At 66.1% G+C, this 57671-nt stretch carries 54 protein-coding genes, 1 tRNA gene and 1 pseudogene (1 of these 56 cut by a window edge); 9 read left to right on the top strand and 47 right to left on the bottom strand.

The features are described from left to right. The 9 genes from CYJ22_RS04675 to CYJ22_RS04715 form a co-directional block, all read right to left on the bottom strand. Positions 1-1645: hypothetical protein (locus tag CYJ22_RS04675; protein ID WP_101601478.1), on the bottom strand; the 1645-nt coding region annotated here is incomplete at its 3' end. Beyond that, positions 1630-2433: an ABC transporter ATP-binding protein gene (locus CYJ22_RS04680; protein WP_007589440.1), complete on the bottom strand. Its 804-nt coding sequence runs from the start codon at positions 2431-2433 to the stop codon at positions 1630-1632. The genes CYJ22_RS04680 and CYJ22_RS04675, both read right to left, overlap by 16 nt. Positions 2434-2540: 107 nt before the next feature. Next, the gene (locus CYJ22_RS04685; protein WP_243390455.1) at positions 2541-3539 is read right to left on the bottom strand and encodes a hypothetical protein; all 999 of its coding nucleotides are present in this window, start codon (positions 3537-3539) and stop codon (positions 2541-2543) included. A gap of 72 nt (positions 3540-3611) precedes the next feature. Next, positions 3612-4085 (bottom strand): peroxiredoxin, encoded by a 474-nt coding sequence (locus CYJ22_RS04690; RefSeq protein ID WP_034467502.1) that lies wholly within the window; start codon positions 4083-4085, stop codon positions 3612-3614. A gap of 53 nt (positions 4086-4138) precedes the next feature. Beyond that, positions 4139-4219 (bottom strand) — tRNA-Leu (locus CYJ22_RS04695). Between the two features lie 83 nt (positions 4220-4302). Further along, a complete protein-coding gene (gene mnmA, locus CYJ22_RS04700) occupies positions 4303-5394 on the bottom strand; it encodes a tRNA 2-thiouridine(34) synthase MnmA (RefSeq protein ID WP_101601481.1) in 1092 nt (363 codons plus the stop codon). Then, positions 5395-6600: a cysteine desulfurase family protein gene (locus CYJ22_RS04705; RefSeq protein WP_101601484.1), complete on the bottom strand. Its 1206-nt coding sequence runs from the start codon at positions 6598-6600 to the stop codon at positions 5395-5397. Beyond that, a complete protein-coding gene (locus CYJ22_RS04710) occupies positions 6597-7574 on the bottom strand; it encodes an electron transfer flavoprotein subunit alpha/FixB family protein (protein ID WP_007589418.1) in 978 nt (325 codons plus the stop codon). The genes CYJ22_RS04705 and CYJ22_RS04710 overlap by 4 nt, the downstream gene beginning before the upstream one ends. A gap of 1 nt (position 7575) precedes the next feature. Continuing rightward, positions 7576-8379 (bottom strand): electron transfer flavoprotein subunit beta/FixA family protein, encoded by an 804-nt coding sequence (locus CYJ22_RS04715; protein WP_007589434.1) that lies wholly within the window; start codon positions 8377-8379, stop codon positions 7576-7578. A 193-nt stretch (positions 8380-8572) separates the two neighbouring features. Between CYJ22_RS04715 and glgX the strand changes: the two genes are divergently transcribed. From glgX to glgB, 5 genes are all read left to right on the top strand, one after another. Next, positions 8573-10861 (top strand): glycogen debranching protein GlgX, encoded by a 2289-nt coding sequence (glgX, locus tag CYJ22_RS04720; RefSeq protein WP_101601486.1) that lies wholly within the window; start codon positions 8573-8575, stop codon positions 10859-10861. 46 nt (positions 10862-10907) lie between these two features. Next, positions 10908-12008, top strand: coding sequence for a tryptophan--tRNA ligase (trpS, locus tag CYJ22_RS04725; protein WP_007589455.1), 1101 nt, complete (start codon positions 10908-10910; stop codon positions 12006-12008). Between the two features lie 24 nt (positions 12009-12032). After that, entirely contained in the window at positions 12033-12290 is a 258-nt protein-coding gene (locus CYJ22_RS04730; RefSeq protein WP_007589449.1) for a hypothetical protein, read from the top strand. A 182-nt stretch (positions 12291-12472) separates the two neighbouring features. Beyond that, complete coding sequence (locus tag CYJ22_RS04735; RefSeq protein ID WP_101601564.1) at positions 12473-14515, top strand: maltotransferase domain-containing protein; 2043 nt, start codon at positions 12473-12475, stop codon at positions 14513-14515. 163 nt (positions 14516-14678) lie between these two features. Beyond that, complete coding sequence (glgB, locus tag CYJ22_RS04740) at positions 14679-16874, top strand: 1,4-alpha-glucan branching protein GlgB (protein WP_007589445.1); 2196 nt, start codon at positions 14679-14681, stop codon at positions 16872-16874. A gap of 105 nt (positions 16875-16979) precedes the next feature. Here glgB and CYJ22_RS04745 read toward each other — a convergent pair whose 3' ends face one another. From CYJ22_RS04745 to CYJ22_RS04885, 29 genes are all read right to left on the bottom strand, one after another. Continuing rightward, positions 16980-17153 carry a hypothetical protein gene (locus CYJ22_RS04745; protein ID WP_007589422.1) on the bottom strand — a complete coding sequence of 58 codons (174 nt, stop codon included), beginning with the start codon at positions 17151-17153 and terminating at the stop codon, positions 16980-16982. Positions 17154-17195: 42 nt separating this feature from the next. Continuing rightward, positions 17196-18101: a tetratricopeptide repeat protein gene (locus tag CYJ22_RS04750; protein ID WP_165782124.1), complete on the bottom strand. Its 906-nt coding sequence runs from the start codon at positions 18099-18101 to the stop codon at positions 17196-17198. A gap of 99 nt (positions 18102-18200) precedes the next feature. After that, a complete protein-coding gene (locus CYJ22_RS04755; RefSeq protein WP_101601488.1) occupies positions 18201-19199 on the bottom strand; it encodes a hypothetical protein in 999 nt (332 codons plus the stop codon). Continuing rightward, positions 19199-20656, bottom strand: a complete 1458-nt coding sequence (locus CYJ22_RS04760) for a hypothetical protein (RefSeq protein ID WP_034496831.1) — start codon at positions 20654-20656, stop codon at positions 19199-19201. Before CYJ22_RS04760 ends, CYJ22_RS04755 begins: the two co-directional genes overlap by 1 nt. A 152-nt stretch (positions 20657-20808) precedes the next feature. Then, the gene (locus CYJ22_RS10275; protein WP_081493508.1) at positions 20809-21051 is read right to left on the bottom strand and encodes a hypothetical protein; all 243 of its coding nucleotides are present in this window, start codon (positions 21049-21051) and stop codon (positions 20809-20811) included. 50 nt (positions 21052-21101) lie between these two features. After that, a complete protein-coding gene (locus CYJ22_RS04770; protein WP_034496815.1) occupies positions 21102-22292 on the bottom strand; it encodes an N-acetylglucosamine-6-phosphate deacetylase in 1191 nt (396 codons plus the stop codon). Between the two features lie 26 nt (positions 22293-22318). Next, positions 22319-23425, bottom strand: a complete 1107-nt coding sequence (locus CYJ22_RS04775; RefSeq protein ID WP_101601491.1) for a DNA glycosylase AlkZ-like family protein — start codon at positions 23423-23425, stop codon at positions 22319-22321. Beyond that, positions 23425-24117 (bottom strand): endonuclease NucS, encoded by a 693-nt coding sequence (gene nucS / locus CYJ22_RS04780; RefSeq protein WP_007589403.1) that lies wholly within the window; start codon positions 24115-24117, stop codon positions 23425-23427. Before nucS ends, CYJ22_RS04775 begins: the two co-directional genes overlap by 1 nt. Before the next feature lie 22 nt (positions 24118-24139). Next, positions 24140-24544, bottom strand: a complete 405-nt coding sequence (locus CYJ22_RS04785; protein ID WP_007589421.1) for a DUF2550 family protein — start codon at positions 24542-24544, stop codon at positions 24140-24142. Between the two features lie 25 nt (positions 24545-24569). Further along, positions 24570-24842, bottom strand: a complete 273-nt coding sequence (locus CYJ22_RS04790) for a F0F1 ATP synthase subunit epsilon (protein ID WP_007589438.1) — start codon at positions 24840-24842, stop codon at positions 24570-24572. Next, positions 24842-26290: a F0F1 ATP synthase subunit beta gene (gene atpD / locus CYJ22_RS04795; RefSeq protein ID WP_003792927.1), complete on the bottom strand. Its 1449-nt coding sequence runs from the start codon at positions 26288-26290 to the stop codon at positions 24842-24844. The genes CYJ22_RS04790 and atpD overlap by 1 nt, the downstream gene beginning before the upstream one ends. A 25-nt stretch (positions 26291-26315) precedes the next feature. Next, complete coding sequence (locus tag CYJ22_RS04800) at positions 26316-27245, bottom strand: F0F1 ATP synthase subunit gamma (RefSeq protein ID WP_007589380.1); 930 nt, start codon at positions 27243-27245, stop codon at positions 26316-26318. Between the two features lie 3 nt (positions 27246-27248). Beyond that, on the bottom strand, positions 27249-28886 hold the full coding sequence (atpA, locus tag CYJ22_RS04805) for a F0F1 ATP synthase subunit alpha (protein ID WP_101601493.1): 1638 nt from the start codon (positions 28884-28886) through the stop codon (positions 27249-27251). A gap of 47 nt (positions 28887-28933) precedes the next feature. Then, positions 28934-29752 carry a F0F1 ATP synthase subunit delta gene (locus CYJ22_RS04810; RefSeq protein WP_101601497.1) on the bottom strand — a complete coding sequence of 273 codons (819 nt, stop codon included), beginning with the start codon at positions 29750-29752 and terminating at the stop codon, positions 28934-28936. Next, the gene (gene atpF, locus CYJ22_RS04815; protein ID WP_007589435.1) at positions 29749-30309 is read right to left on the bottom strand and encodes a F0F1 ATP synthase subunit B; all 561 of its coding nucleotides are present in this window, start codon (positions 30307-30309) and stop codon (positions 29749-29751) included. The genes CYJ22_RS04810 and atpF overlap by 4 nt, the downstream gene beginning before the upstream one ends. A gap of 5 nt (positions 30310-30314) precedes the next feature. Next, positions 30315-30524: an ATP synthase F0 subunit C gene (gene atpE, locus CYJ22_RS04820; protein ID WP_003792932.1), complete on the bottom strand. Its 210-nt coding sequence runs from the start codon at positions 30522-30524 to the stop codon at positions 30315-30317. A gap of 41 nt (positions 30525-30565) precedes the next feature. Then, entirely contained in the window at positions 30566-31456 is an 891-nt protein-coding gene (gene atpB, locus CYJ22_RS04825) for a F0F1 ATP synthase subunit A (RefSeq protein WP_207760508.1), read from the bottom strand. 82 nt (positions 31457-31538) lie between these two features. Beyond that, positions 31539-31832, bottom strand: coding sequence for a hypothetical protein (locus tag CYJ22_RS04830; RefSeq protein WP_007589424.1), 294 nt, complete (start codon positions 31830-31832; stop codon positions 31539-31541). Next, entirely contained in the window at positions 31829-32935 is a 1107-nt protein-coding gene (locus CYJ22_RS04835; RefSeq protein WP_007589447.1) for an MraY family glycosyltransferase, read from the bottom strand. The genes CYJ22_RS04830 and CYJ22_RS04835 overlap by 4 nt, the downstream gene beginning before the upstream one ends. Then, complete coding sequence (locus CYJ22_RS04840) at positions 32932-33606, bottom strand: L-threonylcarbamoyladenylate synthase (protein ID WP_101601502.1); 675 nt, start codon at positions 33604-33606, stop codon at positions 32932-32934. Before CYJ22_RS04840 ends, CYJ22_RS04835 begins: the two co-directional genes overlap by 4 nt. Beyond that, positions 33603-34514, bottom strand: coding sequence for a N5-glutamine methyltransferase family protein (locus CYJ22_RS04845; RefSeq protein ID WP_101601505.1), 912 nt, complete (start codon positions 34512-34514; stop codon positions 33603-33605). Before CYJ22_RS04845 ends, CYJ22_RS04840 begins: the two co-directional genes overlap by 4 nt. Beyond that, on the bottom strand, positions 34511-35605 hold the full coding sequence (gene prfA / locus CYJ22_RS04850) for a peptide chain release factor 1 (protein WP_082144892.1): 1095 nt from the start codon (positions 35603-35605) through the stop codon (positions 34511-34513). Before prfA ends, CYJ22_RS04845 begins: the two co-directional genes overlap by 4 nt. 94 nt (positions 35606-35699) lie before the next feature. Beyond that, positions 35700-35921, bottom strand: a complete 222-nt coding sequence (rpmE, locus tag CYJ22_RS04855; protein WP_007589405.1) for a 50S ribosomal protein L31 — start codon at positions 35919-35921, stop codon at positions 35700-35702. 216 nt (positions 35922-36137) lie between these two features. Further along, positions 36138-37337 carry a DUF5129 domain-containing protein gene (locus CYJ22_RS04860; protein WP_165782125.1) on the bottom strand — a complete coding sequence of 400 codons (1200 nt, stop codon included), beginning with the start codon at positions 37335-37337 and terminating at the stop codon, positions 36138-36140. 51 nt (positions 37338-37388) lie between these two features. Then, a complete protein-coding gene (locus tag CYJ22_RS04865; RefSeq protein WP_101601507.1) occupies positions 37389-39056 on the bottom strand; it encodes a DUF5129 domain-containing protein in 1668 nt (555 codons plus the stop codon). 89 nt (positions 39057-39145) lie between these two features. Then, positions 39146-40141, bottom strand: a complete 996-nt coding sequence (locus CYJ22_RS04870; RefSeq protein ID WP_243390457.1) for a DUF5129 domain-containing protein — start codon at positions 40139-40141, stop codon at positions 39146-39148. A 287-nt stretch (positions 40142-40428) separates the two neighbouring features. Then, positions 40429-42288 carry a transcription termination factor Rho gene (gene rho / locus CYJ22_RS04875; protein WP_101601512.1) on the bottom strand — a complete coding sequence of 620 codons (1860 nt, stop codon included), beginning with the start codon at positions 42286-42288 and terminating at the stop codon, positions 40429-40431. Between the two features lie 100 nt (positions 42289-42388). Then, on the bottom strand, positions 42389-43339 hold the full coding sequence (gene thrB, locus CYJ22_RS04880) for a homoserine kinase (protein WP_048670932.1): 951 nt from the start codon (positions 43337-43339) through the stop codon (positions 42389-42391). A 1-nt stretch (position 43340) separates the two neighbouring features. Continuing rightward, on the bottom strand, positions 43341-44648 hold the full coding sequence (locus CYJ22_RS04885; RefSeq protein WP_101601514.1) for a homoserine dehydrogenase: 1308 nt from the start codon (positions 44646-44648) through the stop codon (positions 43341-43343). A 275-nt stretch (positions 44649-44923) separates the two neighbouring features. Between CYJ22_RS04885 and pflB the strand changes: the two genes are divergently transcribed. From pflB to pflA, 3 genes are all read left to right on the top strand, one after another. Next, entirely contained in the window at positions 44924-47029 is a 2106-nt protein-coding gene (gene pflB, locus CYJ22_RS04890; protein ID WP_007589420.1) for a formate C-acetyltransferase, read from the top strand. Between the two features lie 123 nt (positions 47030-47152). Beyond that, complete coding sequence (grcA2, locus tag CYJ22_RS04895) at positions 47153-47404, top strand: autonomous glycyl radical cofactor GrcA2 (protein ID WP_003792950.1); 252 nt, start codon at positions 47153-47155, stop codon at positions 47402-47404. Positions 47405-47541: 137 nt separating this feature from the next. After that, positions 47542-48420: a pyruvate formate-lyase-activating protein gene (gene pflA, locus CYJ22_RS04900; RefSeq protein WP_101601517.1), complete on the top strand. Its 879-nt coding sequence runs from the start codon at positions 47542-47544 to the stop codon at positions 48418-48420. Between the two features lie 33 nt (positions 48421-48453). On the opposite strand, the gene CYJ22_RS04905 is transcribed toward pflA, so the two are convergent. From CYJ22_RS04905 to CYJ22_RS04945, 8 genes and pseudogenes are all read right to left on the bottom strand, one after another. Further along, positions 48454-49092: a peptide deformylase gene (locus CYJ22_RS04905; RefSeq protein ID WP_101601519.1), complete on the bottom strand. Its 639-nt coding sequence runs from the start codon at positions 49090-49092 to the stop codon at positions 48454-48456. Beyond that, positions 49089-49760 (bottom strand): sugar O-acetyltransferase, encoded by a 672-nt coding sequence (locus CYJ22_RS04910; RefSeq protein WP_101601522.1) that lies wholly within the window; start codon positions 49758-49760, stop codon positions 49089-49091. Before CYJ22_RS04910 ends, CYJ22_RS04905 begins: the two co-directional genes overlap by 4 nt. Next, a complete protein-coding gene (locus tag CYJ22_RS04915; protein WP_101601524.1) occupies positions 49757-50539 on the bottom strand; it encodes a gamma-glutamyl-gamma-aminobutyrate hydrolase family protein in 783 nt (260 codons plus the stop codon). The genes CYJ22_RS04910 and CYJ22_RS04915 overlap by 4 nt, the downstream gene beginning before the upstream one ends. A 177-nt stretch (positions 50540-50716) precedes the next feature. Beyond that, the gene (gene add / locus CYJ22_RS04920; RefSeq protein WP_048676330.1) at positions 50717-51733 is read right to left on the bottom strand and encodes an adenosine deaminase; all 1017 of its coding nucleotides are present in this window, start codon (positions 51731-51733) and stop codon (positions 50717-50719) included. 418 nt (positions 51734-52151) lie between these two features. Beyond that, on the bottom strand, positions 52152-53006 hold the full coding sequence (locus CYJ22_RS10280) for a gamma-glutamyl-gamma-aminobutyrate hydrolase family protein (protein ID WP_243390458.1): 855 nt from the start codon (positions 53004-53006) through the stop codon (positions 52152-52154). Positions 53007-53167: 161 nt separating this feature from the next. After that, complete coding sequence (locus tag CYJ22_RS04935) at positions 53168-53815, bottom strand: DUF1269 domain-containing protein (RefSeq protein WP_243390459.1); 648 nt, start codon at positions 53813-53815, stop codon at positions 53168-53170. A 174-nt stretch (positions 53816-53989) separates the two neighbouring features. Continuing rightward, a pseudogene (locus tag CYJ22_RS04940) lies at positions 53990-54532 on the bottom strand (hypothetical protein); the annotation flags it as partial. A 130-nt stretch (positions 54533-54662) separates the two neighbouring features. Beyond that, positions 54663-55994 (bottom strand): aminopeptidase C, encoded by a 1332-nt coding sequence (locus CYJ22_RS04945; protein WP_048676074.1) that lies wholly within the window; start codon positions 55992-55994, stop codon positions 54663-54665. 126 nt (positions 55995-56120) lie between these two features. Between CYJ22_RS04945 and CYJ22_RS04950 the strand changes: the two genes are divergently transcribed. Further along, positions 56121-57020, top strand: a complete 900-nt coding sequence (locus CYJ22_RS04950) for an aldose-1-epimerase (RefSeq protein WP_101601528.1) — start codon at positions 56121-56123, stop codon at positions 57018-57020. A gap of 6 nt (positions 57021-57026) precedes the next feature. Here the strand turns inward: CYJ22_RS04950 and CYJ22_RS04955 are convergent, their stop codons facing one another. Next, positions 57027-57671, bottom strand: partial view of a 16S rRNA (uracil(1498)-N(3))-methyltransferase gene (locus CYJ22_RS04955; RefSeq protein WP_101601530.1) — the 3' portion only. 144 nt of this gene lie beyond the right edge of the window; only the last 645 of its 789 coding nucleotides appear in the window; its start codon lies off the right edge, out of view — the gene reads right to left on this strand; it ends in the stop codon at positions 57027-57029.

Genomic DNA, 57671 nt, shown 5'->3' on the forward strand with positions numbered 1-57671 from the left:
GGTCCCACACGCGCCCGCCAATGCGGACCGCTGCCTCAAGGACGAGGACCGACCACGCGAGGGCCACGACGTATGCGACCCAGTCGGGAACCAATCCGAAGGATGCCAGCACGAGCAGCACGTAGGACGGGATCTGCAGAAGCGCGGTACCCGCGAAGCCCACGAGCTGCAGCAGCATCGTCATCAGGAAGGAACCGGTCCCCTTCGTCGCGAGCGGGGACGTGCCCGGAGGCTGCACGGGGTACACCCACCGCGCGTTCACGACGAGGGTCGTCGCGGCCGCACCCGCAAAGAGAACGACGCCTATCACCTGGTGGAACACGAAATCGGTGGCACTCGCACCGGTGACGGAATCGTGAATGAGGTAGCCGATGACCTGGGGTACTAACACAATGAGCGAACCGACGAGGCGTCCGCGACGTTCCTCGCGACCGCTCATCCCCGACGAGACCACGATCCACGCGCCCGTCGAGTCGTATTGCATGAGCGCGCCGGTCGTCAGGCCCGTCGTGATGGGCACCAGGTAGAGGAAGATACCCGCCGAGAAAGCGAACGACTGCCCCTCAGCAACCAGCCGCCCCATGAAGATCGCAACAATCGGGAACAGCAGCGCAAGCGCCATGTTCATGTTTAGACGCGTATCGACGATCCAGTAGCGCAGCGTACGCGCGGCCAGGGAAGCGCTGCGCACGCCGAGGCCGAGGCGCGTGAACAGGTCGACGCTGCGCAGGCCGGCGGCTCGCGACTGCTCGGAGCGGCGACTGCGCGCTTCTTCTTCGAGGGATTCGTCGATGAGGTGGCGTCCCTCGTCGATGGCGCGCTGCGCGTCGGCGCTGATCTCACCGGCGTAGCCGCTCATGACGGGGCGCAGGACGGCGAGCCATGCGCGCCAACCGAGGACGGCGGTCACGACCGTGATGAGAGCGCGGATCGCCGCGGCCACCCACGCGCCCTCGAGCAGAGAGGCAACAACGCCAAAAGGTGCGCCGAAGGGAGTCCACAGTGCAACGTTCACACCCGCCTTGAAGGCCTCAAGGGAAAAGTTCCGGGTCAGCAAAGACATCCAGTAACCCAAGGGGGTCAGCACCAGCATGAAGACGACGGCGCCCAGCGCTGTGACAGCATCCTTCTTGCTCGAGCTGTCCAGACGTACGGCGAACCAGGTCCCAACCGCGCGCGCCCAGAGCACCGCGAGAGGCAGCGTCACGAGCCCAGCGATGAACCAGCCGAGCGCCTCAAGCCACTGGGCGCGCCACAGCGCGAACCAGACGGGCAGGAAGAGGATCATCGCGGACAGGAGCCCGCCGGGACCGACCGCCGTCGAGGCGGCCAACCCCGCCCCGAGGCGCTTGCTGGGTCCCACGTAGGGCGACAGGCGCACGGGATCGAGAGAGTTGTCCATCGAGGCGAAGATGATCGGGAGGACCAGCCACAGCAGGAAGATGAAGGGCCCAGCAATCGGCATCACCGGCGTGGCCAGGGAGGCCTCGTCGGAGCGAGCGAGGAAGGCGGTGCCCAGGAGCACGGAGGCGTAGATTGCGCCAAAGTACAGGACGCCGAGGACTGCGAGAACGAGGACAACCGTCTGTTTGCGGACGGTGTTCCAGATGATGCGGAGCTTAAGGCGAATCAGTTGCCCAACCACGACAGGCCTTCCTCGGAGTGGACGCCGCCAACCAGGGAGGTGAAGCGCTCCCCCAGGTCGCCGCCCTGGGCTACCTCGTCGGTGGTTCCAGCAACGAGCACGCGCCCCTTGTCGATGATGGCCACGTGCGTACACAGCTGCTGGACGGTTGCCATCACGTGCGAGGACAGGATGACGGTGCCACCGCGCTTGGTGTAGTCGGTGAGAATCTGGCGGATGTTGGCCGCAGAGACAGGGTCGACGGCCTCGAAAGGCTCGTCGAGGACCAGGACTCGCGGGGAGTGAATGAGGGCGGCGGCCAGCGCGATCTTCTTCGTCATGCCCGCCGAGTAGTCGCTGATCAGCTTCTTCCCGGCCTCGGCCAGGTCGAGGGCCGCGAGGAGTTCCTGAGCGCGCTCGCGGGCGACGGACGCGTCCAGACCGTGCAGCATGCCCACGTGGACGAGGAAGTCAGGGCCGGAGAGGCGGTCGAGAAGCCGCATGCCGTCGGGCATGACGCCGAGGAGGGCGCGTGCTTCCTGGGTTCGCGCCCACACGTCGACGCCATGAACGAACGCCGTCCCCCGGTCGGGGGTGAGCAGGCCGGTGGCCATGGTCAGCGTCGTCGTTTTACCAGCGCCGTTAGGACCAACGATCCCGTAGAAGGATCCGGTGGGGATGTCGAGGGACAGGTCGGCGACGGCGACGAGGTTGCCATAAATCTTGACGAGGCCTCGGATCGCCAGTGCGACATCTTCCCCCACGGGGGCGGCGGGTGCCGCAGGCACGGCGGGCTGCGAATCGGACACGAGATACTCCTTCACGCATTGAAATACCCGCTCATTTTACGAGCGATACATGGCAATGCGGAAAAACATATCTCAGATGATGACCCTCCCCCGGGCCGATCACGCCGTCAGCGGGAGCTGACGATGACGGTCAAGCCCTGGTCCGGCTCGTATGTCCAGGTCGCCTTATAGGCGCCCCACTCCTCCGACTGGGTGCCATCGATCGCGCGGGTCGCGTACATCCGCTCGCGCACGGCCGCGGGGGTGCCAAGCTTGCCGAGCACGCACTGGAAGATCGGCGTCGTCAGGCTATCCCCACTATCGGAGAAGGCCTCGAGGGTCAGCGAGCTCTCATCGCTGGCCAAGCGAGCATGCAAACCACGTGCATGGCAGGAGTCGACGGCGTTCGTGAACCCGGAAGAACCCGTCGACCGCGCAATAAACAGTCCACCAACTACGGCCGCAACAATCATGAGCGCGGAGATGAAGCCAAGGAGGAACATGACGAGGCCATGGTGGCGCTGCCCATGACGCGCCGAACGGTCGCGACGCTCCAGCCGCGACTCAATCTGGCCAGCACGGCGAGCCTGCGCCTCACGCCGAGAAGCACCTCCGACATGGGATGCCTGCGCGCTCCCCCGCTCCGGGGACGACGCCTCAGCAACCGCGCGCTGCTGCCCACCATCTCGTTGTGCGGACACGCCCACAACGCGCATGGTCGTGCGATGCCAGTCGCGATGGACAGGGACACCGGGGTGCTGGTCAGCCTCGAAGGCCACCCCTGCCTCGTCACGATGCGCATATTCGCGGGCGGGAGTGGGAGGCTGGGCGATCCCCCCAGTCTGTGCGGGAGCATCGCCGCGCGCAACAGCTTGTTGCTGCGCTACCGTGACAGCGTCCTTCGAGGGACGAGAATCATTCGAGGAGCGAGGCGCACCGGAAGCCTTGCGTCGAACCACCGCGACCTCGGCGGTGACGACCTGTTCGGCGGGAGAGGACTCGGGCGCACGGGACATCGTGGGCAGGCTGGGCTGCTTGCGCAGACGCATGGGCGCAGCATCGGCCGGATAGTCCTGCGTCACCTGCCCCGCACCGATTCGATACGCGTCAGGCGTCCTGGCCCCCATAACTCCTCCATTAGTAACTAGCTGTCAGTTTCTTGACAATCATATGTGCTAGTTACTTGAAAAGCAACGGGGTTAGTCGATACCGAGCGCCTTACGCAGACGAGCCACGTGACCCGTTGCTTTCACGTTGTACTGGGCCAGGGCGACCGTACCGTCGGGGTTGACGACCACGGTCGAGCGAATAATGCCCACATAGGTGCGGCCGTAGTTCTTCTTTTCACCCCACGCACCGTACGCCTCGAGAATCTCGTGATCCGGGTCGGAGGCCAGCGGGAAGGTGAGAGACTGCTTCTCAGTGAAGCGCTCGAGGGCGGCCATCGAGTCGGCCGAGACGCCGATCACCGAGTAGCCGGCACCCTGGAGCGAGGCCAGGGAATCGCGGAAGTCGCAGGCCTCCTTCGTGCAGCCGGGCGTGGAGGCCTTCGGGTAGAAGTAGACGACGACGCCGCGCGACGAGGCGGCGAGGAGATCAGACAGGGACAGGGTTCCCTGAGTGGTCTCGGCGGTGAAGTCGGGGGCCTTGCAGCCAATTTCCAAAGCGCTCATGACCTCAGTCTATCGACCACCGCCGCCCGGAGGCGACCGGGCACGGGCAACTGTGCGCGAGATGGGACTCGAACCCACACGTCAAAGACACTGGAACCTAAATCCAGCGCGTCTGCCAATTCCGCCACTCGCGCGCGCACCCCAGTCTAACCGATGTGCCCCGGAGCGTCTGCATGCCCACGCCCACGTCTCTCGACGGCGCGCACGCCCGAGACCTTCAGCGCCCGGTTGCGTCGATGGTCCCCTCGCCGAGGACTCGGCTCCCCCGATAGACGACCATCGACTGGCCGCGCGCAACACCGCGCGCACTGTCCTCCAGGACAACGCTGATCGTTCCGGCGTCCAGGTCGCGAGTCAGCGACGCGACGGGCACGGGCGTGCCGTGCGCGCGCAGCTGCACAAAGAGGTCGGTGGCGTCGGAGCCGTCGTCGTCGGAGGCGAGCCAGACGGCGTCCGTGGCCGTGATGCGGGAGATGGACAGGAGCTCAGACGCCCCAACGACGACCTGGTTGGTCTCCGGCCTCGTCTCAAGGACGTAGCGGGGCCGCCCGTCAGGTGCGGGCGCGCCGATGCCGAGGCCCTTGCGCTGGCCAACCGTGTAGTTCCAGTAGCCCTCATGGTGGCCCAACACCTCGCCGTCGGGGGTGACGATCTCACCCTCGGAGGCGCCCAGGTGAGCGCGCAGGAAGCCCTGCGTGTCACCGTCGGGAATGAAGCAGATGTCGTAGGAGTCGGGCTTGTTGGAGACGCCCAGGCCGAGGCGCTCGGCCTCGGAGCGTACCCACGCCTTGTTGGGGGCATCCCCCAACGGCAGGACGACGCGGTGAAGCTCCTCGGGCCCCATGACGGCCAGCACGTAGGACTGGTCCTTGAGGTTGTCGGCGCCGCGGTGCAGCTCGGGCCCGGCCTCCCCGTCGACAATGGCCGCGTAGTGGCCGGTGCACACCGCATCGAAGCCGAGCGCGCGTGCGCGGCTGGCGAGCTCGCGGAACTTCACGAACTCGTTGCAGCGCACGCAGGGGTTGGGGGTACGCCCGGCCTTGTACTGGGCGACGAAGTCGGTGATGACGGCCTGCTCGAATTCCTGGGCGAGATCCCACACGTAGAACGGGATGCCGATGATCTCAGCGGCACGCGCTGCGTCCCCGGCGTCCTCGATCGAGCAGCAGCCGCGCGAGCCGATGCGGCACTCCTGGGGCTGGGAGGACAGGGCCATGTGGACACCGACGACGTCGTGCCCGGCCTCGACGGCCTTCGCGGCGGCGACGGCGGAGTCCACCCCGCCCGACAGTGCAGCCAGAACTCGCATCTAGCGCTCCTCGTTTCGTTCGTTGCGTACGTGGGCGATGCCATCCAGGGCGGCACCCGCGCGGATAGCCACGGGCAGGGCGGCCAGGAAGGCGTCGATATCATCGCGGGTCGTCTCGTGGCCGAGCGAGACGCGCAGGACGCCGAGCGCCTGCTCCTCGCTGCGTCCCATCGCCATGACGATCTCGGAAGGACGTGTGACCCCCGCGTGGCAGGCGGACCCGGCGGACACGGCGATCCCGGCCATGTCGAAGGCCATGAGGACAGCCTCGGGGCGGGCGGTGGGCAGGGACAGGTGGATGATCGCGCTCGACGAGGCCGACTCCCCCACCGTCGAATACGTGCCTTCCGGCAGGTGGGAGAGCAGGTGCGCGCGCAGGTCGGCCGCGCGGGCGGCGAAAGCGGCGCGCTCGGCGACGATCTCGGTGAGGGCGGCACCAAGAGCGCAGGCGCCCGCGACGTCGGGCGTGCCCGAGCGGATCGAGCGTTCGTGGCCGCCGCCGGGTCGGTCGGTCGTCATGGGGATGCCGCGTCGGGCGAGGAGAACGCCGATGCCGGCGGGGGCGCCCACCTTGTGTCCGCCGACGCTCATGAGGTCTAGGCGGAGTTCCGCAAACGACACGTCCAGGGTTGGGATGGCTTGGGCGGCGTCGGAATGTACGAGACCTCCGCTGGTGTGCACGAGCTCCGCGAAGTCTGCGACCGGCTGAATCGTGCCAATCTCGGAGGACACAAGGGTCATGGATCCGAGCGCGAGGCGACCGTCCCACGAGGCGGGCACGTCGTCGCCGCAAACACCGGGCAGGATGGACACGCCGCCCGCATCCACGGGCAGGACCTCCCAGGAGAAACCCTCACGAGACGCGACCTCGCGCTGGTGGGCGACCGCATCGTGTTCGAGGCCCGAGACGACGATCAGGTCGCGCGCGCAGTCGCGGCCTCGCATCCCTCGGGACGCAGCCATGACGCCGAGGGCATCGGATTCTGTGGCGCCGGAGGTGAAAATAACCTCGTGAATGTCTGCTCCGAGGGCCGCTGCAACCTGCTCGCGCGCGTCGTCGAGCATGCGACGGGCCCGCCGCCCTCCGAAGTGGAGGGCGGCGGGATTGCCGGGGTGTGCGGCCAGGTCACGCTGAGCGCGGGTCCACGCCTCGAGGGCGCACTCGCGCAGCGGCGTGGTGGCCGCGTGGTCGAGATAGACGCTCACGCCTGGGAGCGCGCCTCCTCGATGGCAGCCAGGGCTGCGGGCACGACCTCAGTGACGTCGCCGACGACGCCGAAGTCCGCGATCTCGAAGATCGGGGCGTCCGGGTCGTCGCACACGGCGACGATGTGGGCGGAGGACTGCATTCCCACCGTGTGGTGGATCGCGCCGGACACGCCCAGGCCGATGTACAGGTTCGGGGTGACGGTCAGGCCGGTCTGGCCGATCTGCTCGGATCGCGGGGCCCAGCCCTCGTCACAGGCGACGCGGGTCGCGCCCACTGCGCCACCGAGCGCCTGAGCGACGGAGCGAACCAGCTCAAAGTCGCCGTCGACGCCGCGGCCACCGCACACGACGGTGGAGGCGTCGGTCAGGGACACGCCTTCCTCCTCGTCGGGAACGGACGAGACGACCTGAATCGCGCTAGCCTCGGGGCTCAGCTCGACGGCAAGGGCCTGCGGAGTCAGGGCGACGGGAGAGGCCACCGGGGCCTCGTCGATGACGCCGGAGGCGATGCCGACGATCGGGGTCTGTCCCTCGAGGACGATGCGCATCGACCAGGAGCCACCCAGTGCGGTCTTGCCGATCTGGAGAACGCCGCCGTCGAAGCCGACGGAGGAGGCACCGGAGACCACGCCGGCCTCGGTGAGGGCGCCGACGCGGCCAGCGATCTCACGACCGCGGTAGTCCGAGCACAGGAGCACCAGGCCAAAGCTGCCACTCGCCAGCGCGGACACAAGCGCGTCGGAGGCGACGACCGAGGAACGCGCGGCGTCACCCAGGTCGGCGTGCAGCAGCTGGGTCGCGCCCAGCTCCGACAGCGCGGCCACGTCGGGGGTGGCTGCCAGGGACAGGGCGACGACGTCGGCAGAGGTCAGGGACACGGCCAGCGTCACGGCCTGTCGGGCCAGGGGCGTCAGGTGATCGCCCACCTGGTCGGCCAGAACGAGAATCGGAGAACTCATTTGCTGCGTCATGTCACTTCACCACCGAAAGGATGTAGTCGGCCAGAGCGCGCCCGCCCTCGCCGGCGTCCTGAATGATCGTGCCGGAGCCGTCGCGGGTCTTCTCCTCGCCGTGGGTGACGGCGGTCAGCGCGCGGCGCATGACGAGAGCCTCGCCACCGGGAACCTCGACGAGGTCGTCGATGCCCCACTGGTCCAGCGGCTTCTTGCGGGCGGCCTTCATAGCGGCGAAGGCCGGGTAACGCGGCTCGTTGATCTGGTCGGTGACGGAGACGACGGCGGGCAGCGCGGCGCGCACGGTCTCGGTGTAGCCGTCGACGGCGCGTTCGATCGTGAGAACACCGTCCTCGACGTTCAGGGAGCGGGCCAGGCCCAGCAGCGGCATGTGGGCCTTGGCGGCCAGGGCGGCGGGCAGCATGGAGGTCATCGCGTCCAGCGAGGCCATACCGGTGATCACGAGATCAACGGGGCCACACTCCTCGGCAATCTTCGCGATCGCGACGGAGAGCACGGAGGCGGTCGTGATGACGTCGGAGCCCTCGAGGAACTCGTCGGAGACGATGTAGGCGCGGTCGGCGCCCATCTGCAGGGCGCGCATGAGGGAGTCCTCAGCGTCCTCGGGGCCCATCGTCAGCGCGACGACCTCGGCCTCGCGACCCGCATCCTCTTCGGATTCCTTGAGCTGGACGGCTGCCTCGATGGCATTCTCGTCCAGTTCGTTGAGCACATCGTCCTCACCGCGCACCAGGCGGCCGCCCTCAAAACGGCGTTCGGACTGCATGTCGGGGACATGCTTCACACACACGACAATTCTCATGACTTCTAGCGTGCCACATTCTGCGCAGCACGCCCATATATATGAGGGTTGCCTCACCAGCGCGTGCCGCTGTTCATACCCTCAGCTGGCCCCCTAATCCGACCGCTTAATTAACGGTCACGTATGATGGAAGATGGCTGTATCTATCAGGCTATGGTGCAGCCAATAAACTGTAAGAAAGAGGCACTGTTATATGTCCGAGCGTTCCGGCTCGTCCAGCGTCCCCACCGTGCGCGTCACCGAACCCAATCCCGTTCCCACCCGTCTGGGGGTTTTCCCGTCGGGCGACGGGCTCGATGTCGCCGTGGTCGCCAGGGGTGCTGCCGGCGTGGACATGTGCATCTTCGACGAGGCCGGGGCTGAGACCCGCTTCGCACTGCTCGGCCCGAAGACCGGCATCTGGCATGGTCACATCCCCGGATACGGTGCGGGCACCCGCTACGGTTTCCGCGTGCACGGCACGTGGGACCCGGACGGCGGCCAGTTCTACAACTCGCATAAGCTCCTCCTCGACCCCTACGGCCGTGGCGTCGACGGCGTCGTGGACATGAAGCCTGCGGTCTACGCGCACTGCGTCGACGACGAGCTGTACCCCTCCGAGTACCCCCTGCGCCGCTCCCCCATCGACTCTGCGCCGTACATGCCGCGCTCGGTGGTCGTCGAGCCTTCCTTCCCGATCAGCCCCCAGCCCCGCGTTCCGTGGGAAACGACCGTCATCTACGAGATCCACGTCAAGGGCTTCACGAAGAACATGCCCGGCGTGCCCGCGGAGCTGCGCGGCACCTACGCGGGTCTGGCCCACCCGGCATCCGTGTCCTACCTGAAGGACCTGGGCGTCACCGCCGTCGAGCTGCTCCCCGTCCACGCTAAGTGCGACGAACCCTTCCTCACTGAACGAGGCCTGACGAACTACTGGGGGTACTCGACTCTCTCCTTCTTCGCGCCCGAGCCCTCCTACGCGACCGAGGCCTCGCGCGAACGCGGTGCCCAGGCGGTTGTCGACGAGTTCCGAGGCATGGTCTCCCTCCTGCACCAGGCTGGTATCGAGGTCATTCTCGACGTCGTCTACAACCATACGTGCGAGGGCGGCGACGCCGGCCCCTCCCTGTCTTGGCGCGGCCTGGACTCCGACATGTACTACCGTCACACCACCTCGCGTCCAGTCCAGATGATCGACGTGACGGGCACGGGCAACACCGTCAACATGGACCATCCGAAGACCATTCAGATGGTGATGGACTCCTTGCGCTACTGGGTGCGAGAGATGGGCGTGGACGGCTTCCGCTTCGACCTGGCGGCCACGCTCGGCCGTTTCTCGACGGGCTTCAGCCCCATGCACCCGCTCCTCATCGCAATGGCCACAGACGACGTCCTGGCCCACGCGAAGCTGATCGCCGAGCCGTGGGACGTGGGCCCGGGCGGCTGGCAGACCGGCAACTTCCCGGTCCCCTTCTCCGAGTGGAACGACCACTATCGCGGCGCCCTGCGTAACTTCTGGTTGGCGGACGTGCGCGCCCAGGCCTCGGGCCACATCGTTTCCGGCCCGAACGACCTGGCGACCCGCCTGTCGGGCTCCCAGGATGTCTTCGAACACGGCCTGGGCCGTCTTCGCGGCCCGCGCGCCTCGATCAACTTCGTGACCGCCCACGACGGCTTCACCCTCGCGGACCTGACGGCCTACGACCGTAAGCACAACACGGCGAACCTGGAGAACAACCGCGACGGCTCGGACGATAACCGCTCGTGGAACCACGGAGTCGAGGGAACGCTGGCTGTCAATGCCACCCACCCCAACGAGATGACGCCCTACGCGATCCTGTCCAACATGACGATCGCCGACCTGCGTGCGCGTTCTCAGCGCAACATCCTGGCGACGATGTTCGTCTCCTCGGGCACGCCCATGTTGACGGGCGGCGACGAGTTCGGCCGCACCCAGTACGGCAACAACAACGCCTACTGCCAGGACGATCCGATCTCCTGGGTCGACTGGGATCTGGCCGAAGGCCAGCTGAAGCAGATCGACACCGTGTCCTGGCTGATCGCGCTGCGTAAGGCGCACCCGGTCCTGCGTCCCGACCGTTTCGCGACCGGCACCCCCTACGGCGGGGACACGATCGCCGACCTGTCCTGGTACACCGCGCAGGGCACCCCGATGCCCGACTACGGCTGGACGGATGCGCGTCACCGCACCTTCCAGATGCTGCGCTCGGGCGTCAAGTGGGGCGACCGCGACGCGCTCATCATCATCAACGCAAACCTGGACGGTGCTGAGGTTACCCTGCCCGAGGGTCACGACCTGGACTGGCTGGTCGCCTACTCGACCGTGTGGGCGACGCCCTCGCAGGGCGGCATCGGCGAGACGCGTGACCCGGGGGTTCTCTCCCTCGAGGTCGAGCACGTCGCTCCGCGCTCCACGCTGTCGATTGAACCGCTGTCCGTGACGATTTTGCTCTCCGACGTCGCCTTCCAGCCCGAACGCTGAGCACCACAAGTTTCATTCATTTCCACCCACTCGTTAGGATTGACGCATGACTCGCAGTGAAGATGCCCTGGAAACCGCAACCTCCGATGCCTCGCTGGCCCGCTCAAAGGCCCGCAGCGCCGAGATCGACCTGGCAATCGACCAGGATCCCTCGCGTTTCCGCATCCTCACGGGAGACCGTCCGACCGGCCACCTGCACCTGGGCCACTACTTCGGCACGCTGCGTAACCGCGTACTGCTGCAGAACCGCGGGGTTGAGACCTGGGTTCTGGTCGCCGACTACCAGGTGATCACCGACCGTGATGGCGTGGGCCCGATCCGTGAGCGCGTCCTCGGCCTCGTCGCCGACTACCTGGCTGCGGGCATCGACCCCGAGCGTTCCACGATCTTCAACCACTCGGCAGTTCCGGCCCTCAACCAGCTGATGCTGCCCTTCCTCTCCCTGGTCACCGAATCGGAGCTGCACCGCAACCCGACCGTGAAGGCCGAGCTGGAGGCTACCGAGGGCCGCGCCATGACGGGCCTCATGCTGACCTACCCGGTCCACCAGGCAGCCGACATCCTCTTCTGCAAGGCGAACATCGTGCCCGTGGGCCAGGACCAGCTCCCCCACCTGGAGCAGGCTCGCCTGATCGCCCAGCGCTTCGACAAGCGCTACGGCCGCGCCACCCCCGAGCGCCCCGTGTTCCCCCGCCCCGAGGCTCTCCTCTCCGAGGTGCCGCTGCTGCTGGGCACGGACGGCCAGAAGATGTCGAAGTCGCGCGGCAACACGATCGAACTGCGTATGACCGCGGACGAGACCGCGAAGATCCTCAAGAAGGCGAAGACCGACGCCGAGCGCCGCATTACTTTCGATCCCGAGGGTCGCCCCGAGGTCTCCAACCTCCTCATGCTGGCCTCCCTGGCCACCGGCGAGGCCCCCGAGGCCATCGCGGACCGCATCGGAGACGCGGGCGCCGGCATGCTCAAGTCTCTCGTCACCGAGTCGCTCAACGAGATGCTCGCTCCCCTGCGTGAGCGCCGCGCCGAGCTCATCGCGAACGAGGACTACCTGCTGTCCATCCTGCACGCCGGCAACGAGCGCGCGAACGAACAGGCCGATCAGACCCTGTCCGAGGTCCGCACGGCCATGCAGATGGTCTACTGATCCCACACCATTTTGGAGAAACTTATGGCATACAACCAGTTCCCCGAGCACCCCGACGACTCCGTCGGCGCATGGATGCTCACCCTGTTCCTGGTCGGCATTCCGGTGGTCGGTTTCATCTACCTGCTGATTCTCGCCCTGGGTTCCGGCGGCTCGCCTGCGAAGCGTAACTTCGCGCGCGCCATGTTCATCTGGCAGATCATCGGCATCGTCGCGACGATCCTGATGTTCATCCTCTTTGGTGGTGCGATCATGGCGGGGCTGCAGAACAGCGGCTACTGAGCGCTGCGTCTTTTCGGAGGGTAGTTCCTGGACATACAGGGGCTACCCTCCGTCGTTTCTGTTGGAATTCCGCCCTTTCGGACGACAGTTGAAATCTTGACAGAACATAAGGACATCGATCAGTGCGCCGAGGCATGGGCCTCACTTTCACGCGCGCGCATCCATAGGCTACTGTGGGTCTCGTGAGCGAGAAACTGTTGCCCCGTATCCCGATCATTGAAGTGTTCCCCGTCATCGAGGACGGCACACTTCCCGCCAAGGCGACCGAAGGCGAGCCTTTCCCCATTCGTGCGACCGTGTTCCGCGAAGGACACGACGCATTCGCCGCCGAGGCCGTCCTGCTGCGCCCGGACGGGGGTGAATACTCCCGCACGCGCATGGTGGACATCGCCCCCGGCCTCGACCGGTACGAGGCCTGGGTGGTAGCCGACACCCCAGGCGCGTGGTCTTTCCGCGTGGACTCCTGGTCGGATCCCTACGCGACGTGGCGCCACGACGCGACGGTGAAGGTCGGCGCCGGCGTCGACGTCGAGCTCATGCTCGAAGAGGGTGCCCTCCTCATGGAGCGTGCGGCCGAAGGCACCGCCTACGGCAACCCCTCCCAGAAGCGTCCCCCGGCCTCGGACATTGACGTCCTGACCGACGCGGCGCGCCGCCTGCGCGACACCAGCCATTCCGCCCAGCAGCGCCTCTCCGCTGGCATCTCCTCACGCGTGCGTCTCATCTTCCGCGACCACCCGCTGCGCGACCTGCTGGACTCCTCCCGCGTGTACCCGCTCGACGTGGCCCGCACGAAGGCCCTGGCGGGCGCGTGGTACGAGATCTTCCCGCGCTCGGCGGGCGCCTTCCAGCGCCCCGACGGCACGTGGGTCTCCGGCACGCTCGCGAGCGCCGCGGAGGACCTGCCGCGCATTGCCGGCATGGGCTTCGACGTCGTCTACCTGACCCCGATCCACCCGATCGGAACGACGCACCGCAAGGGCAAGAACAACTCCCTGGAGGCCGCTCCCGGCGATCCGGGTTCGCCCTACGGCATCGGCTCCCCCGAGGGTGGCCACGACGCCATCCATCCCGAGCTCGGTGACTTCGCCGACTTCGACCGCTTCGTCGAGCGCGCCCGAGGCCTCGGCCTGGAGGTCGCTCTCGACCTCGCCCTCCAGTGCTCCCCCGACCACCCGTGGGTCAAGGAGCATCCCGAGTGGTTCACGACCCGCGCCGACGGCACGATCGCCTACGCGGAGAACCCGCCGAAGAAGTACCAGGACATCTACCCCCTGAACTTCGACAACGATCCCGAGGGCATCTACCAGGCCGTGCGCGACGTCATCGAGCTGTGGATCAACCACGGCGTGACGATCTTCCGCGTCGACAACCCGCACACGAAGCCCATCCCCTTCTGGGAGCGCCTGCTCGCCGACATCAAGGCGCAGTACCCGGGCACGCTCTTCCTGGCGGAGGCCTTCACGCGCCCCGCCATGATGCGCACCCTCGGCGCGATTGGCTTCGACCAGTCCTACACGTACTTCGCGTGGAGGACCGCCAAGGAGGAAATCGAGGAATACCTGCGTGAGGTCTCCGAAGAGACGGCGCACCTCATGCGCCCCGCCTTCTGGCCCACGACGCACGACATCCTCACCCCGCAGATGTGGGACGGTGGCACCGCGATCTTCGCGATCCGCGCGATGCTCGCCGCGCTCGGTGCACCCACGTGGGGCATCTACTCGGGCTACGAATTCGTGGAGAACGAGCCGCGCGGCACCTACCAGGAGCCCAACAACAACGAAAAGTACGAGTTCCGCCCCCGCCGCTGGCAGGACGCCGAGCCGATCGGCATCTCACGCCTGTTCACTCTGCTCAACGCCGCGCGAGCCAAGCACCCCGCGCTGCGCCAGCTCCACCAGATCCGCATCCACCCGACGTCCTCGGATCGCCTCATCGCGTTCTCGCGTCAGGTGCCCGGCAAGTTCACGTCGGACGGCAAGCCCGACACCGTCATCTGCGTGATCTCCCTGGATCCGCACAACGGCGTGGACGCCTCGGTCGAGCTCGATCTGGAGGCGATGGGCCTGGCCACCCCGGGTGGTCACATTACGGTCGTCGACGAGCTGGACGGACGCTCCTACGTGTGGGGCTCGTCCAACTGGGTGTCGCTGTCCCCCGTGACGCGCCTGGGCCACGTCTTCAAGGTCGAGCCCGCGCACTCTTCGCCCTGGGCGCAGGCCTAAGAAAGCTTGTGCGCCCGGCGCTACCACGTCACCGCGCCGGGCGCACGACACCCCTCCATAACCCCACCAATATGAGACCCGGCTCCCTTTTTTGCCGGTCAGACGTTAGACTTATCAGCACCAGTGAACTGAGCGGTTCACCCTTCTGGAGTAAGGAAAATCCATGAGCTTCGAACTTACGCCGATCCCGGTCAATGACGACATTCTCGACGCCGTTGCCTCAGGCTCCTACTACTCGCCCCACTCTGTGCTGGGCGCCCACCTCGGTGACGACGGCGTCACCATCCGAGTCGTCGCGCACCTGGCCGACGCGGTCGACATCATCACCCCCACCGGCGCCTACGCTGCGACGCACGAGCGCGGCGGCATCTGGGTCGCGGCCCTGCCCGGCAAGGAGATCACCGCCTACCGCGTGTCCATCACCTATGGCGAGGACACGATCGTGCGCGACGATCCCTACCGCTACCTGCCGACCCTGGGTGAGATGGACACCTACCTCATCTCCGAGGGCCGCCATGAGGACCTGTGGAAGGTTCTGGGCGCGCACGTGAAGACCTACACCGACGAGCTGGGTGAGACCACCGGTACCGCATTCGCCGTGTGGGCTCCCAACGCCCGCGCCGTGCGCGTCGTCGGCGAGTTCAACTACTGGGACGGTACGCAGACCTCCATGCGTTCGCTGGGTTCATCCGGCGTGTGGGAGATCTTCGTCCCCGAGGTCGGCGTTGGCGCCCGCTACAAGTTCGAGATCCAGGGCCCCGGCGGCAACTGGTTCGAGAAGGCCGACCCGATGGCCCGCGCCACCGAGATTCCCCCGGCCACAGCCTCGGTCGTCACCGACTACTTCCACGAGTGGACCGACCAGGAGTGGATGCAGGCCCGCCGTGAGCGCAACGTTCACGATGGCCCGATGTCCATCTACGAGGTCCACGCGGGCTCCTGGCGTCAGGGCCTGGGCTACCGCGAGCTGGCCGACGAGCTGGTCCCTTACGTCAAGCAGATGGGCTTCACGCACGTGGAGTTCATGCCGCTGGCCGAGCACCCCTTCGGTGGCTCGTGGGGCTACCAGGTGACCTCCTACTACGCGCCCTCCTCGCGCTACGGCACCCCGGACGACTTCCGCTACCTGGTGGACGCCTTCCACCGCGAGGGCATCGGCGTCATCCTGGACTGGGTCCCCGCCCACTTCCCCAAGGACGACTTCGCGCTGGCTCGCTTCGACGGCACCCCGCTGTACGAGGATCCGGACCCGCTGCGCGGCGAGCACCCCGACTGGGGCACCTACGTCTTCAACTTCGGCCGCCGCGAGGTGCGTAACTTCCTGGTCGCCAACGCCCTGTACTGGCTCGAGGACTTCCACATCGACGGCCTGCGCGTCGACGCCGTGGCCTCGATGCTGTACCTGGATTACTCGCGCAAGGACGGCCAGTGGCGTCCCAACCAGTACGGTGGCCGCGAGAACCTGGAGGCCATCGAGTTCATCCAGGAAGCCAACGCGACCGCGTACCGTCGTCACCCCGGCATCATCATGATCGCCGAGGAGTCCACGGCGTGGCCCGGCGTGACCGCCCCGACGTCCGGCGGCGGCCTCGGCTACGGCATGAAGTGGAACATGGGCTGGATGAACGACACCCTGCGCTACCTGAGCGAGGATCCGGTCAACCGCCGCTGGCACCACGGCGAGCTCACCTTCTCGCTGGTCTACGCCTTCTCCGAGAACTACGTGCTGCCGCTGTCGCACGACGAGGTCGTGCACGGCAAGGGCTCGCTGATTTCGAAGATGCCCGGCGACAAGTGGCAGCGCCTCGCGGGCCTGCGTTCGCTGTACGCCTACCAGTGGAGCCACCCGGGCAAGCAGCTCCTCTTCATGGGCCAGGAGATCGGCCAGGAGCAGGAGTGGAACGAGTCCTACTCCCTCGACTGGTGGCTGCTGGATCAGGAGGGCCACGCCGGCGTCGCTGCTCTGGTGGAGCGCCTCAACAAGATCTACGCGTCCTCCCCCGCCATGTGGGACGACGACTACACGGGCTTCGAGTGGATCGACGCCTCGGACGGCGACCACAACCTGATCTCCTACCTGCGTAAGGGCTCGGACGATGCGGGCAACCGCGAGGTCGTCGTGTGTATCTCGAACTTCGCCGGCAACCCGCACGAGGGCTACCGCGTGGGCCTGCCCTTCGGCGGCGAGTGGGTCGAGATCCTGAACACCGACTCCGAGGAGTTCGGCGGCTCGGGCGTCGTCAACGTCGGCACGATCATCGCCGAGGACACCCCGTGGAACGGCCGCCCGGTCTCCGCGTCGCTGCGCGTGCCGCCGCTGGGCGCCGTGTGGCTGGTGCCCGCCTCGCAGGTGCGCTGACGCCGTAGGCTGATACGGGTGAGGCCGGAGCAGGGATTCCTGCTCCGGCCTTCACATTGCCTAGTCGTTGTAGCTACAGCACATGGCGACGCATACGGGCGGCGTTTAAAAGCCAGCCCTCCCCCGATCGATCTGCCCTTGCAGCTTGATCAGTTCGCGCCTGGCCTCCGGGTCGGTCTCGCGGTTAATCTTCTTCGTCAGTTCGTTGTGCGTGGAATGCCATCCGTACCACACGACGACCGCAACGAAGACGACTGCGACGATGATCCATGCTGCCATGACGGGTGCCTCCTTGCACATTCGCTCATTAGCTCGACGGTATCACATGAGGAGCATTGCAAGGCGCGTGCGGGCCTTGGAGACCTCGGGCGTCGATCCCGCGACCCGGAAGAGGTCCAGGAGACGCAGGCGCAGCGCGTCGCGCTCCTCGTCATCCTTCGTAGTCGCCAACAGATCGAGCAGCACGTCGAAGGCTCCAGCGGCATCACCCGCAGCGAACAGAGCATCCGCACGGGCGGCAGGGTCATCCGTGTTCTGTTCGCCGTAAGCCCGCGCCGCGAAACGCACGCGGGACAGATGAGACTTCGCGGCCTCGTCACGCGGATTCAGCTCGATGACCTTCTCCCAGCCGGCGATGGCCTCGTCGAGGTTACCAGCGTCCTCGGCGGCCAGGGGCGCCTCGTGCTCGGGCGGGGTCGGGGCGACCGTGTCTTCCGCGGCCACGGCAATGCGTGTCGTGATGCCCATCTGCGCGGCGGCCTCGAGCACCTGCGTCACGATGGGAAGCACCTGTTCCTTCGCGGCTGCACCCTGGAACAGCGGAACGGGGCGCCCACCAACAAGAGCGACGACCGTGGGCACACCCTGGATCTGGAATGCCTGGGCGATCGCGGGAGCCTTGTCGATGTCGACCTCGACCAGCTGGAACTTGCCCGCCTGCTCACGCGCGATCTCCTCGAGCATGGCCAGTGTCGGCTTGGACTCGAGCGAGCGCGGAGACCACATGACCATGATGACCGGCACGGCCTGGGAGGTGGACATGACGTCCTGGAAGTTTTCCTCGTCAGTCGTGGTGATGAGCGGAATATGCAGGCCCTCCCCCGCTGCGGACGCGGGAGCCTCCGGGGCGGTGGGCGCGCTCGAACGTGCCGACAGGTCGACGGCTCCGTGCGAGTCTGCGGGCATGGGCGTCGTCTCAGATGCGGGGCGAGGGTCAGGCGTGGTCATGGTGTCCTCTTCGTCAAAACAGTTGGTGCTAGGAACGATGATATGCGTCGTCCCCACGACTCTAAGCCGCGGGGACGACGTGTGCGCTGTGGGTGAAAATCAGCCCGGGCTCGACGAAGGATCGAGGGCCACGGACACAATCGTGTATTCGCCGCCGACAACCTGCGGGGTTCCGCCCGCGGTCTTCGAGGGAATGCGCATGAGGACGGTGGCGATATATTCCGCGGTCGCAGTGCCTTCCACCGTCGTGCCGCCCGAGCTCATCGTCGCGGTCTTTCCACCCAGGTTCATGGTCGCACCCGCGACCGTGCGCTGGTAGGTCAGCGTGTACTTGAAGTTGGCGGCCACGAGAGCCGAGCCATCCTGCAGCACCAGGCCGGAGATCGGGTAGTCCGTCGCGGTTGCCGCGGCGGTCACGTTGCCGGCAGCGCTCACCGACGAGTTCAGGTCACTGACACCGGAGAGATAGGTCTTCGTGAAGTCGTCAGCGGGGAACTGCGACGTGTCCTGGGTGCCCGAGTTCAGCATCGTAATGTACTGCGCGAGAGCCGCCTGCGGGCTCACGACGAATCCCTCAGAATCACCGGTCACGTAGGCCGAGCCGGTGCCCACGGGAGGCAGGGTCAGCTGCGTACCACCGAGCAGACGAGCGTAGTTCGTCAGCTGATAATCCGAACGTGCCGAGTCCTGCACGAAGACCTGCAGAACGGGCAGGGCAGTCGTAGAGGACGCGGAGATGTTGAAAATCGCGCGCGGCCACGAATCGGAGTTCGTAATCGCCAGAGACGCCGGGGTGAAGTCCAGGGCCTGCGGGGCCTGACCCGAGGCCGTGGCCAGCGCGTACTGCGCGGTGCGATAGTCCAGCGCGCCCTGAGCGACGCGACCCGACAGGTCGGCTGCATTCAGCGATGCATCGGCCTTCGTCATGGCCTGCCCGGTTGCGTCAAGGACGGAGGAGATGCGCTCGAGGTCCAGATTCGCGGCGCTCTGCACCTCATCGCCCGACTGGGCGACGATCTCGTTCGAGCAGGCGCTGAGCCCCAGCGTCGAAGCCATGAGCAGGGCGGTTGCCGCCGCTGCGACGGTCCTTCTCTTCATCACTTGCCTTCCTGACGGTCCTTGAGCCAACCGGACATGATCGAGGTCCAGCCACCGGTCTTCGACGCGTCATCGTCGGGCGCCGAGGTCGGGGCGGCCGGCTCGGCGGCGCGGGGACGCGTGATCGGAATCAGGCCCGTGTTGAATTCCTGGCCATCCACGACGACGGTCTGCTCGCCGTTGTTGCGCGCTTCGCGCAGGGCGCGGCGCGAAGGCAGCGTGCGGCCACCGCGGATACCGGAGAGGTCAATAACACCGGTGTCGGTCGTGGCGCGCTCCGGCGGATCCTGATCGATCGGGCCGTTGTCGAGGCCGTGGCGTCCACGGCGCTCGAAGGTGTCCGTCAGCGGGTCGGGAACGTAATCGTCCTGAGGCACCTCGTTGCTCGCGGGCTCATTGCTTGCGGCCTCATCGGAGCTGTCGGCGGCCTCGGTCGCATCGTCTGTTTCGGACGGGGCAGCTTCACCGGCGGCTTCTTCTTCGGACGAGGCCCCGTCGGCGCCTTCTTCCTCGGCGGGCGCATTCTCGGCGGACTCATCGGCTGCGGGCGTGTAGACCGCAGCACCCCACTGAGCCTTCTCCTCGACGGGCATCGCTGCGGCGGCGTCGGTGGAAGAGTCGTTCGATACCGTGGCCTCGTCGGCCGCCGGAGGCTCCTCAACGGGAGCGTGCGCCGGGGCAGAGTCACGAGCGGCAGCCACGCGTTCAGCGACGGCCGCAGAGTTGATCGAGGAGGTCTCGAGGGAGTCAGCCTTACGGCGCTCTTCGATGCGGGCCTCGCGGATCTTGCGCAGGCGCAGGAGCTGCCAACGGGTGAGGAACAGGGCGAGGGCGATCAGCGCGAAGACACACGCGGCAAGGAACGCAATGATGGCGAGCGTGTTGGTCTGCTCGACCTTCCAGGTCAGCGTCAGCGTCAGGTCGCCGGGGCCGGCGGCCGACGCGGCAAGAGCGGAACGACCCGACGGAACGTTTTCGAGGTCCAGGCTCACGGTGCCTTCACCGCTGGCCTGCTTGAACCACATGTCGGAGGAGGCGAGCTGCTGCACGAGGTCGGCGGACGACGGCTCGGCAAGGGGCTGCGCACCGGACTGGACGCCCGACTGAGCCCCCGACTGGGCCGGGGTGGGCGACGGGATGCGAGACGGGCCAATCGCATCGTGCGACTCGGCCTTCAGCTTCGTACGGTCCGACTCCACACCGATAACCTCGGTGTAGGCGGCGTCGCCGATCCAACCCTTGACGTCCTGCGTGGTGCCGATGCTCAGCGTCACGGGTGCACCCGACTTCGACGTCGCGGTGACCGTCACGTCGTCCTTCACGATCGACAGCACGTTGCCACGCGTCATGATCAGATCGGTCGCAGACACGACCGACGAGACCTGATGCGTCGGCGGCCGCAGCACGGTCACACCGAGCAGCCCGACGAGCACGCATACGAGAGCCACAACGCCCATCGACGATGCCGCCACGTATCGCTTAAAGAGTTCCACGGTTGCTCCTCACGTCCAACACCCACACTGCGGGTATTCTTCAGCCTCCACTTTACGTGCTAACCCCGTTGACGGCCGAATTCGCACGCGGGGCAGTGATGCATCACATCCATACGTCACAGTGGACGCAGGCGTCGACGCCAGCACTCCGAGTGCCAGTGACGACGACCATCCACACCCTGAGGCAAGCCAAAAGGTGCTTCTTCGGGCCATGCGACGACATGCGCCGTCCCCGCAGGAATCGGACGCAAGCATGCAGGGCATGTGTAGTCCTTTGCCGAACCGGGCAGGCGGCGCACCTGATAATCGCCACCGTCGGGGCCGCGTTCCGTACGCGGCACGGAGGCGAGGCGGTCCATCTGCAATGGACGCGCCTCGCCCCACGGTCGTTTCTTGCTTCGCTTGCCTCTCACGCAACCACAGTGCCACGTCGCCAGACGCGGCGCACGGCGAGGTCAGAGTCGACCTCGACAATGTCAGCCTTCTTGCCGGGCGCAAGGGAGCCAATGGTGTCGTCGCCCAGGATCGTGGCGCCCTGGACGGAGGCCATGTACACGGCGTCCACGAGCGGGATGCCGCCGCGGGTAACGGCGACGCGCACGCAGTCCATGAGGTGTGCGGTGCCACCGGCAATGGCGTTCCCCTGCGCGAGGCGTGCAACGCCATCCTTGACGATGACGTCCTGGGGGCCGAGCGTGTACTGCCCGTCGGCCATGCCGGCGGCCGCCATCGCATCGGTGATGAGGACGACGTGCTCGCGGCCCACCAGCTCGTACACGTCACGCACGAGCGAAGGATCGACGTGGATGGAGTCGCAGATCAGCTCGGCGACAGCTCCGCCGCGAGCGGCATCAGAAAGGAACTCGGCGATTGGACCGGTGTCGCGGTGGTGCAGCGGGCGCATGCCGTTGAACAGGTGGGTGATCGTCGCGCGGGGGCCGCGCTTGGTCTCTACCTGCGCGAAACGCTCACGCGAGTAGGCCAGGGCCTCGCGAGCCTTCACCGAGTTGGAATCGGTGTGTCCCCACGACGGCAGCGCTCCCCCATCGATGAGGGCTTCGGCAACCGAGCCGGGTCCGTAGGCGCCCGGCTTCTCGGGGGCCAGCGTCATGGACAGCGCGTAGCCCTGGCAGTCCTCGATGAGGGTGCGCGTCAGGTCCGCGTCGGGATCGACGATAAACGTCGGATCCTGGGCGCCGCAGCGTTCGTGGGAGACGAATGGCCCTTCGAAGTGGATGCCGGCGAGCTCATCGGCCTTCGCCAGCTCGGCCAGGGTCTTCGCGCGCGCACGCAGCACCTCGGCGGAGGCGGTCACGCAGGATGCGACCAGGGAGGTCGTGCCGTGACGGCGATGCTCGAGGACCGCAACGAGGGCTTCCTCGGCGGTCTCGGCGTTGGGGAAGGACTCTCCGCCGCCGCCGTGACAGTGCACATCAACGAGGCCGGGCAGGTAGGTCGCATCGCTGGCCTCGGGCGCCTCGCCCTCGTACTCGGAAACGGGACACACACGGGTAATAGTCGCGCCGTCGAACTCGATGATTCCATCCTCAACGACGGTATCTTCGAGGACCAGACGGCCACGCAACACAGAAGTAGTCATGCATTAATTGTGGCACACCTGACACATCACTGCTGCGTCTCAGACAACCATTTCTCCCAGTCATCGAACGCTCGTCGCGCTGATTCCTCATAGGTCCCGCAGCCGTCGGCGGTCACAACCTGGCTACCGGGGGCGCGCACGGCAACCAAGCGTCCACCTGCGACAGCAATCGGACGGAACATGCCGTTCTTCGCCGGGCAGATCAAAGCCTCGCCCGCCTCGTCCGTCAGGCAGGAGCGGTCCTTGTAGCCGACATGTAACTCATCAAATGAGGGCAGCGCGAGCATCGCCTCCGCCTCAGCGCGGAAGTCTTCCACGAGATCTGCGAGATCTGCGCGAGCCAGACCGGCTCCATATTCCGCAAGAGGAAGACCTATACTCTCCCCCGCCACGCGCGCCCCGGCCAACGCTCGGCGCGCTTCGGTGAGAGTCAACCCGGTCCACCTAGCCAGGTCCGCCTCGTCGATGGGACCGTGCCCCCAGGCGTAACGCGCTGCCAGGACCGCGAGGGCTTCTTCGTGCCCGGGCTCTCCTTTCGCGACCCCGGGGGCGGCCGGAAGTGAGCGCGCGTCAACGATCAGGTGTTCACCCGCGCGCACGGGCCCCGCGGTAAGCACACCGTCCAGGTTCAGGCGCATGATGAGGTGGCGACGCCGTAGCCCGTCCTGCGCGGAAGAAGTCGTCACCGTATCGATCCCCCTACTACCCCACGCCTCGACAAGCTCGGCGCGGCTCACTCCCTGGGGTGAGGTATCCAGCAGGTCACACGCAACCTGCGCCGCACGTTCGACGAGAGCATCGGTGAGGCCCAGAGAAAGCGCCTGGCGTTCCCACGCCGCACGCCGGTGACGCAGCAGACGGCGCAGCCAATGGTGGTCACGGGCGCTCGTCACGTGAATGGTGCCGCGCATCGGCCAGGAGCGAACCAGCTCACCACGTGCGAATGACTCCTCGACGCGAGCGCGCGACACTCCCGCGCAGCGCACGCCAATCGCCCACGGGATCGCGCTCGCCTGCTGACCTTGCAGTGCCGCCAGATTCTCAACGGTGTCCAGCGGCGAACGCGCCGCGGTCGCAGGGACGAGTCCTTGGGCGATGATTCTCCCCAGGCTCACACGACGGGATGCCTCCATCAGAACAGACGAGACTCGGGGTCATCCACCCCGCGCATCGCGTCGTAGTCGAGTACCACGCAGCGGATACCGCGATCCTCGGCGAGGGTGCGCGCCTGCTTGGTGATCTCCTGGGCTGCGAAAATACCGGTCACATCGCCGAGGAGCGCATCGCGCCCCAGCAGCGACAGGTAGCGCGTCAGCTGCTCAACGCCATCGATGCCGCCCCGGCGCTTCACCTCGATCGCCACGTGATTGCCGTCGGCGTCGCGCACCATGAGGTCCACCGGGCCCACGGGCGTGGGGAACTCGCGGCGCACCAGCTCCCAGCCGTCGCCAAGGATCTGGGGCACCTGCTCCGCGAGTAGCTCCTGCAGGTGCGCCTCGACGCCATCCTTCACGAGGCCGGGATCCACACCCAGATCCTCGGTGACATCCGCGATGATCTCGTGGATGCGGATGATCAGCTTGTCGTCAGTCTTGTCGGCCTGAACCGTCCAGACCTGCTCGACGCCTTCCTCGTCCTCGCCGGGTTCCCCCATGGAAACCGTGCAGGGAGCGGTCATCCAGTTAAGCGGCTTGTAGGAACCGCCCTCGGAATGGATGAGGACAGAGCCGTCACCCTTGAGCATGATGACGCGCTTAGCGGCATCCAGGTGGGCACTCAGACGACCGGAATAATCAACGGTGCAGGAAGCAATAACAATACGCACCCCGCGAGCTTACCAATCCTGCTCAGACCAGGCGCGGAGGACCGGACTCCACCCAGGAGACCAATCCGTTATATGTCAAGCGTTCTACGGCCACCTCGTAACGATGGTCACCATACGCCAGTCGCACCTCGACGACGGAACCGTCGGCCGAGTGCGCAATCGGGGCCGAGACCTCCATGCCCCGACGAGGGATCGAATACACCGGCTTAAAGGTCAGCCCCACCAGCCGATACCAGGACAGCTCCTCGACGCCATACACGCCAATGCCAGCCGTCCAGCCAGAGTGAACGTCCGGGCGCGACCAACAGCGGAAAGCACCCAGACGCGAAACGATCCTGCGGGCGCGCACATTCATGTACACCCACAGGATCGCCCCGACGCACGCGAGGAGAACCGCACACCAGATCACAATCGTCATCAGGCTCATGAGGTCCTCCTCGCGCTGCGTCGAATTACTGTTCTGCCACTGTAGCGTGGTCGGCCACGACCGTGACGAAATCCGAGTCGACTGAGGCAAATCCCCCAGTGACCTGGAAAGACACGACCTCGTGCGCGCGGGACACCGTCACAGTTCCCTCGCTCAGCTGGGCGAGGAGCGGCTGACGGCCCGGCAGGACACCGAGGCTTCCGTCGACCGTCGGAAACTGGACGGACGCGGCCGCGCCGTGCCACAGGCGTCCCTCGTGGGAGACGACCTCAACCTGCAAGGACTTGCCCGATGCCATCAGGCTTCCTTGGCCAGCTCGTGAGCGTTGCGCTCCAGGTCATCGATGCCACCGCAGTTGTAGAACGCCTGCTCCGGAACATCGTCGTAGTAGCCCTCGGCGATACGCTTGAACGCCTCAATGGTCTCCGACAGCGGCACGGTCGAGCCGGGCACGCCCGTGAACTTCTCGGCCATGTACATGTTCTGCGACAGGAACTGCTCGATGCGGCGAGCACGCGCGACGGTGACCTTGTCGTCCTCGCTCAGCTCGTCGACGCCGAGGATGGCGATGATGTCCTGCAGCTCCTTGTTCTTCTGCAGGATGGCCTTGACGTGCGTGGCGACGTCGTAGTGCTCGCGACCGACCAGGGCCGGGTCGAGGATACGCGAGGTCGAGGCCAGCGGATCCACGGCGGGGTAAATACCCTTGGCCGCAATCTCACGGGAGAGCTCGGTCGTCGCATCCAGGTGGGCGAAGGTCGTCGCCGGGGCCGGGTCGGTGTAGTCGTCGGCGGGAACGTAAATCGCCTGCAGCGAGGTGATCGAGTGGCCACCGGCCGACGTAATGCGCTCCTGAAGCAGACCCATCTCGTCAGCCAGGTTGGGCTGGTAACCCACGGCCGAGGGCATGCGGCCCAGCAGCGTGGAAACCTCGGAGCCCGCCTGGGTGAAGCGGAAGATGTTGTCGATGAACAGGAGGACGTCCTGGTGCTGGACATCGCGGAAGTACTCCGCCATGGTCAGGCCCGTCAGGGCGATGCGCAGACGCGTGCCCGGCGGCTCGTCCATCTGGCCGAAGACGAGGGCGGTCTTGTCGAAGACGCCCGCCTCTTCCATTTCACCGATGAGGTCGTTGCCCTCACGGGTACGCTCACCGACGCCGGCGAACACGGAGACGCCGCCGTGGTCCTGGGCCACGCGCTGGATCATCTCTTGGATGAGGACAGTCTTACCGACGCCCGCACCGCCGAAGAGGCCAATCTTGCCACCCTGCACGTAGGGGGTCAGCAGGTCGATGACCTTGATGCCGGTCTCGAACATCTTGGTGCGTGCCTCGAGCTGGTCGAAGGCCGGGGGCTGACGGTGGATCGGCCAGCGCTCGGTGACCTCGAGGGTCTCGCCTTCTTCAAGGTTCAGCACGTCGCCGGTCACGTTGAACACGTGGCCCTTCGTGACGTCGCCAACGGGCACGGTGATCGGGGCGCCGGTGTCGGTGACGGGGGCGCCACGCACGAGGCCGTCGGTCGGCTTCAGCGCGATGGTACGCACGAGGTTGTCACCGAGGTGCTGGGCAACCTCGAGGGTCATCGTGAAGGTCGACTCGCCCTCGCCCTGGCCTGCGAGGTTCACCTCGACGGTCAGCGCGTTGTACAGCGGCGGGATGCGGTCCGGGGGAAACTCGACATCGACGACAGGGCCGACGACGCGTGCGACGCGTCCCTCGGCGATTGCATGTGTATCAGTCATGGTGTTACTCCGTGTCTCGAAGGGCTTAGCTCGCGTTAAGAGCGTCGGCCCCGCCCACGATTTCGGTGATTTCCTGGGTAATTTCCGCCTGGCGGGCCGAGTTCGCCAGACGCGTGTACTTGGTGATGAGCTCGTTCGCGTTGTCCGTCGCGGTGTGCATGGCGCGCTGGCGCGATGCAAGCTCGGACGCTGCCGACTGCAGGAGCACGTTGTGGATACGCGCCTCCACGTACAGGGGAAGAAGCGTGTCCAGAACAGCTTCCGCAGACGGAATAAACTCGTATTCCGGCTGGGCCAAGGACGGATCGTCCGCGAAGCCGCGTTCGGTGGCGCGCTCCTCGTCTGATTCGGGGGCGTCCACAACCGTCAGCGGCAGCATCTGGCGTACCTCGGGCACCTGACTCATCACGGTCTTGAAGCGCGTGTACACGAGGTGCAGCGCGCCAACGCCCGTATCCGGGTCCGGGTCCAGGAAACGTTCGAGCAGCACGTTCGCCATCTCACGCGCGGTCTCGGGGGACGGAGAATCCGACTCCCCTTCCCACTCGCGTTCGATGTCAACGCCGCGGAAGCGGAAGTACGCCGAGGCCCTGCGACCGAAGGTGTAGACGACGGGCTCGTAGCCGTCCTCACGCAGGTCCGCGATGAGTTTCTCCGATTCGCGCAGGATGGTCGCCGAGTAGGCTCCGGCCATACCGCGATCCGATGCCACGACCAGGATGGCCACGCGATTGGTATCCTCGCGTTCCTCGGTCAGCGGGTGGTCGAGGTCCGTGTGGACCGCGACCGCCGCGACCGCCTGGGTCAGGGCCTTTTCGTAAGGCCCCGCCTCGGTGGCAGCGCGCCGCGCCGCGCCAATGCGAGACGCAGCGATCATCTCCATGGCGCGGAAGACCTTCGCGAGCGTCGTCGTCGAGGCGATACGCTGCTTGTAGATCCTCTGCTGTCCACCCATCGCTTAGGCCTTCTCGCTCGTGCGACCGCGCGAAATTTCCTCGCGGGTGCGCTCAGCCACGACCTCGCCGTCCTCGAGTCCGGCGGCGCCACGTCCGGCGCTGATCCACTGGTGGTGGAACTCCTCGACGGCGTTCTTGAGCGCCTCCTCCGTCTCGGAGGTCAGGTCGCCGGTCGCCGCGATCGTATCGAGCACGGTGGAGTTCGCGTGGAGGTGGTCGAGCAGGCCTCGCTCGAAGCGCAGGACGTTCTCGACCTCAATGTCATCGAGGTAGCCCTTGGTGCCCATCCAGATCGAAGCGACCTGGTCTTCCATCGCGTAAGGCGTGGACTGAGGCTGCTTGAGCAGCTCCATGAGGCGCTCACCGCGGGTCAGCTGACGACGAGTCGCCGCATCCAGGTCGGAAGCGAACATGGCGAAGGCGGCCATCGAGCGGTACTGCGCGAGCGTCAGCTTGAGCGTACCAGCGACCTTCTTCATGGCCTTGGGCTGGGCCGCGCCACCAACACGGGACACGGAGATACCCACGTCGACGGCAGGACGCTGATTCGAGTTGAACAGGTCGGACTGCAGGAAGATCTGGCCGTCGGTGATCGAAATGACGTTGGTCGGGATGTAGGCCGACACGTCGTTCGCCTTGGTTTCGATGATCGGCAGGCCGGTCATCGAACCGCCACCCAGGGCGTCCGAGAGCTTCGCGCAACGCTCCAGCAGGCGGGAGTGCAAGTAGAAGACGTCGCCGGGGTAGGCTTCGCGGCCCGGCGGGCGACGCAGCAGTAGCGACACCGCACGGTAGGCCTCGGCCTGCTTGGACAGGTCGTCGAAGACGATGAGGACGTGCTTGCCCTGGTACATCCAGTGCTGGCCAATGGCGGAACCCGTGTAGGGGGCCATGTACTTGTAGCCGGCGGGGTCCGAGGCCGGGGAGGCCACGATGGTCGTGTACTCCATAGCGCCAGCATCCTCGAGCGTGGAGCGCACGGATGCGATGGTCGAGCCCTTCTGGCCGATCGCCACGTAGATGCAACGCACCTGCTTGTTCGGGTCGCCGCTCTTCCAGTTCTCGCGCTGGTTGAGGATCGTATCAAGGGCGATCGCGGTCTTGCCGGTCTTGCGGTCACCGATGATCAGCTGACGCTGGCCGCGGCCAACCGGGATCATCGAGTCGATGGCCTTCAGGCCGGTCGCGAGGGGCTCGTGGACGCTCTTACGCGCCATCACGCCGGGGGCCTGCAGTTCGAGCGCGCGGCGCCCGTCCAGGTCCGTGATCTCGCCGAGGCCGTCAATCGGGCGGCCGAGCGGGTCTACCGTGCGACCCAGGTAGCCGTCACCGACGGGAACCGAGAGAACCTCGCCCGTGCGGTGCACGACCTGGCCCTCTTCGATGCCGCCGAAGTCACCGAGGACGACGGCGCCGATCTCGCGCTGGTCGAGGTTCATGGCCAGGCCCAGCGTCCCGTCCTCGAAACGCAGCAGCTCGTTCGCCATGGTGCCGGGCAGGCCCTCGACGTGCGCGATACCATCGGCCGTTTCGATGACGTGACCCACCTCTTCGGTGGCCACGTCCGCCGGACGGTAGGACTCCATAAAGGAGTCCAGTGCTCCGCGGATTTCCTCCGGGGAGATGCTGAGGTCAGCCATGAGGATTCCTAACTAGGTAAAAGAAATTAATGTGTGTACGAGAAGTGCTAGCTGGCGATCGCGTCGCGCGCTGCACTGATGCGACTGGCCAACGAGGCGTCGATCGCGGTCATGCCCGCGCGCAGACGGAAGCCGCCAATGAGCTCAGGATCGACCGAGATCGCCAGGTCAACGGGCGTGCCGTAGCGCTTCGTCAGGATCGTGCGCAGGCGCTCGACCTGCGCATCGCTCATCGTCGAGGCCGTGGCGACCGTGACGAAGAGGCGGTCCTGCATGGTTGCGGCCCACTGAGCGTAGCGACGCAGGTTGTGCAGCAGACGACCGTGGTTCGATCGGCCAACAGCACGGCGCACGAGGCGCATTGTCCAGACGCTGATGCACTCGCCAAAGAGCTTGGTTGCGATATCCCCGCGCTCGTGAGAGTTGCCCTTGGACGTATCCGACAGGCGCACGCGCACCTCGCGGTTGTGTGCCAGGAAGTAGCGGACCTGGAACAGCTCCTCGCGGACCTGATCGAGGGCATTGTGAGCACCCGCAGCATTGAGCACGCCAAGGATGCCGAGCACCTCGAGCGTGTCCGCCACATCCGCCGGATGACGCCAGTGGTCGGCGACGACCGCATTCACGACGGACAGCGTCGCAGCCGTCACGTGCGAAGCGAACGCGGTGGAGGCGAGCCCCTGCTTATCTGCGACCGACCGCGCCGGGTCGGTCGCTGCACGCGCGAGACGAGTGTTCTCCTTGAACAGGTCGGCCAGGCCGAAAAAATCCTCGGCAACCCGCATTGGGTCGGTGCCGGGTGTGGCCAGGGCCGCCGCCAGCTCCTTCGCGAAGGGGACGGACTCGATCGTGCGCATCTGTGTCATCGCTTCTCCTCGACCCGGGCGCTGTCGGCCTCGAGCTCGTCAAGGAAGCGATCGACCACGCGAGAAGTCAGGGCCGTGTCGGTGAGGTGCTCACCGATGATCTTCTCTGCCAGCTCGGAGGCGAGCAGACCCACCTCGGAACGCAGGGAGATCTGCGCAGCCTGCTTCTCGGCGAGGATCTGACGCTCGGAGGCCTCGAGAATACGGTTGGCCTCGCTGGTTGCCTCGTGACGCGCGGCGGCCACGATGGCCTTCGCTTCGTCGTTGGCGCGCTCACGGATGGTGTGCGCTTCAGCGTGAGCCTCTCGAATGATCTCCTCGCGCTTGAGCGCAGCGGCAGCCTGATCGGCCTTCGCTTGCTCGGCGGCGCCGAGTCCCTCCTCGATCTTCGCAGCGCGCTCGTCCATCGTCTTGTAGATGCGAGGCAGCGCGTAGCGTCCGACGAGGAGCAGGACGATAAGCAGAACGAGAGCCGACCAGAAAATCTCGTACAGCGGCGGCAGGATGACGGCGAGGCCGCCGACCTCCTGGTCCGACGCGGCGACAATCTGGTGCATGGCGATCACTTAACGATGAGCGGCAGAACGAAGCCGATGAGGCCGAGGGCCTCGACCATGCCGGCGCCGATGATCATGTTGGTGAAGAGACGGCCGGCAACCTCGGGCTGACGGGCGGTCGCTTCCTGGGTCTTGCCGACCATGAGGCCGATGCCGAGGCCGGGGCCCAGGGTGGCGAGGCCGTAGCCGATGTAGGCGAATGCTGCGGTTCCCATAGTGGTTTCCTTCTGTTAGTAACGCCGGGTGGCGTTGGGGGTCAGTGATGTTCGACGGAAAGCTTGATGTACACGGTCGACAGGATCGTGAAAATGTACGCCTGCAGGAAGGCAACGAAGACCTCGAAGCCCGTCATGACAAACATGGCGGCACCGGTCAGCGCGGACGCGGCAGACAGGACGGAGAGCTCGTGGAGCAGAATCGCCGTTCCAAAGTAGGTCATACCCAGCAGGAGGTGGCCCGAGATCATGTTGCACAGAAGACGCAGGGTCAGCGTGACGGGGCGAACGATAAAGTTCGAGAGGAACTCGATGGGCGTGATCAGCAGATACATGGGGACGGGCAGTCCCGGCGGGAAAAGCTGCGAGGAAAAGAAACCGCCGACGCCCTGCTTGGAGATACCCGCACCGATGAAGGTCACGTACGTAATGAGCGCGAAGACCATCGGGACGGCTACGACCGACGAGGCCGCGATGTTGATGCCGGGGATGATGCCCGCAATGTTCATCGACAGGACGCCAAAGAACAGGAAGCCAATGAAGCCGGAGAACTTGCGACCGGTCTTGGGGCCAAGCATGTCGAGAGCAACATTGTCGCGAATGTAACCGGCGAGCCCCTCGATGACCATCTGTCCGCGGGTCGGCACCAGCTGAGGCTTGCGCGCGACTGCAACGAGAATCAGCGAGATGACCAGGCCCATGATGACGCGGGCGAGAGTCAGTCGGTTGAACTCGAAGAACGTTCCCTCACCGAAAATCACGGTCGGGAAAAAGTCCCCGAGGGCCGGCTGGTGGGGGTGCTGCGTGAACGCAGGGTAGGCGGTGAGTGCGATGACGATGAGAAGGATCGCGAGGCTCACCCAATACCAACGCGGCTTGGACGCGGTGCGGCGAGCAGGCGCGTGATCGGACACTGAATGTGCCTCCTTCATCTCAACTCCATTGGTTTGTGTCTGCTGCCGGGGCAACTCAACCATTCTATACAGAGAAGGGGCCGCCTAGCGCGCGCAAGGGTTACTGAGTGTCGCTCGGCGCGTCCACGTTCATCGTGCGCTTGCGCATCATGACCATCATCTCGACCGTCGAGGACACGATAATCGCGATGATCGTGGCGATTGCGGCCACCCGGACGTCCATGCCCAGGGCGCGCGGAACATACAGTCCGATGGCCAGCAGAGCGATCTTCGCCGCGTATCCGCCGGTCACCCATCCGATGAAGTGGGAGGGCGAGCGCAGAGCGCGCGAGGTGAAGAACCACTGCGCGCCGCAGATGATGACGACCATGACAACAGCGAGCAGGTAGCTCATGCGGAAACCTCTTCGTGGGCGGGGTCTTCCTTGGGGAATTCACGGGTGGTGACAGCCACACCGATTGCTGCCGCAATGATGGCGACGAGCGCGACGCTCCACCACTCGAACACGAGGAGCCCGACTGCGGGGACGCAGACGATGGCGGTCCACATCCACAGGATCGCAACGACCCCGCGGTGAGAGTGCCCGGCAACGAGGAGACGGTCGTGGAAGTGGGAGCGGTCGGCAACGAAGGGGCTCTTGCCTCGGCTCATGCGGCGAATCGAGGTGACGACCAGGTCGAGGACGGGCATGAAGATGACCGACAGCGGCAGGATGAGCGGCAGCGCGGACACGATCATCTGCTGGCGTCCGAGCAGCGAGGGATCGATCTTGCCGGTGACGATGATGCCGGCGGCAGCCAGGACGAGGCCCATGGTCTCCGCTCCCCCGCCCATCATGATCGAGGAGGGGTGGAAGTTGAACCAGAGGAAGCCTGCGCACACTCCGAGCAGCGCGATCACGATGAGGCTAGCGGTCGTCGCGTAGGAGGCCGCGCCCATGAGCCGGGTGACGATGTAGGAATAGACGAAGAAGGACCCCGCACCGATCGCGATCATGCCGGAGGCCAAGCCGTCAAGTCCGTCGATGAAGTTGACGGCGTTCATGATGCCGACAATAAAAAAGACGGAGACGAAGAGCCACAGTCGGGAGGATCCGAGCGTCAGGCCGAAAATCGGGAACGAGGCCAGCTGCACCCCGCCGAAAGCCATACCACCCGCGATCAGCACCTGACCGCCGAGCTTGGCCATCCAGTCCAACTCGATGATGTCATCGATGATGCCGAGGATGCACATGGCACCGGCACCGGCCATGACGGCCCACGGGACCGTGGTGGTAAAAAGTGGCGCCATGTAGGGGATCCGCGAGGCAAGCAGCATCGTGATGATCAGTGCGATCGTCATCGCGACGCCGCCGAGGCGCGGAATCGGTGTCTTCTGGATGTCACGCCCACGCACGGGCGGCAAGATGTTGAACCGCAAGCACGCCCAGCGCACAGCCGGGGTCAGCAGGATCGTCAGGGCCATCGCAATGGCACCCAGCAGCAGGTAGACCTTCACGAAGCAGCCCCTTCGACGGGGGCGATGGGCACGCCAGCGGCGGCGCTGAGGTCATCCAGGGAGATGGTCCCGAGGCGGAGAGCCCGGGGCGCATCGTGCGCGAAGTCAACGATTGACGAGGCCGTGGAACCTTGTGTGGGGCCACCGTCGAGGTAGGCGGACACGCGTGTTCCGAAGTATCCGACGGCCTGCTCGACCGAGGTCGCGGGAGGCTGACCGGTCAGGTTCGCGGAGGTGACGGCCATTGGTCCGAAGTCATGCAGGAGGCGCAGGAGGGCCGACTGGTTCGGCATGCGCACCCCGATGGTGCCGCCGGTTTCACCCAGGTCCCACCCGAGGTCGGGGCGGGCGCGCAGGATGAGGGTGAGTCCGCCGGGCCAGAAGGCACGCGCAAGGGCGCGGGCGGCCTCGGGCACATCGACGCACAGCGAGTCGATCGCGTCGACGGACGCGACGAGCACGGGCGGCGGCATCTGCCGTCCGCGGCCCTTGGCAGCCAGGACTGCGGCGACGGCTTGAGGGTTGGCAGCGTCCGCGCCAATGCCGTAGACGGTGTCCGTGGGTACGACGAGGAGATGGCCGTCGCGCAGCTCCCGCTGGGCGCGCGCTTGGTCAGCCTCACTCAGGGAAGGAACGGCGCTCAGGATCGTCTCAGTACTCATCGTGTTCATTGTGTCACGGATGCGGTGGGCTTCGTCGATTCGGGCGCGCGGGCGCTCAGGAAACGACGCCTGCCAGCCAGGTCGGGCAGCGTCGTAATATCCGTCATCCCCAGCTCGGCGGCGAGCGCCGCCATGGCCTCTTCCTGCGTGGGCGAGTGTTCCATCAGTAGGACGCCACCGGGGCGCAGGAGGGTGAGGGCGCGTCGCGCGACGCGCGCGGGGATCTCGGTCCCGTCCGGGCTTCCCCCGTACAGGGCGACGTGGGGGTCGGCACTGGCCTCGGGCTGCGTGGGCATCTCATCGGCGGGAACGTAGGGCGGGTTGGTGACGACGACGTCGACCATCCCGTCCAGGTGCGCGAGCGTGGCTGGATCCGTCGCGTCGCCTCGCTCCAAATGAAGGCAGGGAACGCCCACGGCGTCACGGTTCTGACAGGCCAGGGCGAAGGGCTCGGCTTCCTTCTCAACTGCCCATACCTCGGTGCGGGTGGTCTCGATGGCCACCGCCAGCCCGATCGCGCCGGAGCCGGCGCACAGGTCGACGACTCGAGCCTCACCGCGGCGGGAGACGACCGACATGGCCTCGTCAATCGCGAGGCCGGCAAGAACCTCGGTCTCCGGGCGCACGACGAACACACCGGGGCGAGCGGCCAGGGTCAAGCCACGGAAGAACATGCGACTCGTGACGTGCTGAAGGGGAATACGCAGGGCCCTCTCCCCCACCGCCGAGCGCAGTTTCTCGGCCTGGTCCTCGTTCAGCTCCGCCGGCAGTTCCCACTGGGACGAGGCGTCACACGCCCACTCGAGCAGCTCACGCACGTCCGCATCGACCGAGTCGATGCCGGCCGTCGTCAGGCGTTCGCGTGCCCACGCACGCGCGTCCGTGATGGACCACGTCCCCATGTCTCCTCCAATCATGACTGAGCGGCGGCAGCCAGGCGCTCAGCCTCATCAGCTTCCTGCAGCGAAGCGATGACGGCATCGAGCGCGCCGGACAGGACCGCGTCCAGGTTGTGAGCCTTGAAGCCCGTGCGGTGATCCGCGATGCGGTTCTCCGGGAAGTTATAGGTGCGGATGCGCTCCGAGCGATCCACGGTGCGCACCTGGGACAAACGCTGGGCCGAGGCCTCGGCTTCCTTCTTCGCCCTCGCCTCGGCGGCCAGTCGCGAGGCCAGCACGCGCAGCGCGGCCTCCTTGTTCTGCAGCTGCGACTTCTCATTCTGCATCGAGACGACGATGCCCGAGGGAATGTGCGTGATGCGCACGGCGGAGTCGGTCGTGTTGACCGACTGGCCGCCGGGGCCGCTGGACCGGTAGACGTCGATGCGCAGATCGTTCGGGTCGATGACGATCTCCTCGTCGTCCTCGATCTCCGGCATGACGAAAACGCCTGCGGCGCTCGTGTGAATACGGCCCTGCGACTCGGTGACGGGGACGCGCTGCACGCGGTGCACGCCACCCTCGTACTTCAGGTGCGCCCACACGCCCTCGTCGGGAGCGGGCGTGCCCTTCGCGCGGATCGCGAGCGTGATGTCCTTGAAACCGCCGAGCTCCGTGTGGGTCGCGCTCATCTCGGTGACGCTCCAGCCGTGCGCTTCCGCGTAGCGGGCGTACATGCGGGCCAGATCGGAGGCGAACAGAGCGGATTCTTCGCCGCCTTCACCCGCCTTGATCTCAAGGATGACGTCCATCGCATCCTCGGGGTCGCGGGGAGCCAGAATCTTCACGAGCGCCTCGTGGGCAGCCGCTTCCTCTTCCTCGAGGGCGGGAATCTCGTCGGCGAAGGAACGATCTTCGGCGGCCAGCTCTCGGGCGGCCTCGAGGTCTCCCGAGGCGGAGGAGAGCCTATCGGCAGCAGCCTTCACGCGGCCAAGCTCGGCGTAGCGTCGGCCGACTCGGCGCATCAGCTGCGGGTCCGCCAGCGTCTGGGGATCCGCCATCTGCGCCTCGACCTGCTCGTATTCCTGCAGCAGGGGGCCCAGGGCACCGAGTTCATCCGTCGCGGCCACGATTCACCACTTCCTTCGTTCCATACAGTTGACAAAGCGGCGGCGCCGTCGGCCATAGGGCCAACGACACCGCCGTTGAGCTAGCCGCTCACCCTCACTTGGAGGGGCGCACGCGCTTGCCGTAGCGAGCCTCGAACTTGGCGACGCGGCCGCCGGTGTCGAGGATCTTCTGCTTGCCCGTGTAGAACGGGTGGCAGGCCGAGCACACGTCCACGCGCATCTCACCGGAGGTGATGGTGGAACGGGTGTGGAACGAGTTGCCGCACGTACAGGTCACGACGGTGTCCACGTATTCGGGGTGAATACCCTGCTTCATGGAGTTTCTCCTGGATCGTTTGGTGCCCCGGGTCCGGACATGCAGCGTCCCCCGCATCTGGCGGGGACTCGCCTTCCAGCGCGCCAACAAGCGCCTGGGGCATGCCGGTGAACCGGTAAGCCGACACGACATTATCGCACACGCCCCCACCCCCTTCAACGAGGGAAGGCCCCCGCAGGCGTGACATCGGCTATGGGCGGACACCGAGCACGGAGCTCAGCGTGTGCGCCCGCGCGGACCGAGGTTTGCGGCCGACGTCAGGTAGTTCGCCTGAGAGGGGCCGTACCGCGAGGTCCCGTCCCACACGAGGTAGCGGTGGAGGTATGCGGGAGGCACGTAGAGCTGCGCGCCAAACGCCGTGAAGAGCGCGGTGGAGTGGGCCGCACTCCCCTTGAGGTTGATACCCGCGCTGTTTGCAGTCAGCCGTATCGCCTGGCCGGGGTTGTAGGTGTACGTCACGCCGGCGATCCGGTACGCGCCGAGGTAGCGCGTCTCGTTGGTGCGCAGCTTCTCCCCCGCGCCCTTCCTCCAGCGCTTGTAACGCCTCTGCCCAATCATGGACGTGTCGGCACCGAGAGCCGCCTCGATGAGGCGCACGAGGCGCACCCTGGCCTCGTCGGCGATCCGATCGAGCTGCGTGAGTGCATCGGCGGGATCCATCTGGGCGCGCTCGAGGCTCGCCCCCAGGTCGTTGACGGCCAGGCGCTGCTCATCGAGCCACAGTATGAGGGATGATGCCATGCTGAGAACCATCGGCTCCTTGCTGCGCCTCTGGACAGTTTGCGTGATGGTCTCAACGACGGTCAGGTCCTCGAACACCGGCCCCAGCTCGTTGTCCCACACCCTGCGCCAGGCAGGAGTCAGCTCGAACAGATCGCACGCGGCCATCATCGCGGCGTGGGCGTCCATCAGAGCGTGGAAATCCCCCACGATCATCGCTGTTTCCCGAGCCGTTGCGGCGCTCAGCGAAGCGAGGAACGGAATCGAAGCCTCCGCAGCGATACGAGCGCGCAGACTGTCGCGCTCGTACCGAGCTGCCTCGAGGCGCGCAGTCAGACCTCGGTCGTAGCGCCCGGCCCCGAGGAGTGGAAGAAAGGCATGCTCCACCTCCAGGTGACGTTTCTCCAGACCACCCCACTCCTCGGCCGCCCGCCGCATGTTCTCGCGGGCGAGACGTCGCAGCATCCACCCCCGCACCCACACGACGATCCCCGCGATCGAGGCTGCCCACGCGTACCAGGGTGGCCACACGAGGCTCTGCGGAAGTTCAACGGCGGACGCCATAGCAAACCACGCCGGGGTTGCGAGGAACAGGAGCAGACCCGCCACAATCCGCAGGAAGCCGCGCAGACTGCGCCACGTTGTCGTGGGGCGTTCTGGAGCCTGAGTGAGCGCGCCTGGCGCTATCGATGTCATGGCTCCACTCTGGCACGGATAGCACTCAATTGCCGGGTATCGCTCCACGTCTCAGAAGGACGAGGACGAGCCCGATCCTGAGAAGCCACCCGAAGAGGAACCGTAGTTCGCGCTCGACGTACTCGACGAGGAACTGCCGCTAGAGATCACGTATTCGTCGAGGTACAGGGGCCTCACGTAGATGTAGCTGTCGTAGTCTTTGAAACGACTCGACGTGTTGGCCCGGTATGCCGCGAGGTTAACACCGGCGGAGTTCGCGGTCAGTCGAATCGTCGACGCGGGGTTGTACTCGTGCGTAGCACCCTCGCTGAGGTAGGAGCCGTTGTAGAACATCTCGGCTGCATTCACGAGTTCGGCTGGGGGGCTCTGCCACCTGGCATACCGCTGCTTCCCCTCCGTTGAGGTGTCGAGCGCTAACGCGCTCGTCACCACATCCGCCAGGCGCGTGCGGCTCTCATTCGCGATCCGGTCGAGTTCTTCGAGAGCCTGAACCGGGGTGACCTCGGCGCGCTCGAGACGGGTGCCGAGGCCGAGCAGCAGCGCACGTTGCTCATTCGTCCACTGGAACAGCGACTTGGTCGCCCCGTGCACCTTCGGGCTCTTCACGTGGTCGCGCACCTTGACCCCGACGTTGTCGACAGCCAGCAGATCTTCGAAGACCGGGCCAACTTCGTTGTCCCATACGGTGCGCCAGCCGGGCGCCAACGCGAAAAAGTCGCCCGCAGCCAAGATTGCGTGGTCTGCGTCCGCCAACGCACGCAGGTCCTCAAGAATCAGATCCGTCTCATCCGAAGCTCGCGCGCTCAGCATTCCGAGAGTGCTCGTCGTTTGCGCCTCGGCGATTCGGGCCCGCACCCGCTCGTATTCGGCTCGCGCACACTCGTAGCGCGCGGACAACCCCGTCGTGTAGTGACCAGCATCGAGCAGCGCCACAAATGCGCGCTCGACATCACCGCGGCGACGTTCCAGAGCTTCCCATTCGTCAGCAACCTTCTGCGCGTTTCGCTGAGCCTTGCGCCGCAGGCTCCGCCCGCGCGCGAGAATCCCGATTCCGCCGAGGGTAGCAACCCATCCCCTCCATCCGGGCCACTGCACGCGATTCTCAAGGCTCATACCCTCCGCATTGGGCATGAGAGCTGCCGCCTCAGTGACCGCAGCAACCACACCCTGGCTCCAACGCCCGTTGCGGAAATCGTCCTTCGCCGCATTCTGAATACTGTCCTGGATCGACAGGACCGGGGCAACGTCCTCACCGAAGTAGGTGCCGACCTGTCGGTGCGTGGGAGACACCGCGAGAATGAAATAGCCGTCGGCCCATTTGTAGCCATTGCGCGCAATCCACTCCGGGTGCTTCGCGCGTGCGTACTTGAGTGTTGCCTCGTCCAAGTTGTCATCGGTCAAGTTGTCGGTGGACAGGATGACAAGGTGGGTGGGCCGCAGGAAGCCGATCCCCTCGAGGACGACGCTCAGGGGGCGGCCGTCGATGCTCTGAAAGCTATGGGTCTCGTCGTGAATTTCCACGACGGGCGCGATCAGGTTGGACGCCTGCGCCGTCGGCTTACTGTATTCGTAGTACGACACTGCGAACCACGCAGGCGTCACCAGGAGCAGGAGCACCCCCACCACGACGCGCAGAAAACCGCGCGCGCTGAGGCTCATGATCCGGGAGGCGCGCCCCTCAGGACCGGTGTTCGTTGCATCGCTCGTAGAAGACGTCATACATTCACTCTGACACGACGGTCAGGGAAATGCTTGGCGGCGCAGTCGTTTTCGAGACAAGAAAACGGGACGAGCGGCTCTCGTCTCTCTCAGGCGGACGACGAACCGTCGCCTGGCGCGTCCACATCGCCGCTCACGTATCGGTCGAGATACATGGGCAGCAGATAGACGGACGAGCCACCAGCCGTCAGGACACCGGTCGCAGGAGCCGGCAGTCCTTCCAGGTCAACGCCTGCCGAGTTGGCGGTCAGTCGAATCGTGGCCGCCGGGTTGTACTCGATGTCAGTGTCCGCGTCCTGGCTCCAATAGGCTGCGTCGTACTCCGCGTGAGCCGCAGTGAGCCTGATGCCCGCGCTCCTCCATCGCATGTAGCGTTGCCGTCCGCGCGACGAGGCGTCGGTGGCGAGAGTCGCTTCGATGAGCTCGGCGGTGCGCGCTCGCGCCTCGTTGGTCATCCGATCGAGTTCTTCGAGGGCCTGATCGGGAGCGATCTGCCCGCCCTCAAGGCGTGTCCCGAGGTCGTTCACCGCATCCTTGCGGTCTCCCACCTGCTCCCTGAACGCCTCAATCTCCGCCAGAATACCCGGCTCCGTGTTGACATTTTCGAGGGTGTCTGCGACGTCGTCGAGTATGTCCAGGTCTTCGATGATCGGGCCGATCTCGGTCTTCCACACGTCGCGCCAGCCGGGCGCGAGGCCAAAAAAGTCGCGCGCCGCCATGATCGCGGTATCCGCGTCCGCCAGGCGTTCCATCTGCGCAAGGATCTCATCCTCCGCTCCTCCCGACGCCTCGCTCAGCGACGCGAAGAACCCCGGTGACCTGTGCTCGGCAATCCGAGCGCTGAGCCTGGCACGTTCAGCTCGGGCAAGCTCGTAGCGCGCAGTCAGTGCGCTCTCGTAGTGCCCAGCGCCCACGAGCGAGGAAAACACGCGCTCAATCTGCGCCTGTTGCCTCTCCACAGCTGCCCATTTCTCGGCGATCTCCGCCTTTTTCTGACGCCCCGAGCGTCGAAGACCGGCGCCGCGCCACAGCACGCCAATTCCGCACAGCGCCATGACCCAGCCGGTCCAATTCGGCCAGCCCACCGATTCTCCCATCCCCTGATGGGCATGGTCATAGATGGCGATCGCCAGCTGAAGGGGGGCCGGCAGTACGAGAAGGAGACCAAGAACGAGGCGCGCACATCCGCGCACAGCACTCCAGGACCGGCGCGAGGACTCCCGTGTCGCCTGCGCATTGACCACATTCGGTGTCGCGTTCACCATGCCCCAAGTCTGACATAGGCCGTGATCAGTTGTCCGGTATTCAGGCGCGGACCGAAAAGAGAGCGGGGCGAGCGGCTCTCGCCACTCGCCCCGCTCTCACCCGCCGATCACTCGGAGGGCGTCGTCTTCTGGATGAGCATGAGGAACTCAGCGTTGGACTGGGTTTCCTTGAGCTTGTCGAGGACCAGCTCGAGGCCCTGCTGCTGATCAAGGGTGCCCAGGACGCGACGGAGCCTCCACATGATGCGCAGCTCCTCGGGCTTGAAGAGCAGCTCCTCGCGACGGGTACCCGACGCGTTGAGGTCGATCGCGGGGAAGATGCGGCGCTCGGCGAGCTGACGCGACAGACGCAGCTCCATGTTGCCGGTGCCCTTGAACTCCTCGAAGATGACCTCGTCCATCTTTGAGCCCGTCTCCACCAGCGCGGAGGCGATGATCGTCAGCGAGCCGCCCTCGGAGATGTTGCGGGCAGCGCCGAAGAACTTCTTGGGCGGGTACAGTGCGGACGCGTCCACGCCACCGGAGAGGATACGGCCCGAGGCGGGCGCGGCCAGGTTGTAGGCGCGCGACAGACGCGTAAGCGAGTCAAGCAGGACGACGACATCCTGGCCCAGCTCGACCAGGCGCTTGGCGCGCTCAATCGCAAGCTCGGCGACGGTCGTGTGGTCCGATGCGGGACGGTCGAAGGTGGAGGCGATGACCTCACCCTTGACGATCGAGCGCATGTCGGTGACCTCTTCGGGGCGCTCGTCCACGAGGACGACCATGAGGTGCACCTCGGGGTTGTTCAGTTCAATGGCCTTGGCCATCTGCTGGATGACCATGGTCTTACCGGCCTTGGGCGGGGAGACGATGAGGCCACGCTGGCCCTTGCCGACGGGGGCGACCAGGTCGATGACGCGCGGCGTGTAGGCCTTGGGCGACGTCTCCATACGCAGCTGCTCGGAGGGGTAGACCGGGGTCAGCTTGCCGAACTCGCGGCGCGCCTGCGCCTGCTCGATGGTCATGCCGTTCACGGAGTCAACACGCACGAGGGCGTTGTACTTCTGGCGCTGACGCTCGCCCTCGCGGGGCAGGCGCACGGCACCGGCGACCGCGTCACCGGCGCGCAGGCCCCAGCGGCGCACGTTGCCGAGCGTCACGTAGACGTCGTTCGGGCCGGGCAGGTAGCCGGAGGTGCGCACGAAGGCGTGGTTTTCCTGGATGTCGAGGATGCCGGCGATCGGCGCGAGGTTGTCCTCGCCGCCGCGCGCGGAGCGGGCCTCGCGGTTCTCACGACCCTCGCCGCGGTTCTCGCGGTTCTCGCGATTCTCACGGCCCTCGCCGCGGTTCTCACGGTTCTCGCGGTCGCGACGACCACGGCGGCCGCGCTCACGGCGGGGGCGACGTGCCTCGGTGTCATCGCCGTCAGGCAGCTCGATGTTCAGGACGGTTTCGACGACGGTCGTGTCGGGCTCCGGGGTGGGCTCGGTGCGCTCAGCTGCCGGCAGGGGCAGGTCGAGGGTGACGTGCGCGGGCTCGACGGCGCCCTGGCTCACCGCGCGGCGGCGGCGAGAGCGTCGCGGAGCCTCGGCGGGCGCGTCGGCGGCGGGAGCCTGCTCAGCCGACTTGTCGGCTGCCGGCTTCTCGGCCTTGACAGCCTTCTTCTTGGACGAGGCAGGGGCGTCCTCGCGGGGACCCTTTTCCTGCGGGGTCGAGGCGCCGGCTCCGTTGCTCAGCAGCTCGATCAGCTGGGACTTACGAAGCTGGGAGATGCCCTTGAGGCCGCGGGAGGCGGCCAGAGCCTTCAGCTCAGGCAGCTTCATCGCCGACAGCGACGTGGTCGTCTCGGCGGAGGTTTCGTTGCTCACGAAGTGATCCTTACTGGAATGCGCCCACAGCGGGCGAGGTGATTGCTCAAGCACACGAAAAAGCTTGATCAGGAAGATGCGCAAAAGAGGCGCATCGCGAAGGCCGAAGTCGAACATTCGTCTCGACCTGAAAAAAATATAGCAAGACCGCCAGCCCGCTGTCGATCAGACGGCACGACTGGCGGTGCTTGCGCAGAAACTCACAGCGCGTAAATGCTCAGAATTCCACCTTCGAGAGGCTTCCGCGGGTGATCTGCACGCCCTGGGGAGCCACGCCCATCGGGACGACTCGCCACCCGGCAGCCGCGGCATCCCGGCGGATGTCGGCGCCGACGGACTCCAGGGAGAGAACCGTCGGGCCCGCACCGGAGACGACGGCGGCAAAGCCAGCGCCGCGCAGCCAGTCGACGAGGGCAAGAGAGGGTTCCATGGCGGCGCGACGCTGCTCCTGGTGCAGGCGGTCGCGCGTGGCCTCCATGAGGAGCGCGTGCAGGTCCGCTCCCCCGCTCGCCTGCGCATTGCCCGAGAGCACGGCGGCGAGCAGGGCGCCGCGGGCGACGTTGAAGCTCGCGTCGCCGTGGGGCACGGTTGCGGGCAGCGCGGCACGAGCGGCGGCGGTCCGCAGCTCGAAGTCCGGGATGAAGGCGACCGGGTGAATGCCCTCGGGCGGGGTCAGGCGTACGCTGCCCACCTCGGAGGTCTCCTCGTTCATCCAGGAGATGGTCGCACCGCCGAAGACGGCGGGAGCCACGTTGTCGGGGTGGCCCTCCATCTGCGAGCCGATCTCGAGGATCTCCTGGCGGCCGAGCACGTCGGCGTCACCGATGAGGGCCCGCGCCAGCGTCACGCCGGCGACGATGGCGCTCGCAGAGGAACCCAGACCTCGAGAATGGGGAATGCGATTCGTGCAGTGCATGCGCACGCCCACCTGGGGCGCGCCGGCGCGGTCGAGCGCGAGGCGCAGGGCGCGCACGACGAGGTTATCCTCGCCCTGCTCGACGTTCCCAGCTCCCTCTCCCTCGACGACGACCGAGGTGGCCCCCGTCGTCGCGTGGACCGACACCTCGTCCCACAGGTCGAGGGCCAGGCCCATGGAGTCGAATCCGGGGCCGAGGTTCGCGCTGGTCGCGGGAACCTTCACCGCGACGAAGTCATCACGCAGGCGCACGTCACTCACCCTCAACACGGATCGTGGAGGTCACCTCGCGCACCGCGTCGGAGACGGACAGCGCACGGGCGACGGCGCGCAGGTCGGCCTCGCGGGCGCGGTGGCTAGTCACGACGATGACGCAGGCGCCGGGCACCTCGTCGTTGCGCTGGTGTACGGACTGGATGGAGACGCCGTGGCGGGCGAAGATTCCGGCAACGTCTGACAGGACGCCGAGGCGGTCCTCGACCTGGAGGCGGATCTGGTAGCGGGTGTGCGTCGAGCCGGGATCGAGGATCGGCAGGTGGGCGTAGACCGACTCGCGCGGGGCGTGCCCGCCGAAGGCGCGGTGGTGCGCCGCGGCGACGAGGTCGGACAGGACCGCCGAGGCCGTGGGAGCACCGCCCGCACCCTGGCCGTAGAACATGAGGCGACCCGCAGCCTCGCCCTCGACGAGGATCGCGTTGAAGGCGCCGTCGACGGAGGCGAGAGGATGATCGGAGGGGACCTGCGCGGGGTGGACGCGCATGGCAACGCCCTCGCGGCCGTCCTCGCCGATGCGGCGCTCGGCGATCGCCAGGAGCTTGATGGTGTGGCCGACGCGCGCGGCCTCCTCCATGTCTTCCTTGGTGATGCTCGAGATGCCCTCGACGGCGACGTCGTCAATGCCGACGCGCGTGTGGAAGGCTAGGGACGCCAGGATGGAGCACTTGGCGGCGGCGTCGAAGCCCTCGACATCCGCGGTGGGGTCGGCCTCGGCGAACCCGAGGTCCTGCGCCTGCTTGAGAGCCTCCTCGTAGCTCAGCCCCTTGGTGCTCATCGCGTCCAGGATGAAGTTCGTCGTGCCGTTGACGATGCCCATCACGGTCGTGATGCGGTCGCCGGCGAGGGACTCGCGCAGGCCGTACACGACGGGGACGGCGCCTGCGACGGCGGCCTCGTAGTAGAGGTCGGCTCCGTTGGATGCGGCGGCCTCGTACAGCTCGGGGCCGTGCGCGGCCAGGAGCGCCTTGTTGCCGGTGACGACCGAGATGCCCCGGTTGAGGGCGCGCAGCACGAGGGTGCGCGCGGGCTCGATGCCGCCGATCAGCTCGACGACGAGGTCCATGTTGTCGATCGCCTCGGCCGGGTCGGTGGTCAGCAGCTCGCGGTCGATCGGAGCGTCACGCGGGGCATCCACATTGCGGACGAGGACGCGGCGCACCTCCATTTCAGCGCCCGAGCGAGCGGCGAAATCCTCGCGGCTCGACTGAAGGATGCGAATGACCTGGCTACCGACGGTTCCGGCTCCAAGAACGCCAACTCCGAGGACAGGACGGGGTGCAGACATAGGACTTTTTCTCCTTTGTGGGACGGGCACTGATACCAGTGTAGGCGGTCAAAGCCCCTCCCCTCTCCTAAGGACCTTGGTCCCACAATTTGACCGACGGAGACTTTGGGCCCACATCCTGAGACGGACAACATAGACTGTCGGTCGATATGGGTTGTGGAGAGTCCCCAAGCCGTAGGACAATAGGCCTAAGCGTTGGAATCCGACGCACATGGGAGTTTTGCTCCCGACATACCGTCCCCACAACGGGATACGGACATCCGAGAAGAGGAAGAATGACGACAGCAGACCAGAAGGCCTGGGAAGGTTTCGTAAAGGGTAACTGGTGCGATGAGATCGACGTGCGTGATTTCATCCAGCTGAACTACACCCCCTACGAGGGCGACGCCTCGTTCCTGGCAGGGCCGACAGAGAAGACCCTGCGCGTGTGGAACACTCTCGAAGAGAAGTACCTCTCCGAAGAGCGCAAGGTGCGCATCCTCGACATCGACACGGACACCCCCGCCGACATTGACGCCTTCAAGCCGGGCTACATTAGCGAGGACGACGACGTGATCGTCGGCCTGCAGACCGACGCCCCCCTCAAGCGCGCGATGATGCCGAACGGTGGCTGGCGTATGGTCGAGACGGCCATCCACGAGGCCGGCATGGAGTACAACCCCGAGGTGAAGAAGATCTTCACCAAGTACCGCAAGACCCACAACGACGCGGTCTTCGACATCTACACGCCGCGTATTCGTGCCGCTCGTTCCTCCCACATCATCACCGGCCTGCCGGATGCCTATGGCCGTGGCCGCATCATCGGCGACTACCGCCGTGTCGCCCTCTACGGTGTTGACCACCTCATCGCCGAGAAGGAAAAGGACAAGGATCGCTACGCGAACGAGCCCTTCTCCGAGCACTGGGCGCGTTACCGCGAGGAGCACTCCGAGCAGATCAAGGCCCTCAAGAAGCTGAAGAACATGGCGCAGTCCTACGGCTACGACATCTCCGGCCCGGCCACCAACGCTCGCGAGGCCGTGCAGTGGACCTACTTCGGCTACCTGGCCTCCGTGAAGTCCCAGGACGGTGCCGCCATGTCGATCGGCCGTCTGTCCGGCTTCTTCGACATCTACTTCGAGCGCGATCTGAAGAACGGCACGCTGGATGAGTCCGGCGCGCAGGAGATCATCGACGCCCTCGTCATCAAGCTGCGCATCACCCGCTTCCTGCGCACCATCGCCTACGACCAGATCTTCTCGGGCGACCCCTACTGGGCCACCTGGTCGGACGCCGGCTTCGGTGACGACGGCCGTACGCTGGTCACCAAGACCTCGTTCCGTCTGCTCCAGACGCTGGTCAACCTCGGCCCGGCCCCCGAGCCGAACATCACCATCTTCTGGGACGAGAACCTGCCCCGTGGCTACAAGGAGTTCTGCGCCCTCATCTCGATCGACACCTCGTCGATCCAGTACGAGTCCGATCCGCAGATTCGCGCCCACTGGGGCGACGACGCCGCCATCGCCTGCTGCGTCTCCCCCATGAAGGTCGGCAAGCAGATGCAGTTCTTCGGTGCTCGCGTGAACGCCGCGAAGGCCCTGCTCTACGCCATCAACGGTGGCCGTGACGAGATGAGCGGCAAGCAGGTCATGGAAGGCTACGAGCCCGTCCAGGGTGACGGCCCGCTCGACTTCGATGACGTGTGGAAGCGCTACGAGGAGATGCTCGACTGGGTCGTTGGCACCTACGTTGAGGCCCTCAACATCATCCACTACTGCCACGATCGCTACGCCTACGAGTCCATCGAGATGGCGCTGCACGACTCCGAGATCATTCGCACCATGGGCTGCGGCATCGCCGGTTTGTCCATCGTTGCCGACTCTCTGGCAGCCATCAAGTACGCGAAGGTCTACCCGATCCGCGACGAGACCGGCCTGGTCGTCGACTACCGCACCGAGGGCGAGTTCCCGACCTACGGCAACGACGATGACCGCGCTGACGACATCGCCGCGACCGTCGTCCACACCGTCATGGACAAGATCCGCGCGATCCCCATGTACCGCGACGCGGTCCCGACCCAGTCGGTCCTGACGATCACCTCGAACGTCGTCTACGGCAAGGCCACCGGCTCCTTCCCGTCGGGCCACCAGAAGGGCACCCCCTTCGCCCCCGGCGCGAACCCGGAGAACGGCATCGACACGCACGGCATGGTCGCCTCCATGCTGTCGGTCGGCAAGCTGGACTACAACGACGCGCTCGACGGCATCTCGCTGACGAACACGATCACCCCGCAGGGCCTCGGCCGTTCCAAGGAAGAGCAGATCCAGAACCTGGTCGGCATCCTCGACGCCGGCTTCGTTCCGGACGATTCCTGCGCCTACGACGGTACCAAGGGCTACTGATCCACCATTGGCGGGGATCGATGCGCAACCCGTGTTGATCCCCGCCACCCACCACTCGTGGGTGAGCCGCACTGCGACCCACCCAAGCCGGCACCGCCGGAGTCTCACAAAAGGAGAAATGTTATGGCAACCAAGACCTACGAAGAGCGCCTCGCCGACATGAAGGCCGCCCGCGAAGAGCGCGGCGACAAGGAAGGCCTCTACCACGCGAACATCAACGTTCTCGAGGAGTCCACGCTGAAGGACGCTATGGAGCACCCCGAGAAGTACCCGAACCTGACCGTTCGCGTTTCCGGCTACGCCGTTAACTTCGTCAAGCTCACCCGTGAGCAGCAGCTGGACGTTCTGTCCCGCACCTTCCACCACTCGGCCTGATAGCTGATTGGAGTGGGGCGTCGGGCAACGCTCGACGCCCCACTACTATGTCTGCCCTTATCAGCGCGCACCGCTGACGATCCACGGCCTCGTTCCCATCACGACCACCGCGCCCACTCAACCGCGAAGAAGGAATCATGTCGCAGCCCATCGCCCTCCCCACGTTCCGTGAGCAGGATTTCCAAGCTCCCCAATCCCGTACCGTCGGCGCTGGCGTCGAAGGTCTCGAGGAGATCACGGACCTGGAGCGCTCCGAGCGCCTGCGCCGCATGCGTGAGGGCACGCTGGGTTCCATTCACTCCTGGGAGCTCGTCACCGCCGTTGACGGCCCCGGCACGCGCATGACGGTCTTCCTCAACGGCTGCCCGCTGCGTTGCCTGTACTGTCACAACCCCGACACCTTCCTCATGAAGGACGGCGCTCCCGTGTCCGACACGGAGCTGCTCTCGCGCATTGCCCGCTACCGCCGCATTTTCCGCACGACGAAGGGCGGTATCACACTGTCCGGCGGCGAGGTCCTCATGCAGCCCCAGTTCGCCAAGCGCATCCTCATGGGTGCCAAGGAGATGGGCGTGCACACCTGCATCGACACCTCCGGTTTCCTGGGCGCAAACTGCGACGACGAGATGCTCGATGCCATCGACCTGGTGCTCCTGGACGTCAAGAGCGGCAACGAGGAGACCTACAAGAAGACGACTGGCCGTTCCCTGGCGCCCACGATCGAGTTCGGCGATCGCATCGCGGCTCGCGGCGGTACGACCCGCATGTGGATCCGCTTCGTGCTGGTTCCGGGCCTGACCGACGACCCGGAGAACGTCCGCCAGGTCGGCGAGATCGTCTCGCGTTGGAAGGACGTCATCGATCGTATTGAGGTCCTCCCCTTCCACCAGCTGGGCAAGGACAAGTGGCACTCGCTGGGACTGGAGTACCACCTGGAGGACACGAAGGCCCCCACGCCCGAGGCCACCGAGGAGGTCCGCAACTACTTCCGTTCGCTGGGATTCCTGGTCCACTGACGCGAACGTACCGGGACCCCGGGAGGAAGCGGCTTAGGCTCGCTCCCCCGGGGTCCACGTGTGTCCGCGCCTTCCCCACCCGCGCTCGACGATGGCCTGCTGGGCCTCATCGGCATAGGGCGCCTCGAGGCGGTCAATGTAGAGAGTGCCCTGCAGGTGGTCGTATTCGTGCTGGAAGATGCGAGCGAGCCACCCGCGGGCGCTGACCTCGATGGCGTTGCCGCCGATGTCGTAGCCGCGCAGGACCGCGCCGAGCGCGCGGCGCAGGGGGTAGCCGTAGCCGGGGACGGACAGGCAGCCCTCGGACTCGCGCACCATATCGGGTTGCGCGGGCAGGATGGCTCCCGCCCCCTCGGTGTCCCACACGAGGCCGAGCGTGGGGTTGACGACGACGCCGCTCAGGGCCGTGTTGAAGCCGCGCGCGGGTCCCTCATCGAGCTGGAGGACGTCGCGGTAGTGGGAGTCGAAGGAGCCGGCACCGCCGTACCTCCACACGAACACCTGGGAGCCGACGCCCACCTGAGGTGCGGCGAGGCCGACGCCGGGTGCGGCGTGCATAGTTTCGATCATGTCGGCGACGAGGTCGTGCAGCTCCGAATCAAAGGACTCGACGGGAGCTGCAGCCCGGTGCAGGACAGGCTCGCCGGTAATACAGATCGGCAGGATACTCATGCGTGATCTCCCGTGTGTGCGTTGACTCCGACACCCGCCGCTTCAATCGCGCGCGGCGTGGTCGGGTCCAGGTCTTTGATGACACGGGCGGGGTTGCCGACAGCGATGGAGTTGGCGGGGATATCACGCGTGACGACGGCACCTGCTCCGATGATCGAGTTTTCACCGATGGTCACGCCCGGGCACACGACGACGGAGCCGCCCAGCCACACGTTATCCTCGATGGTGATCGGGGCTGAGGACTCCCATTTCGCGCGACGAGGCCCGGGCTCGGTCGGGTGGATCGCCGTGTAGAGCGAGCAGTTGGGGCCGATGAGGACGTCGGCGCCGATGACGACCGGGGCGACGTCGAGCACGGTCAGCCCGTAGTTGGCCCAGGAACCGTCGCCGATGGAGATGTTGTACCCATAGTCGACACGCAGCGGAGGCCGGATGTCGACGCCCTCCCCCACCTGCCCGAGAACCTGGGCAAGCAGGTAGGCGGCAATGTCCGGGTCGGTGGGATAGGCCTGCTCGTAAAGGCTCAGGAGGCGAACCGCGCGCTTCGTGAGTGCCGAAAGTTCATCGTCCGCGACGTAGTAGTCGCCGGCTTCCAGGCGCTGGGCGGGCGTGCGCTCGTCCTCGCGGAATCGGGGGTCGTCGAAGTTCGTTCCCGGGGAGATGGTCATGCGACCAGGGTAGTCGACGCCCTTTCGAGGCGGGGAGCGCGGCGCGCGTCCAGGTGGCCGAGGAGCGCGTGCAGCTGGGAGATGTCGGCGGCGGGATCCTCGGGGTGCCACTGCACGCCGATGACGGGGGCGTCCAGCGATTCGACGGCCTCGATCGTGCCGTCGGGGGCCTGCGCGCTGACCTGGAGGCCCTGCGCGAGGCGCGCAACGCGCTGGTGGTGCGCCGACGAAATAATCAGCTCGGAGTTGGTGAGGACGGGCGCGAGTGCGCGCTCGAGGTTCGTTCCCTCGCCGACGCGCACGCTGTGGCGGATGAAGCGGTGATCGGACAGGATCCGGTTGTTCGTGTGAGTGCCGTGGGCGCCCTCGATATGCTGCTCGAGCGTGCCGCCGAGCGCCGTATTGATGATCTGCATGCCGCGGCAAATTCCCAGGAGCGGGGTGCCCGTGCGCACGGCATAGTCAACGAGGGCAATCTGTCCACGGTCGGCGCGGTACCAGTGGCGCCCCTCGGCCTCGTAGCCCTGGGAGGCGCCGTACAGGCTGGGGTGGACGTCCTCGCCGCCCATGATGATGATGGCGTCGGCATGCTGGGCGCGCAGGGGTGCGCCCTCGGCACCGTCTTCCTGCGCGTATTCGCGGATGACGTTCCAGGTGGGCAGAGCGGCCTCAAGCAGACGATCCCACAGTCGCATGCAGATGTTGTTGTATGCCTCGTCCCCCGGGCGTGCCGGCAGGACGTTGGAAATCAACAACGTCGGCTTCGTGTGGTTCGTCATGATCCCTATCATGTCAGCACTGGGCACCGAGCGCGCGGGGCGTTCACGGGGTGGCCAATTGTGACAGCGCGTGTCCATCCCTGCGTACGACGGGAAAGTAACGCTGCCCCACGCACGACGAGGCCGGGGCGGATCCGTGCATTCACGGCCCTGAGCCCCGGCCTCGCTCGTCGATGGTCAGTTCTCGGACACGAAGCGGTCCACGCGCTCGAGCAGCTCGGCCTTCTCATCGTCCGAGATCCACGCGATCTCGATCGAGTTGCGGGCAATGCGCTCCAGGTCCGCGCGGCCGAGGCCAAAACGCTGCGCAAGCGCCAGGTAGTTGTCGCCGACGTAGCCGCCGAAGTAGGCGGGATCGTCCGAGTTGACGCTCACCTTGACGCCCGCGGCGGTCAGCTCGACGATCTCCTTTCCCTTCATTTCCTCAGTGACGAAGGAGTTGGACAGGGGGCACGAGGTCAGGCCGATGCCGTGGTCACGGGCGTAGGCGACCAGCTCGGGATCCTCGACGATGTTCGTGCCGTGGTCGAGGCGCTCGGCGCCCAGCTCGATCAGGGCCGCGCGGATGTTGTCGATCGAGCCAACCTGGTCGATATCGCAGTGCATCGTCACGTGCAGGCCGGCCTCACGCGCCAGGGCGAAGACCTCGGCAAACTTCGTGGGCGGATTGTCGCGCTCGTCGGAGTCAAGCCCGACGCCGATGAACATGTCCTTGTAGGGCAGGGCCGCCTGGAGCGTCTCGAGCGCGGACTGCGCGCTCATGTCACGCAGGAAGCACAGGATGAGGTCGGCGGACAGGCCAGCCTCGCGGGCCTCGACGACGGCGCGGTGATAGCCGCGGATGACCGTCTCGATGGCGATGCCGCGCGAGGTGTGGGCCTGCGGGTCGAAGAAACATTCGGCGCGCACGACACCGTTCGCGCGAGCGCGCTCGAAGTAGGCGGCGGCCAGGTCGTGGAAGTCGTCCTCGTCTTGGAGAACGTCCATGGCCGGATAGTAGACGGCCAGGAAGGACGTGAGGTCGTTGAACCGGTAGGTCGCCTGGACTTCCTCGACCGTGGACTGACCGATGTCGACGCCGTTCTTGCGGGCCAGGGCCAGCTTCAGGTCGGGCTCGAGGGTGCCTTCCAGGTGCAGGTGCAGCTCGGCCTTGGGCAGTCCGAAGGCGAAGTCGCGGGTCACGTCGGCGCTCATGTGTCCTCCACAGGTAACGGGGCGGGTGTCGCGGAACAATTGTCCCACTCCACCCGCCCCGCGCGAAAGGAAATCACATAGCGAACGGGCCGACACGACGGCCGCCGTTCACGTGGTTCGAGAACTAGGTGGATGCGCTCGCGTGTCTGGCGTGCTCGCGCATGGTGGCGTGACTTAGATGTCTCCGCATGTTCGGTCACGTCTCACACGTGGCGCTCACCGTTGCCATAAGATTCGCTGTATGCGCTTCTGACGCGTTTTCGTGGGCGAGTGCGCTTAGGCGTGCGAAAGCCCCGCAGACGCTCACCCAGCCCCCTTGATGAGGGTGTTGGGTGTGTCTGCGGGGCTTTTGCTGTGTGTTCCGGCCTTGCCGGTTGGGGGTGGACGCGTGGTCTCCCCCCCTTTTTTGTGTTGCCGGTTACTGTGCGGGCGGTGGTGGTACCGGCGGGGCGGGAGGCGCGGGTGGGGGCGGTGGCGGTGGAACGCTGCTCCCGGTCGCGGGCGGCGGAGGGGGAGGCGCGGATGTGGCCTCTAGGGTTGCGCGTAGGCTGCTTTTCTCCCAGTCGGGTGGTAGTGACCGTTTGCGGCCCTCCCACACGGCGAACAGTTCACCACTGTCGGTGCCGGGTTTGCGCATGTGTTCGGGTGGCTTCACGCCGGGCGTTTTGTGTGCTTGTCCGGGGGTGCGTCCAGCGTGAGCGCCAGTCGAGCGCGCGTATCCCTTGTAGAGGCTGTCGTTGTCCATGTGGACGCGCTCATACTCGCCTTCGCCGTCATTCTTGGTCGCGCCTCCGTACCCGTTGAAACCGAGGGCAGCCTGCCGCCACTGTAGGTGCTGGTCGCGTTCCCTGTAGGCGCGGTCGTGCGTCTCGGTTGCTTTGAGGACGGGTTTGCGTCCGTTGATGATCTGCATGCCGCGGCAAATCCCCAGCAGCGGGGTGCCCGTGCGCACGGCGTAGTCGACGAGGGCGATCTGTCCGCGATCGGCGCGGTACCAGTGACGCCCCTCGGCCTCGTAGCCCTGGGTGGCGCCGTACAGGCTGGGGTGGACGTCCTCGCCGCCCATGATGATGATGGCGTCCGCGTGCTGGGCGCGCAGGGCGGCGCCCTCGGCACCATCTTCCTGCGCGTACTCGCGGATGACGTTCCAGTTCGGCAGCGCGGCCTCAAGGAGACGATCCCACAGGCGCATGCAGATGTTGTTGTATGCCTCGTCCCCCGGGCGTGCCGGCAGGACGTTGGAAATCAACAACGTCGGCCTGTGGGAATTCATGACTACATAATGACAGGCCACGGCGCGGTGCCCTACGGGCGTCCACGCCGTGGCCAATTGTGACAACGGGACCGGGGTCTGGCAACGGCCTCTCAACCTCTGGCGGCGGTGCCCACCGCGTCGTCCAGAACCGGAATATCAATCCCGGACAACACACGCGTTCACTTGGCGTCGCCGTGGGAGAAACCGCTCACCTTCTCCTTCACACCAGCGACGAACGTCTCGTGTTTTTCCTTGAGGTCGGCGACGCGGTCTTTCCACGCCGTCTCCACCTCCTCCCGGCGCTGTTCGCGCAACGCCTTGCGGGCCGCTTCGTCCGCCGCCTCGATGGCTGCGGCTTCGGCCTTGATCTCAGAGATCGTCTCCTGCAGTGAACGGCGGATGACGGCGCCACCGAGACGCGCCACCTCGCCGTTGAGCAGCTCAACATTGTCCTCAGTGGTCTGAAGGACAACGACATTCGATCCCGGAACCATGCGCGAGGCCACCTCGGACAGCGCGAACTCGTGCGCATCCGCACGCGCCAGGTCTGCGGTGGATCCGGCGAGCGCGCCCACACCCCACCCCAGCAGCATGCCAATGGGGCCGGCCAGGGCGCCAATGACCAGACCAATCACCGAACCAGTTCCGAAGCCGAAAGAGGATGCGGAGTCACTGGCCTCAGGAATGGATACGTGCCCCGAATCGTCCACTTCGACGATCGCGCCGGACACGATGCCGAGTCGGTCGGCCTGGGCAGTCAACTTGGAGAACGCCTCGTAGGACTGCGCGGTTGTCGGGAAACTTGCGATTGCAATATAATCAGTCATTGTCTCTCCATTCTCGGGATTATGTGCAACGACCATTTCAGTCTAACTCCCCCTATGGCGATAACTCAATACTTCTCACTGAATCACGAAGTCCTCCCCGCGCCGTACCCGTCCCGTGCACGGCGCAAGGCGGGGGCCCCGTGTCAGGGGTAAGACGAGCCCCTCCCCCGCTTCGAACGCCTCGAGCCCGGCCAGGAGGCGTTCCTTGTCCTGGTCCGGCGCCCAGCTGATCTCGATCGAATTGCGCGCGATTCGCGCTAGGGCGGAGCAGTCCAATCCGAAGCGCTCGGCGAGGGCGAAGTAGTAGTCGGCGATGTAGCCACCGAAGTAAGCGGGGTCGTCGGAGTCCAGGCCCACGCCGATGAACATGTCCTTGTAGGGCAGCCAGCCTGCAGCGTCTCGAGGGCAGCCTGCGCGCTCACATCGCACAGGAAACACAGGATCAGGTCGACGAAAGGCCCGACTCGCGCGCCTCGACGACGGCGCGGTAGTAGCCGCGAATGACCGTCTCAATCGAAATGCCGCGCGAGGTGTGGGCCTGAGGTCGTTGAACTGGTAGGTGGCCTGAACCTCCTCAACGGTGCTTTGACCGATGTCGACGCCGTTCTTACGGGCGAGGGCCAGCTTCAGATCGGGTTCGAGGGTGCCTTCCAGGTGCAGGTGCAGCTCGGCCTTGGGTAGGCCGAACGCAAAGTCGCGGGTCACGTCAGTGCTCATGTGACCTCCACAGATAACGGGGCGGGTATCGCGGAACAATTGTCCCACTCCACCCGCCCCGCGCTCACGGAGGCCATATTGCGAACGAGGACGATGCTCACGCCCCGCTGCGTGTGTCAGGCTACTGGGCTCAGGCCAGCGCCCCCATCGGGTCCCAGGCCGGCAGGTGCAGCGGTTCCTCGGTGATGACCGCGCGCAGCTCGGCGGGCAGGTCGTCCACGTGCACAGCCACCTCAAACACGTTGGCGTCGAACCAGACGGCGTCCATCGTGAAGAAGCCCTTCTCACCGGGCTCCTCGCCCCAGGAGTTCTCGACGCGGAAGCGGCGGGCGTTGCCCTCCTCGTCGATGTCGACACCCGTGAAGAGCATCGCGTGGTTCATCGCGGACTCGCCCGTGTTGACACGCTGCTCCTTCGAGGTGGAGAAGTCCACGCCGAAGAGGTTGTCGAAGTCGTAGAGGCCCTCGACGAACAGGCCGGAGGCGCGGTCGGACTGCTGGTCGCAGTCAGCGCCGAACCAGACGGCGCGGCCCGAGGCCAGGATGGAGGCCGTGATCTCACGGATCTGCTCGACGGGGGTGTTCACGTAGAGGATCGGCCGCCCGCCCACGACGTTGCCCATGTGGTCGACCGTCAGGGTGTGGCCCTTGGGGTGCTCGGCGCGCGGGTCATCGACGAGGCACACGTACTGCGTGAGGTCCACGTCCACGTAGCGCTCGTAGAACTCGCGCGGGGTGAGGACGCCGTCGCGGTGGAACTCGCCCTTGTCGTCGCGCCACTCCCACTCGAACGAGGCCGGGGGCTCGCCCAGGCAGATGACGAGGATCCGCCACACGTCGGCCAGCGCGGCCTCCTTGACCTCGAGGATCTCCTCCTCGGAGGCGCCGGCCTCGACGAGGGAACGCAGCTCGAGGGCGGTGCGGCGCAGGACGACCTTCAGGCGGGCGTTCATGGGGGCGGTGTGGCCGGAGGACTCGGTCTCGGGCATCGCGACCTTGGGGACGAGGCCGTGCTTGAGGTAGAGGGACACCGCCATGTCCCACTGGCCGCCGTCGGAGAGGACATCGCCGAGCAGGAACTGCAGGAGGCGGCCGTCGAGTTCCTCGGTCTTCGCGGTGGCGATGACGTCAGTGAGGAAGAAGTTGGCACGCTCAAACTTGTCCCAGAACAGCACGTAGTTCTGCGAGAACTCGAAGTCCTTGAGGCCCAGGTGGGTGCGCGCGGTCGAGCGCAGCAGGTTCAGGGAGGAGAAGAGCCAGCAGCGACCGGACTTCTTCTGCGACGTCACCTTCCAGTCGTCCACCTTGTGGGACACGACCGTGGGGGTGGCAACCACCTTGGCACGGTCGAAGGCGACCGGCTCGACACCGGCGTGGGCGACGGCGTTGCGTGCGACCGCGCGGGCGGAGTCTGAGGATGCGTGTAGGGAGGCGACGAATTCGTCGGTGATCTCGTGTGCCATGGGCCGAGGCGTTCCTTTCAATCGAGATTCATTCTCTATAAGGATACGCTTTTCGTAGTGACGCAGACGACTCAACTCCGTTTAGAATGGGTGTTATTCATGTTCAGTGAATGCGAAGGAGCATCGATGATGGATCGTGGCGCATCGGGGCGCGAGATCGTTTTACAGGCCGGGGACTACGAGGCGCGGATCGTCACCGTCGGCGCCGGTCTGGCTAGCCTGCGCTACCGCGGACATGAACTCGTGGTGCCCCACGCCGTGAATGAGTGTCCCCCGGGATACCTGGGCAAGGTGCTCATGCCATGGCCGAACCGCGTCGCGGGTGGCTCCTATTCGTGGGAGGGCACGTCCTACGACCTGCCGGTGGACGAGCCGACGTTCGGCACGTCGCTGCACGGTTTCGTGGCCTTCCAGGAGTGGGAGATTGCCGAGGCCGAAACTTCCTCGGTCCTTCTGTGCACCCTCATCGCGGCGCGCTATTCCTACCCGTGGACGCTGGCGGTGTCCGCCCGCTACAGCCTGGACGCGGACACGGGTCTCACCGTCGAGCTGTCGGCGACGAACATCGGAGAGGGCACCGCCCCCTACGGCGTCGGCTTCCACCCCTACCTGGCCGTTGACGGGGTACCGGCGGACGAGCTGGAACTCGAGAACCCCGCGTCGATCATCTACGAGGCCGACGCATCCATGATCCCGGTGGCGGCCCACGACGTGGCCTCCTTCGGGCTGGACTTCCGTTCTCCCGCCATCATCGGTACCTCCCGCCTGGATAACGCTTTCGCCGGCCTGCCCGAGGGCACCTGGGCCGTGACGCTGCGCGACCCCGCTTCGGGCGTGGGCGTATCGCTGTCGTCTGACGCGCGCTGGCTACAGGTCTACTCGGCCGACTACATCAACCGCGTGGGCGTTGCCGTCGAGCCGATGAGCTGCCCACCGAACGCCTTCAACTCCGGCACTGACGTGGTCGCGCTGGGCGCGGGCGAGACTCACACGCTCAGCGCGCGGATCGCCGGCTTCGAGAGCTGACGAATCCTAGTATTTCCCCGCGGCGGCGCGGATCAGCGTCAGAGCAACCGCGCCGGCCGTGGACGAACGCAGGACGTTGTCTCCCAGCCCGATCGTGGAGGCACCCGCGTCCACCAGCTGCGCGGTCTCCTCGGCTCCGATGCCGCCCTCGGGCCCCACAACGAGGGCGATGCGTGCGGGAAGATCACCGTCCGCGGACGCTTCCTGGACCTGTGCGAGCACAGCCCCGAGCGAATCCGTGGCCTCCTCGTGGCAGACGAAGGCCACCCCGGCCTCGTCCGTCAGAGAGACGACCCAAGCGGCCAGCTCACGACTGTCCTTGACGTCCTCAACAACCGGGACGTAGGCGCGGCGCGACTGCTTGGCGGCAGCGCGGGCAACGCCCTCCCACTTGGCGCGCCCCTTCTCGGCCTTCGGGCCCCTCCACTGCACAATCGCACGCTGGGAGGCCCACGGGATCACCCGGTCGATGCCGATCTCCGTACAGATTTCGACGGCGGCCTCGTCGCGCCCACCCTTGGCCAGCGCCTGAACGAGGATGACCTCGGGCTTCGGGGCATCCTCGCGCACGAGCTTGCGAACGACCAGGGACAGCGAAGACTTATCGCTCCCACTCACCTCGCAGGTCGCGCGCGCTCCCGCGCCATCAAC

It is taken from the genome of Schaalia odontolytica (genome assembly GCF_002847525.1).
In the GTDB taxonomy this organism is placed as follows: Bacteria; Actinomycetota; Actinomycetes; order Actinomycetales; family Actinomycetaceae; genus Pauljensenia; species Pauljensenia odontolytica_B.

Coding starts and splice junctions, on each gene's coding strand:
- CYJ22_RS04685 (WP_243390455.1), bottom strand. CDS start 3,539: ATGGGGGCCAGGACGCCTGACGCGTATCGAATCGGTGCGGGGCAGGTG.
- CYJ22_RS04690 (WP_034467502.1), bottom strand. CDS start 4,085: ATGAGCGCTTTGGAAATTGGCTGCAAGGCCCCCGACTTCACCGCCGAG.
- mnmA (WP_101601481.1), bottom strand. CDS start 5,394: ATGCGAGTTCTGGCTGCACTGTCGGGCGGGGTGGACTCCGCCGTCGCC.
- CYJ22_RS04710 (WP_007589418.1), bottom strand. CDS start 7,574: ATGACGCAGCAAATGAGTTCTCCGATTCTCGTTCTGGCCGACCAGGTG.
- CYJ22_RS04715 (WP_007589434.1), bottom strand. CDS start 8,379: ATGAGAATTGTCGTGTGTGTGAAGCATGTCCCCGACATGCAGTCCGAA.
- glgX (WP_101601486.1), top strand. CDS start 8,573: ATGTCCGAGCGTTCCGGCTCGTCCAGCGTCCCCACCGTGCGCGTCACC.
- trpS (WP_007589455.1), top strand. CDS start 10,908: ATGACTCGCAGTGAAGATGCCCTGGAAACCGCAACCTCCGATGCCTCG.
- CYJ22_RS04730 (WP_007589449.1), top strand. CDS start 12,033: ATGGCATACAACCAGTTCCCCGAGCACCCCGACGACTCCGTCGGCGCA.
- glgB (WP_007589445.1), top strand. CDS start 14,679: ATGAGCTTCGAACTTACGCCGATCCCGGTCAATGACGACATTCTCGAC.
- CYJ22_RS04745 (WP_007589422.1), bottom strand. CDS start 17,153: ATGGCAGCATGGATCATCGTCGCAGTCGTCTTCGTTGCGGTCGTCGTG.
- CYJ22_RS04750 (WP_165782124.1), bottom strand. CDS start 18,101: ATGACCACGCCTGACCCTCGCCCCGCATCTGAGACGACGCCCATGCCC.
- CYJ22_RS04755 (WP_101601488.1), bottom strand. CDS start 19,199: ATGAAGAGAAGGACCGTCGCAGCGGCGGCAACCGCCCTGCTCATGGCT.
- CYJ22_RS04760 (WP_034496831.1), bottom strand. CDS start 20,656: ATGGGCGTTGTGGCTCTCGTATGCGTGCTCGTCGGGCTGCTCGGTGTG.
- CYJ22_RS10275 (WP_081493508.1), bottom strand. CDS start 21,051: ATGGACCGCCTCGCCTCCGTGCCGCGTACGGAACGCGGCCCCGACGGT.
- CYJ22_RS04770 (WP_034496815.1), bottom strand. CDS start 22,292: ATGACTACTTCTGTGTTGCGTGGCCGTCTGGTCCTCGAAGATACCGTC.
- CYJ22_RS04775 (WP_101601491.1), bottom strand. CDS start 23,425: ATGGAGGCATCCCGTCGTGTGAGCCTGGGGAGAATCATCGCCCAAGGA.
- CYJ22_RS04785 (WP_007589421.1), bottom strand. CDS start 24,544: ATGAGCCTGATGACGATTGTGATCTGGTGTGCGGTTCTCCTCGCGTGC.
- CYJ22_RS04790 (WP_007589438.1), bottom strand. CDS start 24,842: ATGGCATCGGGCAAGTCCTTGCAGGTTGAGGTCGTCTCCCACGAGGGA.
- atpD (WP_003792927.1), bottom strand. CDS start 26,290: ATGACTGATACACATGCAATCGCCGAGGGACGCGTCGCACGCGTCGTC.
- CYJ22_RS04800 (WP_007589380.1), bottom strand. CDS start 27,245: ATGGGTGGACAGCAGAGGATCTACAAGCAGCGTATCGCCTCGACGACG.
- atpA (WP_101601493.1), bottom strand. CDS start 28,886: ATGGCTGACCTCAGCATCTCCCCGGAGGAAATCCGCGGAGCACTGGAC.
- CYJ22_RS04810 (WP_101601497.1), bottom strand. CDS start 29,752: ATGACACAGATGCGCACGATCGAGTCCGTCCCCTTCGCGAAGGAGCTG.
- atpF (WP_007589435.1), bottom strand. CDS start 30,309: ATGCACCAGATTGTCGCCGCGTCGGACCAGGAGGTCGGCGGCCTCGCC.
- atpE (WP_003792932.1), bottom strand. CDS start 30,524: ATGGGAACCGCAGCATTCGCCTACATCGGCTACGGCCTCGCCACCCTG.
- atpB (WP_207760508.1), bottom strand. CDS start 31,456: ATGAAGGAGGCACATTCAGTGTCCGATCACGCGCCTGCTCGCCGCACC.
- CYJ22_RS04830 (WP_007589424.1), bottom strand. CDS start 31,832: ATGAGCTACCTGCTCGCTGTTGTCATGGTCGTCATCATCTGCGGCGCG.
- CYJ22_RS04840 (WP_101601502.1), bottom strand. CDS start 33,606: ATGAACACGATGAGTACTGAGACGATCCTGAGCGCCGTTCCTTCCCTG.
- CYJ22_RS04845 (WP_101601505.1), bottom strand. CDS start 34,514: ATGATTGGAGGAGACATGGGGACGTGGTCCATCACGGACGCGCGTGCG.
- rpmE (WP_007589405.1), bottom strand. CDS start 35,921: ATGAAGCAGGGTATTCACCCCGAATACGTGGACACCGTCGTGACCTGT.
- CYJ22_RS04860 (WP_165782125.1), bottom strand. CDS start 37,337: ATGACATCGATAGCGCCAGGCGCGCTCACTCAGGCTCCAGAACGCCCC.
- CYJ22_RS04865 (WP_101601507.1), bottom strand. CDS start 39,056: ATGACGTCTTCTACGAGCGATGCAACGAACACCGGTCCTGAGGGGCGC.
- rho (WP_101601512.1), bottom strand. CDS start 42,288: ATGTTCGACTTCGGCCTTCGCGATGCGCCTCTTTTGCGCATCTTCCTG.
- CYJ22_RS04885 (WP_101601514.1), bottom strand. CDS start 44,648: ATGTCTGCACCCCGTCCTGTCCTCGGAGTTGGCGTTCTTGGAGCCGGA.
- pflB (WP_007589420.1), top strand. CDS start 44,924: ATGACGACAGCAGACCAGAAGGCCTGGGAAGGTTTCGTAAAGGGTAAC.
- grcA2 (WP_003792950.1), top strand. CDS start 47,153: ATGGCAACCAAGACCTACGAAGAGCGCCTCGCCGACATGAAGGCCGCC.
- pflA (WP_101601517.1), top strand. CDS start 47,542: ATGTCGCAGCCCATCGCCCTCCCCACGTTCCGTGAGCAGGATTTCCAA.
- CYJ22_RS04905 (WP_101601519.1), bottom strand. CDS start 49,092: ATGAGTATCCTGCCGATCTGTATTACCGGCGAGCCTGTCCTGCACCGG.
- CYJ22_RS04910 (WP_101601522.1), bottom strand. CDS start 49,760: ATGACCATCTCCCCGGGAACGAACTTCGACGACCCCCGATTCCGCGAG.
- CYJ22_RS04915 (WP_101601524.1), bottom strand. CDS start 50,539: ATGACGAACCACACGAAGCCGACGTTGTTGATTTCCAACGTCCTGCCG.
- add (WP_048676330.1), bottom strand. CDS start 51,733: ATGAGCGCCGACGTGACCCGCGACTTCGCCTTCGGACTGCCCAAGGCC.
- CYJ22_RS10280 (WP_243390458.1), bottom strand. CDS start 53,006: ATGAATTCCCACAGGCCGACGTTGTTGATTTCCAACGTCCTGCCGGCA.
- CYJ22_RS04935 (WP_243390459.1), bottom strand. CDS start 53,815: ATGACTGATTATATTGCAATCGCAAGTTTCCCGACAACCGCGCAGTCC.
- CYJ22_RS04945 (WP_048676074.1), bottom strand. CDS start 55,994: ATGGCACACGAGATCACCGACGAATTCGTCGCCTCCCTACACGCATCC.
- CYJ22_RS04950 (WP_101601528.1), top strand. CDS start 56,121: ATGATGGATCGTGGCGCATCGGGGCGCGAGATCGTTTTACAGGCCGGG.